The following is a 57,671-nucleotide window of genomic DNA, read 5'->3' as shown; positions in this document are numbered from 1 at the left end:
CTTTGAAGATTTAGCAGAGATAGGAATCATATAATAGAAGCGTGTCTTTCTTTCAATGAGAGTAAGATATGCACCATTCTGTCCATCTCTAGGTCCAGTAACTAGATCACCTTCCCAGTGTCCGAATTCTTCTCTATCCTTGATATATTCAGGCCTTTCGGTAATGGAAGTGCCTTTCTGTCTTTTTGGAATGTATGACTTCCAGTTCTTTTTTGTCTTTCTTCTGACCATGCGAGGAAGATCAATAGGTTTGATGGATGTTCTTCCCTGGTGGACATAGCTGTAAAATGTTTTAGTAGACACAGTCACCATATTCTTTATAATATCTGGCTGATGAAGCTTTAAATAGTTTATGGTCTCATCAATAGAGGATAATCTATTTGATTTTACTTCCTGTTCGACAAGAGAGATGAACTCTTTTGATTTTTCAAATTTAGAGTTATTTGGAATCTTATGATTCTTGGATCTCTTTTCAAATGCAGCCATGGCAGAAAGTTCATAATGAACCTTGAGATTGTAATCTCTAATAGAGATAGTGGCATCCTTGATGATAGAATATATATTAGAGACAGTAGTACCTACAGTAGAAGCTAACTCTTTAATGAATTGAGTCTTACCAATGTTACGCTTACCAGGATGGGAAGCATTGAACTGAATCAAAGAATTGATGATGAATTCATAATGAGAAAAATTAAGGTGTTTATTTTTGGCTTTTTGTGATATATTAATGCTGTTCATAGAAATCTCCTTATAAAGTGTGGTAACTATATAATACGATTTCTATGGACTTTTTTTATACAAAAAATTGAAAATAGGGGCCTGCGGCCGCGCGAATTGGGATAAAGGGGCATGCCCCTTTATCCCAATTCCTTAATTCCAGTTTCATTTTACAATTGAGGAATTGAATAAAATTAATAGAGAAAATATTTTTAACTTCTTTTTTGGTTATGAATTATGCGAATTGTTTGTGTTATTTGGATTGACAAGTTGCAGATTATTTGTAAATTCAATACTTATTGGATACAATGTTTATCCTAGTCTAAATTTGCAAACCAGTGAAGCGGTTCTATTAATTGAGTCAATTAATAATTCTCAATTTATTCCTATGATTTTTTCTCTTATTGAAAGAATTTTCACATTATTATTTCGTTATTTTACTATTTACTTTTTGGCAAATTGTAAAGATATAAAGAAAGCACTTTTTATTTCAATCACTATACATTCAGTATTTAATATTATCGGAATCTTTTTTATTAACTATGTTAATTCATGTATAGGTAGAATAATCTTTTTATATTGATTTTCAGTAATATGCTTGATTTTGGATGAAAGTTTTATTATTACCATAGTGTTCTTATTGGACAGGATAAGCATCTCGGTCGCCAAACTTTCGATGCTTATCCTTTTTTTCTTTCTATAGATTTATTGATCTTAAGAATATGATAAATGATTTATGAAATAGACAAAATAGATAGCGAAAAACTGCCCCCTAAAAAGTTTACAGCCTAAAAGTACTGGTAGGAGTTCACACCCCTGGCAGTTTTAAAGCTTGAGTTAACCCCAAGTCTATTTAGCTACTCGATTTTTTCAGACCCTTTTTTGTGTTATTATATTAAGCAAAGGAGTTAATATGGAAATAAAAAAAGCAGATAGGGCTCATATAGATGAAATAATGGGTCTTTATAAAGATGCAAAGATATTTATGGATAATCATGGCAATAAAGATCAATGGCCTGTAGGTTATCCTTCAAAAGAAATGATTACTAAAGATATAGATAAGATGTATTTATGCATGTATGAAAATCAAATTGCGGCTGTTTTCTATTATGCGATAGAAGAAGATCAAGATTATAAGGAAATAGAGGGACAATGGCTCAATGATGCATCTTATGGTGTGGTACATCGTGTTGTTTCTGCACATATTGTGAAAGGGGCCTGCAAGTTTATCTTGAACTGGGCTTATAGTCAGATTCCTAATTTAAAGATGGATACAGGAATTAAAAATATTCCTATGCAGAATTTATTAGAATCTTGTGGATTTAAACAGTGTGGAAAAATAGTCAATACGCAAGGAATAACATGTCTTGCATATCAAAAAGGAGATACAAATGAAATATAAATGTTTAATACTAGATCATGATGATACGATTGTAGATAGCACACGTACAGTGAACTTTCCTGCATTCTTAGACTCACTAAGTAAATTGCGTCCTGGTGTTACTATGACTTGTGAAGATTATTTCAAGTATAATTATAAGCCAGGTTTCACTGCATTATGTTTTGATATACTAAAATTCAGTGAAGAAGAAATGCATATACAGGAAAATAACTGGCAGTCCTATATTCGTGATCATGCACCTGTCAGTTTTGATGGCATTCATGATTTATTATGGCGTTATGTAAATGAAGGTGGCACTATCTGTGTTATTTCTCATTCAATGAAGCATACAATCATTCGTGATTATAAGAATAATGATTTACCAGAGCCTTCTATTATATATGGCTGGGAATTACCTCCTGAAAAGCGTAAACCATCTACTTGGCCTGTAGAAAGAATTATTGAAGAACTTCATTTAAATAAAGAAGATGTCTTACTTGTAGATGATTTATTACCAGGTGTACAGATGGCACGAGATGCGCATATTGATGCATGTGGAGCTGGATGGGCTCATGATATCAAAGAAATCAAAGAAGACATCAAGACTAAATGTACTTATTATGTCGAGTCTGTTAAAGAGTTAGAAGACTTATTGTTTGAGGGAGAGTAAAGATGGAATTAGAAGCATTTTTATTAGTAAAAGAACCAGTCAATGAAACAAGTGATTATATTAATCAACCATTAGATGACAAAGTACGTCTCAATGCAGCATTAAGTAACTTTATGTGGGAAGAAGCAGATGCATGTACTAAAAATCATACTGGAATGATTCATATCCATAAGACAATTGAAACTATTCAGACAGACTGTCCTTTATTTGTAGAAGAAGTATGTTCAAACATTGATGAGAATGTTGTAGGAGTTTATATGAATGATGTCATCTATGAACCATCTTTTTATCAAACAATGGCCAAGATGATTGATCAGGATATGTTTCCTATTTATAACGTCATCTGGTTTGGTTTATATCCATTAGAAAATGGGGTAGGGGCTTATACAGATGGTCTTGAAAAGCTCGGCTATCATGAAATAGAAGTCTCTTCTATTGGTGAACCTATGAATGTATTAGACTTCATTAAAGATACTGCACTCTATGTTATTATGAACAATGTGGCATTTAAAGATGGTGAAACTATTGGACTCACTATTGAACAGGTATTGACTATTCATTTAGGTGAAAGTGAGATATTTGATACACCAACTTTTAGGATAGACGATCCTTTTCTTACCAATTTATGAAAATACTTTCATTTTTAAGTGATATCTATGTAATCATTATTTAATTTGTGTTAATATATTATCGAGGTGACAAAATATATGTATTATTTTATAGGTATTAAAGGTTCAGGAATGGCTTCTCTTGCAAGAATCTTATATGATTTAGGTTATGAAGTTGCAGGAAGTGATATTGATAAGTATATCTTCCTTGAAGATGGCTTAAGAGAAAGACATATTCCTATTTATTCATTTAACAAAGACAACATTAAAGATGGTATGGATGTTATTGTAGGGAATGCATTTGACCGTTCTAATGAAGAAGTGGCTGCTGCAGAAGATAATCCTAATGTAACAATTCATCACTATTATGATTTCCTAGCTAAGCTTATGGATGATCATATTAGTATCGGTATTGCAGGTACACATGGTAAGACTTCAACTACAGGTATGGCTTATCATTTATTTAAAGACTATGATAAGACAAATGTATTAATTGGTGATGGTACTGGTTATGCCACTAAGGGTGCTAAGTATTTCATAGCTGAATGCTGCGAATATAAAGATCATTTCTTATGGTATCATCCAGATTATGCTTATATTAACAACATTGAAATGGACCATGTAGACTATTTCAAGTCAATGGAACAGTATGAACAGTCTTTTGAAAAATATGCCAACCAGGCTAAAAAGGCTATTGTCATCTGGGGTGATGATCCACATCTTCCACATTTGAATTATACAAAGAGAGTTGTAAAATTCGGTGTAAAAGACGGTAATGATGTTCAGGCTAAAAATGTAATTAATAATGAAAAAGGTCTTTCATTTGATGTATATATCTATGGTGATCTTTTTGGACATTTCACTTTACCATTCTATGGTATGCATACACTTTATAACACATTAGGTGTTATTACTTTAGGTTATCTTGAAGGTATGGACTTTGATTATATGCAGAGTCAGCTAAGTACATTTAAGGGAACTAAGAGACGTTATGCAGTGAAAGAAGTAGGTAATAACGTATATGTTGATGACTATGCTCATCATCCAACAGCTATTAAATATGTAATCGAAGAAACAAGAACACGTTTCCCTGGCAAGCAGATTGTTGCGGTTTATCAGCCGGATAGATATTCTCGTGGCTTAAGATTTGCGAAGGATTATGCACGAATCATGGATACAGTTGATCATCCATATTTTGTAGATTTCCCTAAAAATGCGCCAAAGGAACCAGGAATCGATATTGATGTCAGTGTTATTACTAAGAACCTACCTCGTTCTAAAGTAGTTACTGAAGATGAAGCAGGTGCAAAAGAATTGGCACAATATGATAACGCAGTATTCTTATTTATGAGTCCTAAGGATATTTATAAGTTAGAAGATTTAGTTATTAAGGAAAAAGAAAAGGCATAGGAGGACATCCCGTGGATATCTTAACAATTTGTCTATGTATTCTAGTGCTCGCTGGTGTATTTGCATTAGTGTCTCTAGGAGTATTTCTTATCCATGCACTTACAACTTTAAAAGATGTCAGTCATTTGGCACAGCATTTAGAAACAACAGTTTCTAAAGTAAATGTCACAGTGGATGATATCAACTATAAAATGGATAAGCTCAATGAACCTATCAACGTGGTAAGTGGTATTTTTAATAAGAAGAGATCAAGCACAGGTATATTAGGAACGGTATTAGGCTTGAAAAATATCTTGAAGAAAAAATAGGAGGTATAATTATGAAATTCGGAAAAGTATTATTCGGAGTAGGATTAGGCGTTTTAGCTGGTTTATTATTTGCACCTAAGAAAGGTAGTGAATTAAGAGAAGACATCAAAGCTAAATCAAAATCTACTTATGATTATTTAGCAAGTCTTACTAGAGAAGACGTTGAAGCTAAATTAGGAGAAACAATTGAAAATATCAAAAAATCAGTAGATGAATTTGATCCTGATGATTTTAAAGAAACTACTAAAGAAAAAGTAGATGAAGTACAGAAAAAGTTAGAAATTCTAGCAGAAAAAGTAAAATCTAGTGAAAATTTTGATAAGGTGAAAGGTTCAGTTGTAGAAGTAACTGGACGTGTGAATCAGAAAATAGATGAAGTGAAAACAATGATTAATGATAAGGCTGCCATGATTGATGAAGATGTGATTGATCAGCAAATTGATGATGTTGAAAAACAGCTAGATGAAATGATTGAGGAAATCAAGGACTAGTATGAAGAAGAAAGTAACAATCTATGATGTTGCAGAAGCAGCTGATGTTTCACTTGCAACAGTTTCAAGAGTAATTAATGGTTCAAATGTTGTAAAGCCTGCAACAAGAGAACGTGTACTTGAAACAATTAAACGACTCGATTTCAAGCCTAATCAGATTGCAAGAGGTCTTGCAACTAGTAAAACTACAACTATTGCAGTTGTATTCCCACAGTCACTATTTGGACATGTAAAAGATATGATTGGTGGTATTGGAGATACTGGACGTACTTTAGATTTCAATATCATTATGTATACAACTGATGAACTTGGTTTAGGTAACCCAATTGAAGAAGTAATTGAGAAGGTTATTAAATCAAGAGCTGATGGTGTTGTATTATTTAACAATAACTGCATTGATAAAGAAATTGATCTCATTAAAAAATACCGTATTCCTGCAGTTGTTGTTGGATATAAGATTTCTGATGAAGATATCTGCTCTGTATATGTTGATGCAAAGAGTATTGCATATGATATGACTAAACAATTTATTGAACAGGGTAAAAAGGATATCTGCTTCGTAAGAGCTACTCAAAACTTAGTTGATTTAAATGATTTTGCGAAGGGTATTGAAGAAGCATTTAAAGATAGTGGTGAAACACTTCCAGAAGATTATATTGTGGATGTTTCTAATCATTATGAAGAAAGCTATCCTCAATTAAAGGAATATTTTGATACTCATAAGCATGATGTTGTTTTAACAGGCTATGACAAGGAAGCAGTCGCTGTTGTCAATGCAGCAATTGATCATGGTATCAATGTACCTGAAGATATGCAGGTTGTTGGTATGATGGATACAAGTTATGCGACTATTTGTCGTCCACCTCTTACTACTATTCATGTACCTGTATATGATATGGGTGCTATCGCAATCAGACTTCTTACAAAGATCTTAAATCATGAAGAAATTGATGAAGCAGAAGTGCCAATGCATTATACATTCATCAAGCGTGATACAACTAAATAACCAAAGAAGGATGCTGAGGCATCCTTTTTTACTGGTTTAGATTGTGCTAAAATAGTATCGGTCATTATAATTACTGGGAGGATTATATATGCTTAAAAATCAATCTGATACTGCAAATATATTACGAGAAAGAAGTAAACTCAATAAGCGCTTGGCTTATGAAGGTTTACTTGTTGGTATCGTGTCAGGTGCTGTCTGTATCGTTTATCGTCTTGTTTTATCAAATGCAGAATCTATTTATTTTACTATAAGGGACTTTGTTGCACATAACGTGTCTTATTGGCCTTTGTGGATCATTGGCCTTATTGTATTAGGTCTTATTATTTCAATCTTTTTAAAGTGGGAACCTATGATCGGGGGCTCTGGTATTCCACAGCTAGAAGCAGAAGTACAGGGACGTATTGATGAATGCTGGTGGAGAGTCTTACTTGCAAAATTCTGTGCAGGTGCGCTTGCACTTGTAGGTGGCTTATCATTAGGGAGAGAAGGTCCAAGTATCCAGCTAGGTGGTATGGTTGGTAAAGCTCTTGCGAAAAAAGGAAAACGTGTAAAAACAGAAGAACGTTATTTAATGACAGCTGGAGCAGCGGCTGGCTTATCTGCAGCCTTCAATGCACCTCTTGCAGGTATCATGTTTGCTTTAGAAGAAGTTCATAAGAACTTCTCTACAAGTGCACTTGTTTCTGTAATGATTGCATCTATTACTGCAGATTTCTTAAGTAGAAATATCTTTGGTTTATCACCTACTTTAGCTTTCTCAATCAAAGAAACATTCCCTTTAAAGAATTATATCTGGGTTATTATTCTCGGTATTATCGCTGGTGTATTAGGTGCTTTCTACAATAAGGTTACAATGGGAACTATTAAACTTTATAAGAAAACACCATTCTTAAAGAAACATCAAAGAGTCATTATCCCTTTAGTGTTATCTGGAATTCTTGGATTCTATTGTCCACTTGTCATGGGTGGAGGACATAAACTTGTAGAATATCTCAATGAACCAAATCTTGTTTTATCTACTCTTGTTTTATTGTTTATATTAAAATTACTTATTTCATGTGTTTCGTTTGGATCAGGTGCTGCTGGAGGAATCTTCTTCCCATTACTCATTCTTGGGAGTCTGATTGGTGCAAGTGTAGGTAAGGTTGCTATTATGTGTGGTGTTCCTTCCGAGTATTTTATGAACTTCATTATTATGGCAATGGCTGCTTACTTTAGTGCCATTGTAAGAGCGCCGATTACTGGTATTGTATTAATAGCTGAAATGAGTGGAACTTTAAAGATGCTCCTACCAATTGCACTTGTTTCATTTGTTTCTTATTATGTAGCCAATCTTTTACATAGTGAACCGATTTATGAAAGTCTTTTAACGAATCTTTTAAACAATCAGCCTTATCAGTCAATGGAAGAATATGCAGATAGTAAGGAACTCATTGGCTATACAGTTGGTTTTGGTTCAAATGCCTGTGATCACTATATTAAAGATTTACAACTTCCTCGTCGTAGTTTGATTGTTTCCGTTATTCGTGGTGGAGAAGAAATCATTCCAAAAGGGGATACAAAGCTCATATCAGGAGACCGTATCATTGTCTTAGTAGATGCATTCCATCTTGATGAAACGAAGCTGATGTTGGAAAGTGTCTTTACAAGCTGATATTGACAAACATCATGAATTCATGTAGACTTTTAATTGCGATGAAAAAGACAAGTAATTCATATGCGCTGGTTTAGAGAACTTGTGGCTGGTGAAAATAAGGGCAGCAGTATGAATGAATACACTTTGGAGCTTCTAGATGCAAAGTCTAGACGGTGAGTACACCGTTATCAACAAGAGAGCATGTCTTTGACATGAATAAAGGTGGTAACGCGAGAATTCGTCCTTTGGATGGATTCTCTTTTATATTATAGGAGGAAATTATGACATTTTATGATGAATTAGTGTGGCGTGGCCTCATTAAAGATGTAAGTTCTGAAGACTTAAAAGACAAATTAAATGCAGGAGGAATGACATTCTATATTGGTACTGACCCAACTGGGGATTCATTACATATTGGACATTTCTCATCTTTCTTAATGTCTAAGAGATTAAAGGATGCAGGTCATCATCCAATTCTTTTAGTCGGTGGTGCAACTGGACAGATTGGGGATCCAAAGCCAACAACTGAAAGACCAATGATTACAAAAGAACAGGTACAGCATAACTTTGACTGCTTAAAGAAGCAGGCTGAAGATTTATTTGGTTTTGAAGTAGTTAACAACTTGGATTGGTCTAAAGATTTAAACTTCATTGACTGGTTAAGAGATTATGGTAAATATTTCAATATCAACTACATGTTATCTAAGGATATTATCAAGAGAAGATTAGATGAAGGGATTACTTTTACTGAATTCTCTTATATGATCATGCAGGCAATGGACTTCTATTACTTACATGAAAATAAAGGCTGTAACTTACAGGTTGCTGGTCAGGACCAGTGGGGTAATATTACTGCAGGTATTGAATTAATTAGAAAGAAGACTGGTGATGAAGCATATGGATTCACTATGCCTTTACTTACTAAGAGCGATGGTACTAAGTTTGGTAAATCAGAAGGAAATGCAATCTGGCTAGATAGAGAAAAGACTTCACCATATGAAATGTATCAGTTCTTCATCAACAGTGAAGATAGCAAGGTTATTGATTACTTAAAATACCTCACTTTCTTATCTAAAGAAGAAATTGAAGCATTAGAAGAATCAAATAAGAATGAACCACACTTAAGAAAAGCACACAAAGCACTTGCGAAAGAAGTTATTACTTTCATTCATGGTGCAGATGCTTATGAAGAAGCTGTCAGCATTTCTGAAAAGTTATTCAGTGGTGATATCAAGAGCATGACTTATGAACAGGTTAAACAGTGTTTCAATGGTGTACCAAGTATTGATGTCACTGAAGATGAACAGATCTTAAATGTATTAGTAAAAGCAGGTGCTGCTTCTAGTAATCGTGAAGCAAGACAGTTCGTAAAAGGTGGAAGTGTTCTTGTAAATGGTGAAAAGGTCACTGATGAAAAGTTTGTTGTATCAAAAGACAATGCGTTTGGTGGTAAGGTGACTGTTATTAGAAGAGGCAAGAAGAAGTACTTCGTTATTAATCATATCTAAGCAGACAATAGTCTGCTTTTTTTAGGAAGGATGTGAGTAGATGGATGGTATTATTTTAATTAATAAACCACAGGGTATGACAAGTCATGATGTCGTTAATCGTGTGAGACGTATTATGCATACTAAAAAAGTAGGACATTGTGGGACTCTTGACCCTATGGCGACTGGTGTTTTAGTTGTTGGTATTAATAAAGCCACTAAAGCAATGCAGTTTTTGATGAGTGAAGAAAAAGAATATCGTGCTACACTTAAACTTGGCAGTTCGACAGATACATATGATGCTGAAGGAAAGGTTATAGAAACCAAGCCTTTTACTGGTTATGAGAATCTAGAAGAAGTATTATCATCATTTAAAGGAGATTCCATGCAGAAGCCTCCAATGTATTCAGCTATTAAAATTAATGGTAAGAAACTCTATGAATATGCCAGAGAAGGTATAGAAGTAGAAGTTCCAGAAAGGCCAATCACTATTTATAAACTTGATTTAGTCGATGCACATGATGATGAAATAACTATAGATGTTAAGTGCTCTAAAGGAACATATATCCGCTCTTTATGTGTAGATATTGGAAAAGCCTTAGGTTATCCTGCCCATATGACTGCATTAGTAAGAAATCAGTCAGGTCATTTCACTATCGATCAGGCAGTGACACTTGAAGAACTAGAAGAAAATAATGGACCTGTGATGCCATTAGAAGAAGTATTTTCTTTCTATGATTCTATGGTTGTAGATGAAAGAATTGTCATGACTGGTCAGAAAATTAAGAGTGATAAAGATCATAATGTAGCTATTTATTCAAAAAAAGGTAAATTACTTGCGATATATGGACCAGATGGAAAAGGCAATTTGAAGAGCCTCAGGGGGCTTTTCTAATGAAAGTCATAAAAATGGAAGAGGTACATTTAACAGAACCTCTTTCTCTTGCAATTGGCTTTTTTGATGGTTTACATCTTGGTCATATGTCTTTGATTAATGAAGTATTGAAATATAAGGGAGAAACAAAAACAGCTGTTATGAGCTTTGATGTGCATCCTTTATGTGTTTTAAAGGGCGAAAAGAGACAATCAATTATTACTCTAGAAGAGAAAAAAGAACTTCTAGAAGAAATGGGTATTGATTACTTGCTTGTAATTCATTTTACTAAGGAAGTAGCAGCATTAAGTCCACAGGTTTTTATTGACGAATACTTAAATAAGCTTCCTTTAAAAAGGCTAGTATGTGGTTATGATTTCCATTTTGGAAATCATAACAGTGGCAGCATAGAAGACTTAAAGAAACAGTCATTTGAATTGATTGTGAAAAACGCTGTTATGTATAATGAAACAGAAAAAGTATCATCTACTCTTATTAAGAAACTGATGGATCAAGGAATGATTGAAGAAGTCAATACTTTGCTTGATCGACCTTATAAGGTAAAAGGTACTGTCATTCATGGAAAACAGAGAGGTCGTTTGATTGGTTTCCCTACATTGAATATCGATTATGGTATGAAATACTTACCTAAAAGAGGGGTATACGGTACAATTGTAGAAATCAATCATCAATATTATATAGGTATGGCAAATATTGGGATGAATCCTACATTCAATGATATTAATCGTCTTTCATTAGAAGTCAACGTCTTTGATTTTGATGAAGATGTGTATGGTAAAGAAGTAGAGGTTACTTTCTGTTTATATAAGCGTGAAGAAACTGTATTTAATGGATTAGAAGGACTAAAAACACAATTAACAGAAGACAGAAAATATTTAAGTCAGGTCATGAAAAAGTATTTGACTTTATTTAAAAATAATGTAAAATAGTCATTGCAACAATGTCTAGGATATTTGTACCTCTTACATCTAGCTTGGATATTGCGAAGAATATAATTTAGGAGGAAAACATAATGTTAACTAAAGAAGAAAAAGCTAAGATCATGGCTGAATATGGTCGCGTAGAAAAGGATACTGGTTCTCCAGAAGTTCAGATCGCATTATTAACTGCTGATATCAACAAGTTAAACGGTCACTTCAAACAGCATCCAAAGGATAATCATTCTAACAGAGGTCTTTTAAAGAAGATCGGTAAGAGAAGAGACTTATTAAAGTATCTTAAGAAAGAAGATCTTGACAGATATACAACTTTAACTGATAAGTTAGGATTAAGAAGATAAGAAACAAAAGCCCTATGGGGCTTTTTTTCATGTCTCTATCAAATAATTGTTTGTGTAATAGTTGATTTATGATATAATTTTGAAGAATATGAGGTGAATTTATGGCAAAACAAATTTTTAGTATGGATTTCTATGGTAAGAAAATCCAGGTTGAAGTCGGTGAAATGGCTAAACAGGCAAACGGCTCTTGTTTAGTAAGATATGATGATACAGTCGTTCTTTCTACAGCATGTGCTGGGAAAGAACCAAAAGATGTAGATTTCTTCCCATTAACAGTAACTTATGAAGAAAAACTATATTCTGTAGGTAAGATTCCAGGTGGATTCTTAAAGCGTGAAGGCCGTCCTAGTGAACATGGTACACTAACTGCAAGAATGATTGACAGACCTATCCGTCCATTATTCGCGGATGGTTTCAGAAATGAAGTACAGGTTGTTAATACTGTACTATCAGTTGATCAGGAAGCAACTCCAGAAATGGCAGCAATGCTTGGTGCATCAATTGCATTATGTATTTCTGATATTCCATTCAATGGTCCAATTGCAGGTGTTAACGTAGGTTTAATTGATGGTGAGTTTACTGTCAACGCAGGACCTGAAGATATGGCTAGAAGTGAAATCAATCTTGAAGTAGCAGGTACAAAGGATGCTATTAACATGGTTGAAGCAGATGCAAAAGAAGTAGATGAAGAAACAATGCTGAATGCACTGATGTTCGGTCATGAAAAGATTAAGGAATTAATCGCTTTCCAGGAACAGATTGTAGAAGCTGTTGGTAAGGAAAAGATTGATGTTCCACTATTTGCATTAGATGAAAACATTGTGTCTAGCGTAGAAGCTATGGCTAAGGAAGAAATGATCAAGGCTATTTCTATTCCTGGTAAGCTTGAAAGATATGCTGCTATTGATGAATTAGATGCTAAGGTTGTAGAATCTTTTGAAGAAAAAGAATATGCAACTGTTGAAGAACATGATAAGACAATTAAACAGGTTAAGATGGTTCTTGGTGATCTTGAAAAAGAAGAAGTAAGACGTTTGATTACTGAAGAAAAGGTAAGACCTGATGGTCGTAAAGTAGATGAAGTACGTCCATTAGATGCACAGGTAGATTTATTGCCACGTGTACATGGTTCAGCTATGTTCACTCGTGGTGAAACTCAGGTATTATCTGCCTGCACACTTGGTGCATTAGGTGAAGTACAGAAGATTGATGGTCTTGGAATGGAAGACCAGAAACGTTTCATGCATCACTATAACTTCCCACCATATTGTGTAGGTGAAACAGGAAGAATGGGTTCTCCAGGTAGAAGAGAAATTGGTCATGGTGCTTTAGGTGAAAGAGCCTTAAGACAGGTTATTCCTTCTGAAACAGAATTCCCATATACAATCAGAGTTGTTGCTGAAGTATTAGAATCTAACGGTTCTTCTTCACAGGCTTCCATTTGTGCATCAACTATGGCTTTAATGGCTGCAGGAGTTCCAATTAGTAATCCAGTGGCTGGTGTCGCTATGGGTCTTGTTAAAAAAGGCGAAAACTATACAATCTTAACTGATATCCAGGGTATGGAAGACCATCTTGGTGATATGGATTTCAAGGTTGCAGGTACAAAGAACGGTATCTGTGCATTACAGATGGATATCAAGATTGATGGTATTACTAAAGAAATTTTACAGGAAGCATTAGCTCAGGCAAAGGTTGCAAGAGGACAGATCATGGACTGCATGATGTCAGCAATTAGTGAACCTAGAGATCACTTAAGTCCATATGCTCCTAAGGTTGCTATGATGAAGATTGAACCTGAACAGATTAAAGATGTAATCGGTAAGGGTGGAGATATGATCAATAAGATTATTGCTGAAAGCGATAATGTTAAGATTGATATTGATGATGAAGGTAATGTTACTATCTATCATTACTCTCAGGATGCGATTGACCATGCAATGGGTATGATCAAGGATTTAACTAGAAAAGTAGAAGTAGGCGAAATCTTTGATGGTAAGGCTGTAAGAGTTGAAGAAAAGTATGCATTTATTGAATTATTCCCTGGTACAAATGGATTCTTACATGTAAAAGATGTTGCTTGGGATAGAACAAATAAAGTTGGCGATGTAATCAAGCTTGGCGATACAGTAAAGGTTAAAGTAACTCAGATTACTGATAAGGGTGTGAATGTTTCTAGAAAAGCATTATTACCAAAACCAATCGTTAAACATGAAGCACCTGCTGAGGAAAAGAAATAATGAAAATTATTCTTGCTAGTACTTCTCCTAGACGAAAAGAACTGCTTGAAAGAGAAGGCATTGATTTTATTATCGATGCCTCCTCTATTACTGAATATCTTGATTCTTCTCTAGAAATAGAAGAAAGACTTAAAAAACTCGCATATGATAAAGGTGTTTCTATTCATGAGAAATATCCTGATGATGTTGTAATTAGTGCTGATACAACAATTTATCATAATGGAAAGGTTATTGGTAAAGCTCACAGTGCTCATGAAGCAAGAGAAATTCTTGTATCATTAAGTAGTGATACACATAGTGTGTTTACATCAGTGGCTGTATTCTATAAAGATCAGGTTTGTACATTTGTAGATGAAACAAAAGTTACATTCAAGAATATCAATGATATGATTGATGATTATCTTTCTATTGATGAATGGAAGGGTAAAGCTGGCGCTTATGCGATTCAGGGTGTTGCAGGAAAATTCATTGAAGAAGTGCAGGGAGATATTGATAACGTCATTGGGCTCCCTGTGAAGCATGTAATAGAAGTCATTGAAACAATGAACGAGAAGCCATTATAGGCTTCTTTTTTTTGTACCTATGTGTAAGCGCTTCATATTTATATTGAAAACGCTAACAGTTTAATTTATAATAGAGGGTGGGATTTACATAAGGAGGAAATATCATGAATTCAAAAGTTAAAAAAATTGCGCTATTATCTGGCGGAGGAGATTGTCCAGGCTTAAATGCGGTAATCAGAACAATCACTAAGATTGCGATTGAAAAATATAATTGGGAAGTCATTGGCTTTGTATATGGTTATCGTGGATTGTATAATAATAATTATGTAGAATTAACTGTAGACAAGGTAGAGGATATATATAAGGAAGGCGGAACTATTCTTTATAGTTCTAACAAAGATAACCTATTCGATTATCTTGTAGATGATGGAAATGGTGGAAAAGTAAGAAAAGACGTCAGTGATGTAGGTGTAGAAAATCTTAAGAAAGATGGTGTTGATGTATTAGTTGTATTAGGTGGCGATGGTACATTAACAAGTGCTAGAGATTTCAGCAGAAAAGGTGTCAATGTCATTGGTGTACCAAAGACTATGGATAATGATCTTACTTCTACAGATTTAACATATGGTTTCATCAGTGCGATGAGTGTTGGTACTGAATTCATAGATCGTCTTCAGACTACTGCAAAATCACATCATCGTGTCATCTGTTGTGAATTAATGGGTAGAGAAGCTGGATGGATTTCATTATATGCAGGTCTTGCAGGTAATGCAGGTGTTGTATTAATTCCTGAAATTCCATTTACTATTGAAAATATTGCGAATGCAGTTAAGAAACGTGATGAAGCAGGCCTTCCATATACTGTTATTGCGGTAGCTGAAGGTGCTAAGTATGCAGATGGTACAAAATCAATTGGTAAGATTGTAGAAGATTCACCAGACCCAATTCGTTATTCAGGACTAGCTGCAAAGGTGGCTGATGATCTAGAAAAGGTGATTCCTAATCATGAAGTACGTTCTGTTAACCCAGGTCATATTATCCGTGGTGGTGATATTGATGCTTATGACAGAATCTTATCTATTAGATTTGGCAATAAGGCATGTTCTATGATTGATGAGGGCTTATTTGGAAATGTTGTATCATTAAAGGGTGGCAACATGGAATATACTTCACTTGAAGAAGTAATCGGTGATGCGAAGTTTGGTAAGCAGAAGCTTGTTGATCCAAATGGAGATCTTGTTCAGGCTGCTAAGGCTATGGGCGTATCATTTGGTGATGAATAATAAGACAAAAACCTTACATTTTGTAAGGTTTTTTAATTATGTTGACAGATAGTCTAATTTTGATAAAATGGAAACTCAAGGAGGCAAACATGATAGAAGAACTTATTGAAGAAGGCCAGTATCAAGTCGCATTAAGTCGTTTGACAGATATGGATGACGAGATGACTAGATATTATCGTCTTGTATGCTTGAATGCATTAGAAGATTATCAAAGATGTATGCAGGAAGGGGCCGTTGCGAAAATGCAGGCCAATAACACTTATTATGAAGTGACTGCTTTATATTTAAATGCTTTAAAAGAACTTGAAGAATATGAACAGGCAATTAATATTCTTATTGAAGAATTATCCATGCCTTATATCCCTCAGCAGTATGAAAACTTATTCAATGCAGTTTATGATGAAATTATTCTTATGAAACAGGAAAAGAATTACCAGCTAGAAAACAAGAGTACCATTATGTCTGCACAGGAAATTGGACGTCTGCTTGATAGAGATGAAGTGAATGATGATTTAATTTATATGGCCCTTGATCAATTACAGCAGTTAAACATCCGTATGATCATGCCTGAAGTAGCAAGATTTTTAAAAAATCCTCATAAGTCATCTTTTGCGAAGACACTTATTATGGAAATCTTGATTGATCAACAGGTGGATGAGGAATTCACTGTAGTGAAAGGTGATGAAACATATTACTTTAATGGCTCTTATAGTCCTTTAGTATTAGAAAGAGAATGTTATACATTGATTGGTAAATCTCTTTCAAGAGTATTAGAAGATGATAATCCTACGCTTCTCTCACAATGTCTCGATTATCTGGAATATTATCTTTATACTATTTATCCTAAGGATATTATGCCAGAAGACTGTGATCTAGTAGCAGCAACACTACACTATTACGTTGCAACATTACAGAATATGCCAGTCGATCCATCTGATATAGAAATTGACTACAATTGCGATTTATCAGATGTAGAAAAAGAAATATTAGCACTCAAACAATTAGAGTGTTAAATTGTTGCATTGCATGAATCTTTCATGTATAATAGCAATTGCAAATAGTAAAGGAGATTAAGAAATGAATACAGAAGTTAAAAAACTTGAGAAATCAATGGTTGAAATCAAAGCCGTTTTCGATACAGAAGAATGGGCAACAGCTCAGGAAAAGGCTTTAAATAAGTTAGCTGGTTCAGTTAAGTTAGATGGTTTCAGAAAGGGACATGCTCCAAAGAATTTAATCAAAGCTAAGATTGGTGCTAAGGCATTAAGAGAACAGGCTGTTGAAGAAATCTTAAGCGAAAACTATGCTAAGATCTTCGTTGACAACAATGTAACTCCAGTTGCTCAGCCAACTGCAAACATTGTTAAGTCTACTGAAACTGAATTAGAAGTAACTTTCACTTGTCCAGTTAAACCTGAATTCGAATTAGGTGAATACAAAGGATTAGAAGTTAAGAAGGCTCAGGTAAGAGTAACTAAGAAAGATGTTGAAGAAAGATTAAATGACTACCAGAAGCAGTTCGCTGAATTAGTAGTTAAAGAAGAAGGAACAGTTGAAGAAGGCGATACAGCTGTTATCGATTATGAAGGTTTCAAAGATGGTGTTGCTTTTGAAGGCGGAAAAGCAGAAAACTATTCACTTGAAATCGGTTCTCACTCATTCATCCCTGGATTTGAAGAAGGTCTAGTTGGTATGGCTGCTGGTGAAGAAAAAGAAATCAACTTAACTTTCCCTAAAGAATATCATGCAGCTGATTTAGCAGGTGCTGAAGTAGTATTCAAGGTTAAGGTTCATGAAATCAAAGCTAAGGTTTTACCTGAAATTGATGATGAATTAGCTAAAGATGTTAACATCGAAGGTGTTGAAACATTAGAACAGTTACAGGAAAAGATTAAAGATCAGATCAGAACTATGAAGAAGGCTGAAGCTGAAAATAAGTTCAATGAAGAAGTAATCAAAGCTGTTGTTGCTAACAATACAATTGATGTACCAGATGCAATGGTTGATAGCGAAGTTATGAACATCATTAACGAAATCAACCAGAACTTATCTCAGCAGGGATTAAACATTGAATTATACACTAAGATGACTGGTAAGACAATGGATGATATCAAAGCTGACGTAAGAGATCAGGCTGAAGAAAGAGTTAAGTTAAACTTAATCCTTGATGAAATCGTTAAGGCAGAAAACATTGAAGTGACTGATGCAGAAATGGAAGATGAAATGAAAGAAATCGCTACATACTACAACATGCCACTTGAAGAAGTTAAGAAGGTTCTTGGTGGTCAGGAATATGTAGTAAAGGGTGATTTAACTCACAGAAAGGCTCTTCAGTTAATTAAAGATAATGTGAAATAAGACGCCTATGCGTCTTATTTTTTCTAAGAAAGGAGAAATAGGTTATGGAAAATTTAAATGTAACAGTTGATCTTCCTGTTATTTGTACGCGTGGTATGCTTGTATTTCCAGGACATGAATTGTCTTTGGATGTAGGACGCACATTTTCCTTAAATGCAATGGATTTAGCCGTAAGTCAGCATGATTCTAATATTGTATTAGTCTCACAGATCCATCCTTTAGAAGAAGAAATCAATTTTGACATGGTATATCACCATGCCACACTTTGTAAGATTACAAAACGTATTAAGAAAGATAACCATGGAACAATCAAACTTACTGTAGTAGGTGAGAAGCGTGTTGAATTAGAATCACTTTATACTGAAGGTGAATGCTATTATGCAAAGGTGCGCTATTTAGAAGATATTCATGGTGATCCTAATGAAGAAACTGCGCTAGTACGTAAGTTGACTGAACAGATGCAGTCAATGAATGGGGCTAGTCAGTTGTTACCTAGAGAATTAATTTCAAATATTACTCATGGTTTATCAGCAAGTGAACTTGCTGATACTATTGGTCATTATATTAATTCTGATTTAGTAGAAAGAGAAAAGATTTTGGCTGAACCAGATATTAATAAACGTCTTTTGTTAGTTCTTGCATCTATGCAGAAGGAAAAGGCTATTAATGAAATTGAAAATTCTATTAATAATCGTGTTAAGAAGAGTATTGATGAAAACCAGAAAGAATTCTATTTAAGAGAAAAGCTTAAGGCAATTAAAGAAGAATTAGGTGATGCACCTAATGGTGAGGATGAAGTTGAAAGATTCCGTTCTATGATTAAGGATAATCCTTATCCACAGAATGTAAAAGACAAGTTAACTGAAGAGTTAGCACGTTATGAAATGATGCCTTCTACTTCACCAGAAGCTAATGTCGTACGTACTTATCTTGACTGGATGACTAAGCTTCCTTGGTTTGAAATGACTGAAGATAATCAGGATATTACTAAGGTAGAAAAAATTCTTGATGAAGACCATTTCGGTTTAAAGAAACCTAAAGAAAGAATTGTAGAACAGCTTGCTGTTAAACAGATGACTCAGTCTTTAAAGGCACCTATTATTTGTTTAGTAGGTCCACCAGGTGTTGGTAAGACTTCTATTTCTAAGTCTATTGCACGTGCTTTAGATCGTAAGTTTGTTAAAATTTCTTTAGGTGGTGTGACTGATGAATCAGAAATCAGAGGTCATCGTAGAACTTATTTAGGTTCTATGCCAGGTCGTATTATTCAGGGTATGAAAAAAGCAGGTGTCATGAATCCTGTCTTCTTATTAGATGAAATTGATAAGATGGCAAGTGATTATAAGGGTGATCCTACAAGTGCTATGCTTGAAGTATTAGATCCTGAACAGAATTCTATGTTCTCAGATAACTATATTGAAGAACCCTATGATTTATCACAGGTTTTATTTATTGCAACAGCAAATGATCTAGGTGGTATTCCTGAACCATTACGTGATAGATTAGAAATCATTGAACTATCTTCATATACAGAACAAGAAAAATTAATGATTGCGAAAGATCATTTAATTAAGAAAGAACTTAAGAATCATGGTTTGACTGATGAACAGTTAACTATTACTGATGATGCGTTAATGTATATTATTAGACACTATACACGTGAAGCAGGTGTACGTCAGTTAGAAAGATTAATTGCAGCAATCTGTAGAAAATCAGTATTGAAGATTCTTAAGAAAACAACTGATCATGTTGCTGTGGAAGTAAACGACTTAGAAGAATTATTAGGTAAAGCACCTTTTGACCATACAAAGAAACAGCCTAAACCTCAGGTAGGTGTAGTCACTGGTCTAGCATGGACACAGTTTGGTGGAGATATTCTTCCAATTGAAGTCAATCACTTCAAAGGCAGTGGTAAATTCATCGTCACTGGTCAACTTGGTGATGTCATGAAAGAATCTGCTTCAATTGCGTTAGACTATCTTAAGGCACATGCTGATAAGTATAGCTTAAAGGATATTGATTTTGATAAGCAGGATATTCATATTCATGTACCTGAAGGTGCAGTAAAGAAGGATGGTCCTAGTGCTGGAGTCACTTTAACAACTGCTATCTATTCAGCTTTCACACAAAAGCCTGTACGTGATGATGTCGCAATGACAGGTGAAGTGACATTAACAGGTAATGTATTACCAATTGGTGGCTTAAAAGAAAAGTCTATTTCTGCACATCGTTCTGGTATTCATACAATTATTATTCCTAAGGATAATGCGAAAGATATTGATGATATTCCAGAATCTGTAAGAAATGATTTAACTATCATCACAGCAGATCATATTGATACTGTTTTAGAAAATGCGTTGGTAAAGTAATATGTATACAATTAAAAAAGCCGAATTCATGTTATGTGCAGCCTGGTCTAGTCAGTGGCCAGATGAATCATTACCTGAAGTAGTGATGGCTGGACGCTCAAATGTAGGTAAATCAAGTTTTATCAATACAGTAACCAATGTGCAGGGACTTGCAAAGGTCAGTTCAACTCCTGGTAAAACACGTACTCTTAATTTCTTTAATATTAATGATGAAATAAGACTTGTTGATGTACCAGGATATGGCTATGCAAAGGTACCAAAGAAGATGTTAGAGCAGTTCTCAGAAATGATTGACAATTACTTACGTAATAGAAAGAATCTAAAAGCGATGATTCTTATTGTGGATTATCGTCATAAACCTAAAGATGATGATGTAACAATGTATGATTATGCCAAGCATTTTGGTATTCCTGTTATTGTTGTTGCAACTAAAGAAGATAAGCTAAAACGTAATGAACTTGTTAAAAATGAGAAGCTGATTAAAGAAACATTGGATTTTGATCCAAGTGACCACTTTGTCCGTTTTTCTAGCTTAAAGAAAAAAGGTGTCAGAGAAGTCTGGGATTGTATCTTAGAATTATGCGAAGAGAGATCATAACATCTCTCTTTTTTCTTTCTTCACAAACGTCTTATTTTAGTATATAATGTGTCGCAAGAAGGGAGTTTTTTGATGATTAAGATTTTATTATGCTGTGCATCAGGGATGAGTACAAGCTTACTTGTAGAAAAGATGAAAAGAGCAGCGACTAAGCAGAATGTCGAAGCTGAAATTTGGGCAGTGAATGCTGAAAATACAGATTTAAAGGATGTAGAAGCTGATATTATTTTCCTTGGACCACAGGTTCGTTATGCAAAGGAAGAAATTCAGAAAACTGTTGGTTCTATTCCAGTATATATGATTGGTATGAAGGACTATGGTATGATGAATGGTGATTCAGTTCTTGCCCAGGCTTTAGAATATCTAGGTAAATAAGTTTAGAATATCTAGGTAAATAAGTTCATTGACTTATAGTAAAGCCTTTGGTAGAATAATAACAAGCGTTGAAGAGGAGGAGTACAGTTATTCTTCTTAAAGAGACCTCTTGGCTGGTGTGAAAGAGGAGAGTGAAGACTGGAAGGTAGCCTTGGAGCATATTTGGTGAATGAAGTAGCCAAATACGTAATACTGCGTTAAAGTAAAGAGACATACAGAGTATGTGAAATAAGGTGGTACCACGATATAAGTCGTCCTTATGCACATGCTCTTTTTTATTTAAGGAGGAATTATGGAATACAGAACACCGATATTGGTTGCTTTTACTCTATTTATAATCACATTATGTTATTTCTATTATAAGAAAACAAAAGCAATCAAAGACAAACAGATGGAAGAAACGTTACGATTTGCGGATTTCAAAGATGAAAACAAGCATTTCACATCAGAAAAATTTGATGCATGCAGTGATAAGGATTTAGTCAATTTAATTGTTGCACTTATTGGTGATTTAGAAGATGAAGATGAAAACTTCCTAGATAAATTAAATATGGAAGAAAGAACTGTCTATGGTATCAGTCAGTTAAATGAATGTGTAAGTACTACTAAAACAATTAGATCTTTCTTTGAAACACCTGCTTATTCAGTATATGCGGATGAATTAGAAACTTATTTCAATAATGTGCGTGAACCGCAGATTGCAGAATTAGTAAAAAGTGCAAGAAGATTGAATGAAATCATGGAAAATGGTGAAGAAGATGAAGATATGGGTGATTATTCTTCTTATAATTTCTCAGACTTCACACATGAATATATTACTATGATTGCAGGTACTGATTTTATGCCAAAGTTAACTAAGTATATTAGAGAACATAAAGAATCATTTATTGAGGGGGACGAAACAAATGAAGAAAGAGTTACCAACTAAATATGACCATTTAGCTGTAGAAAAAGGTAAATATCAGCAGTGGTTAGATAAGGAATACTTTAAAGCAGGTGATTTAACAAAGAAGCCTTATAGTATTGTTATTCCACCACCAAATGTAACTGGTAAATTACATTTAGGACATGCATGGGACACTACTATGCAGGATATGATTATCCGTTATAAGAGAATGCAGGGTTATGATGCATTATGGTTACCAGGTATGGACCATGCTGGACTTGCAACTCAGGCTAAGGTAGAAGCTAGACTTAGAGAACAGGGTATTTCTCGTTATGATTTAGGTAGAGAAAAGCTTGTTGATAAGATCTGGGAATGGAAAGAAGAATACGCAGATATCATTCGTGCACAGTGGGCTAAATTAGGTTTATCACTTGATTATTCAAAGGAAAGATTTACTTTTGATGAAGGTTTATCAGATGCTGTTAGGGAAGTCTTTGTTAGATTATATGAAAAGGGATTAATCTACCAGGGTGAAAAGATCATTAACTGGGACCCAGTACAAAGAACTGCATTATCAAATATCGAAGTATATCATGAAGATATTGAAGGTCATATGTACTACTTCAATTATCATATTGTTGGTTCTGATGATATTTTAGTCATTGCCACTACACGTCCAGAAACAATGTTTGCTGACCAGGCAATTTTCGTACATCCTGATGATGAAAGATATAAGAAATATGTTGGTATGAAAGCAATCAACCCTGCTAATGGTGATGAATTACCAATTATGGCTGATAGCTATATTGATCTTGATTTTGGTACTGCTGTTATGAAATGTACACCAGCACATGACCCAAATGACTTCCAGCTAGCAAAAAAGTACAATCTTCCAATGCCTAAGTGTATGAATGAAGATGGTACTATGAATGATTTAGCTGGTAAATATAAAGGAATGGATCGTTTTGAATGCCGTGAAGCTTTATTAAAGGATTTTGAAGCAGCAGGTGTTGTAGATCATATTGAAACTATTGTGCATTCAGTGGGTCACTCAGAACGTTCTCATGCGATTGTAGAACCTTATTTATCTAAGCAGTGGTTTGTAAAGATGAAGCCATTAGCTGAAAATGCATTAAAGAATCAGAAAACTGATGATAGAGTAGATTTCGTTCCAGAAAGATTTGAAAAGACATTCTCTAACTGGATGAACAACATTGAAGACTGGTGTATTTCACGTCAGGTATGGTGGGGACATCGTATTCCTGCATGGTACAACAATGAAACAGGTGAATTATATGTAGGTAGAGAAGCACCTAAAGACGTAGAAAACTGGACTCAGGATGAAGATGTTCTTGATACATGGTTCTCAAGTGCTTTATGGCCATTCTCAACTATGGGCTGGCCTAATACAGAAGATCCAATGTATAAGAGATATTTCCCAACTGATACATTAGTTACTGGTTATGATATTATCTTCTTCTGGGTAAGCCGTATGATGTTCCAGTCAATCGAATTTACTGGTAGAAGACCATTCAAGAATGTTTTAATTCATGGTTTAATCAGAGATGAACAGGGTCGTAAGATGTCGAAATCATTAGGTAATGGTGTTGACCCAATGGATGTTATTGATGAATATGGAGCTGACTCATTAAGATGGTTCTTATTAAATAACTCTTCACCAGGAGCTGATATGCGTTATGTACCAGCTAAATTAAAATCTACTTGGAACTTCATTAACAAGATCTGGAACAGTGCACGTTATGTATTAATGAACATTGATGAAGATCAAAAGTTAGAAGAATTAGATTATGCAACACTTAACTTAGCTGATAAGTGGATCTTGAATAGATTAAATGAAGTAATCAGAAGTGTTGATGAAAACATGGATAAGTTTGAATTTATCAATGTAGGAACTGAATTATATCGTTTCATCTGGGATGATTTCTGTTCTTGGTATATCGAATTATCTAAACTTCATTTAACAGGTGATGATGAAGTTGCTAAGAAATCTGCATTAAACACACTTGTTTATGTATTAAATACTATTGTTAGATTATTACATCCAATCATGCCATTCGTTACTGAAGAAATCTATCAGGCTATTCCACATAATGAAGAATCTATCGTTATTTCTAAATGGCCAGAAGTAAATCCAGAATATGATAATGACACAATCAATGATCAGTTTGCTTATTTAATTGATATTATCAAGGGCGTAAGAGAAATCAGACATACTTATGTTATCAAGAATAGTATTGAAGTTGATTATACAATCACTACTAAACAGGATGATCTTGAAGCATTATTAAAGGAAATTGCACCTTATGTCAGCAAACTGGTTAACGCAACTTGTGTAGGATATAATGTTCCAACAAGTAAGAATAATGCGACTGAAGTAATCAAGGGTGGTAATACACTTAATATTGATTTAGGTCAGTATATTGATATGGAAGCTGAAAAGGCAAAGGTTGAAAAAGAAATCAAGAAGCTTGAAGGTGAAATCAAGCGTGGTGAAGGTATGTTATCTAACCCTAATTTCACATCTAAAGCGCCAGCTGCAAAAGTAGAAGCAGAAAAAGCTAAATTAGAAGATTATCGTTCTAAATATGCTGCAGCAAAAGAAAAACTTGCTAAGATGAACTAATCAAAAATCCCCATTTTGGGGATTTTTTTTAAGTAATTTCATTTTTTTAGACGTATAGATATAGTAGAGGGGGCAGAAAGGAGTAAAGATGTACGAACTATCTACGAAAAGACAACAGCAGATTAATGGTGGAAGTGTTATGTATCGTATTATATATGCACTTCTAGGTATTGCTGGCATGAAATTGTTGAGAGCATCTTTGAGTCATCTAAGAGGTGGAAGAGTAATAAGGATGAAATAGTTCATTTGTCTCATTTACAATATTTTAGAAAGGAGTAAATATGTACGAATTATCCGTTAGTAGCCAGGAACAGATCTGTGGTGGTAGTGCATTGACATATATTATTTATGCATTACTAGGAGTTGCTGGATTAAAACTACTTAGATCTGCTAAGGGTCGACTCAGATTAGGTCGTCTTATCACATTAGAATGGGGAAAATAAGAAGAGAAGGGTGCGAAACGCACCCTTATTTATAAGGAAGTGAAGGAAAATGGAAACAGTTGATAGAGAAGTAAGAATTGAGATAGATATAGTTGAATGTATATTTACGATAAATGGATTAAGCATACAAAGAGTGGATGTATTAGAAAATATTGAGAAATTAGAGAAACAATTATTCAGACAAAAGAGACGATTATCAAGAAAAGAACAAAATTCTAATAATAGTAAAGAAACTTTAGAGAAGATACAGAAAATAGAGAATAAATTGGATAATGTCTATAATGATTATATGAATAAATGCATTAGTGTAGTGATAAAAAGTAATCCGACTTGTGTCGTGATTGTTGAGAATAATCAAAAGTTTTTACAAAAATATTATGAGTTTGTAATAAGAATGAAAGTAAGATGTAAAATGCATGGAATTGAATTCAAGGTGTTAAATACATATACTTAAAAGGCAAATATGAGGTGAAATTTATGATCAAGGGACTTGAACAGTCTTCTCAACCAAGAGAAAAAGCACTCTTAAACGGTATAGAATCATTGACGGATGAAGAACTACTTGCATTATTATTAAGAACAGGTAATAAGGAGCAGTCAGTTTTAGATTTATCTTCTACAATATTAAGAGAAATACAGGGAATGAGTGGATTTCATTCTATTACTTTTGCAAAGCTATTATCTTTTAAGGGAATCAATAAAGCCAAAGCGATAGGGATTATGGCTGCTTTAGAATTTTCTAAGAGAATTAATATGCATACAGATATGAATGAGATATATGATAATCCAGCTAAAGTTTTCTATCATTTAGAAAACAAGATGTCCCATTTATCGCAGGAACATTTTTTGATTATGATTTTAGACAATCATAATCGTTTGATTGCGGAAAAGACATTATTTGTGGGAAGTGTCAATATGTCCATTGTTTCTGCAAGAGAAATATTCAGAGAAGCACTTGCTTTTAATGGGGTTAGTATCATTTGTGTACATAATCATCCTTCAGGGGATGCGCATCCTTCTAGTGAAGATATTAATATGACACAAAAACTTATAGAACTAGGAAAAATGATGAATGTAGATATAGTGGATCATATCATTATTGGAAGAAATCAATATTATAGTTTTAAAGCAGAGAGGGTCTGTTCTTCAATCTGATAACTGTTTTTCCTTATGATTGCATTTTTCAAAAAGAGATATTATAATGTATTCACCGAGGTGATGTCATTGTATAAAAAGAAGAAAAACAAGCATACAAGAAGAATGATCGTAATCACTGTTGTGTTGATTGTGACATCTGTATATGCTCTTGTATCAGGTATTACAGAACTGCCATTTTCAAGCGTATTTCAGGATACAATCGCAAATGCTGAATATTATGTTATCAAGGCACCAGTGAATTATGTAAAAAATGTATTTACTGAGTATCATGATCTTAAGCTTGTTTATCGTGAGAATAAGAAATTGAAGCGTTCACTTGATAATTATGCGAGTGAGCTTGCAATGAATGAAGTATTATCAAATGAATTGTCAGAAATGAAGAAGATTACGAACATTGAATCTTTACCTACTGACTATAAAGTTAAATATACAACTATTATTGAAAGAGATGCTGAATCTTGGAGTAATCAGGTGAAGATTAATATGGGAAGTAATTCTCAGATTCAAAAAGGTATGGCTGTTATTACTTCTAAAGGAATGATTGGAACTGTTACTAAAGTAGGTACTATTTCTTCTACTGTGACATTACTTTGTTCAGAAAATAATAGTGTTCAGCTTCCTGTTATGATTGTAGATGGAGAAAATACATATTATGGTTTAGTTAATAGCTATAATGTAAAGTCAGGTACTTATAAGGTTTCTCTCTTGTCAACAGTGGATAAAATTAAGAAAGATTTGAATGTGACTACGAGTGGTTTAGGGGGAAAAGGAAAGTCTCCTAAAGGAATACTAGTAGGTAAGGTTGTAGGATTTAATGAGGGTACTGATGCATCAGGCAAATATGTTACTGTAAAACCTTCAGTTAATTTTGATTCATTGAACTATGTAGCAGTTGTACAGAGGGTAAACTAATATGAAGAATAATCAGATTTTGAAGAATTTCCTGATTATGTTTGTCTGTTATTTGATTGATAGTGTTATTAATTACTTTATTCCTACTAATATCAATCGTTCAGGTCTTACATTTGTTCCATGTATTGGATTACTTATGTTTTCTTTATTAACTATCACAGTTCATGACAAATCCGAAAGATTTTTCTTTAGTGCAGCATGTGGTCTATATTATACTGTTTGTTATTCTAATTCCTTAATGGTCTATATTCTCATCTATTGTGCCATTACATTTGTGAGAACATACATTTATAGAAATGATAACATGACTTGCTTAGAATTCATTGTTTATGCGATTCTTATTGTTACGTTTAAGGAATTTGTTGTTTACTGGCTGATGCTTATTTCACGTTTTACTTATATTGGAGTTATTCAATTTATTACAATGAGATATCTTCCAACATTAGTGATGAATGTAGTATTTGCGCCAATCGTATATCTAGTCTATAAACAATTTGATATTTATATTGAACCAAATGATTTTGATATGAAAGATATTTAAGAGAAGAGAAGGAAAGATTTTCTTCTCTTTTTTATTGTATTTTATTTAATTTTATGTTACTATGTCATGGTGTTTGAAATACACACACTATGGATTCATGGTTCGAGTGCCTTATTGGTGGGCTATGTTAGAAATAGTGGAGGAAAAAACAAAAAGGAGGAAATTACACATGTCAGTAATTTCAATGAAAAAATTATTAGAAGTTGGTGTTCACTTCGGACATCAGACAAAGAGATGGAATCCAAAAATGGCTCCATACATCTTTACATCAAGAAATGGAATCTATATCATTGACTTAAAGAAGTCTTCAGACAAATTAGATGAAGCTTACCAGGCAATGAAAGAAATCGCTGAAAAGGGCGGTAAGGTTTTATTTGTTGGTACTAAGAAACAGGCTCAGGAAGCTGTTCAGACAGAAGCTGAAAGATCTGGTTCTTATTTTGTAAACTCTAGATGGTTAGGTGGAACTTTAACAAACTTCAAGACTATCCAGAAGAGAATCAAGAGACTTATCGAACTTGAAAAGATGGAAGAAGACGGAAGCTTAGAACAGTACACTAAGAAGGAAGCAGTTCTTCTTATGAAGGAAAAAGCTAAGTTAGAAAGAAACCTTGGCGGTATCAAAGAAATGAAGAAGTTACCAAACGCTTTATTCGTAGTTGATCCAAAGGTTGAACACAATGCTGTTGCTGAAGCTAAGATCTTAGGTATCCCAGTATTCGGTATCGTTGATACTAACTGTGATCCTGATGAAGTAGATTACGTAATCCCTGCAAACGATGATGCAATCAGAGCTGTTAAGTTAATCGTTGCTGCTATGGCTGATGCTATCTGCGAAGCTAAGGGTGAACCTACTACTGTAGCATTCGTTAAAGATGAAGAAGAAAAAGAAGTTACAATGAACGATGCAGTTGCAAGCGTTGAAGAAAATAAAAACAACAGAGGACCAAGATATAAGAACGGTCCTAGAAGAAATAAAGCTCCAAGAACTGACAAGACTGAAGCATAATCAAAAGGAGAAAGCATTATGCTTTCTCCTTTTTAATAAAATTTACGGAGGAAAAACAAATGGCAATTAGTGCAAAATTAGTAAAAGAATTACGTGAAAAAACTGGTGCAGGTATGATGGACTGTAAAAAGGCTTTAGATGCAACTAACGGTAACATCGAAGAAGCTTTTGACTGGTTAAGAGAAAAAGGTATCGCAAAGGCAGCTAAGAAGGCTGACAGAATTGCAGCTGAAGGTTTATCTGCATTTGTAATTGATGGTAATAAGGCAGCTTTAGTAGAAGTTAACTCAGAAACTGACTTCGTAGCTAAGAATGCTGAATTCCAGGAATTAGTAAACAATGTTGCAAAGACTATCGTTGCAAATGAACCAGCTGATTTAGATGCAGCTTTAAAGATTGAATTAGATGGTAAAGACCTTGCTACTGCAATCGCAGAAAAATCAGGTAAGATTGGTGAAAAATTATCTTTAAGAAGATTTGTTGTTATGACTAAGGCTGATAACGAAGTATTCGGTGCTTACTCTCATATGGGTGGTAAGATTACTGCTTTAGTTAAGATCGCTGATAGTGATGAAGAAAAGGCTAGAGATGTTGCTATGCATGTAGCTGCAAGTGCTCCTCAGTTCATCGATAGATCAGCTATCCCTGCAGAACATATTGCTAAGGAAACTGAAGTATTAAAGAAACAGGCTTTAGAAGAAAATGCTAAGTCAGCTAAACCAAAACCAGAAAACATCGTAGAAAAGATGATTGCTGGACGTTTAAATAAAGAATTAAAAGCTATCTGCTTAGTTGACCAGGAATTCGTTAAGAACCCTGATTTAACAGTTGCTCAGTTCTTAGGAAACGGTAAAATTGTTGAAATGGCTAGATTCATGGTTGGTGAAGGTATGGAACACAAAGAAGAAGACTTCGCTGCTGAAGTAGCTGCTCAGATGGCTGCTGCTAAAAAATAATTATGATTCTTAGAAGAAGTACGAATAGTACTTCTTTTTTTACTATTTTCTTATAATAATAAATCCATTGCACAATAATCAATTACGTGTTATTATCTGAATTGTATTTTTTGTATACAAATGAGGAGGAAATATGAGTAAAGATCAAACTAGTATGTCAGAAGAACTTTTCAAATTAGACGGAAAGCCTTCTACATCACAAGCTTTACCTTTAGCACTTCAGCACGTTGTGGCCATGGTTGTCGGATGTGTTGCACCTGCTATTATTATTTCAGGAGTTGCAGGACTTTCAGCAAGCGATTCAGTTATTCTGATTCAGGCTGCACTTACAATGTCTGCTATCTCTACATTATTTCAGGTTTTTCCGTTATTAAGAGGGAAAAAACTTGCAATTGGGGCAGGATTACCTGTTATTATGGGTATTAGTTTTGCCTATTTACCTACTATGCAGGCAATTGCTGGTGAATTTGATATTGCAACTATTTTAGGTGCACAGATTGCTGGTGGTATTGTTGCTGTTATTGTAGGACTATTTGTAAAGAAGATTAGAAAATTCTTTCCGCCACTTATTACTGGTACAGTAGTATTCTCAATCGGTTTATCATTGTATCCTACAGCTATTAATTATATGGCTGGTGGTGCAGCTTCTAAAAATTATGGTTCTTGGCAGAACTGGCTTATTGCTTTTATTACATTAGCTGTTGTTACTTTCTTGAATCATTATGGTAAAGGAATTTTAAAACTAGCTTCTATTTTAATTGGTATTATTGTTGGTTATATTATTGCTCTCTGCTTTGGTATGATCAATTTCTCAGCTGTCGCAAATGCATCATGGTTTGCTTTGCCACAGTTCATGCATTTTGGTGTGAAGTTTAATCCAGCAGCATGTGTGGCAATTGCGGTATTATTCGCGATTAACTCTATTCAGGCAATTGGTGATTTCTCAGCTACTACTACAGGTGGGATGGATCGTATGCCTACTGATGAAGAACTAAATGGTGGTATTGTTGCTTATGGTTTAACTAATATCTTCTGTGCATTCTTTGGTGGTTTACCAACTGCAACTTATAGTCAGAATGTTGGTATTGTTGGTTCAACAAAAGTTGTATCTAAAAAGGTATTTGGAATTGCAGCTAGTATTATTTTAGTTGCAGGTCTTATTCCTAAGTTTTCATCACTTTTAACTACAATTCCTTATTGTGTTCTTGGTGGTGCTACAGTTTCTGTATTTGCATCTATTGCGATGACAGGTATTAAATTAATTGCATCTCATCCAATGGATTTCAGAAATACTACAGTTGTTGGTTTAGCTGTTGCACTTGGTATGGGTGTTACTCAGGCAAATGCAGCACTTGCATCATTCCCATCTTGGGTGACAACTATCTTTGGTAAGTCTCCAGTAGTCCTTGCTACTATTACAGCTATTATTTTAAACTTAATCTTACCAAAAAATACTAATTCATAGTATAAATGCTTCCTGATTATTTAATCAGGAAGTTTTTGCTTGTGGAGTAAGTTTTGTGGTATCAGTTCGTTGTTGACTAAAAACTTAATTCTATTTATAATTAATTTGTAGATTTTACAGAAGGAGATCCATATGAATTATAAAAGAGTTTTATTAAAAATAAGTGGTGAAGCTTTGGCTGGTGATCAGGGCTTTGGCATTAATCCTATTGTAGTTAAAGACATTGCACAGCAGATCAAAGATGCAAAAGATCTAGGTGTTGAAATTGCGATTGTTTGCGGTGGCGGTAATATCTGGAGAGGTAAGACTGGCGCCGATATGGGTATGGAAAGAGCAAGTGCAGATTACATGGGTATGCTTGCAACTGTTATGAACGGTCTTGCTTTACAGAATGCTTTAGAATCAATTGGTCTTGAAACACGTGTTATGACTGCTATTGATATGAAAGAAGTAGCTGAACCATATATCAGAAGAAGAGCTGTACGTCATCTTGAAAAAGGTCGTATTGTTATTTTCTCAGCTGGAACTGGTAGTCCATACTTTACTACAGACACAACTGCTGCATTAAGAGCTGCTGAAATTCATGCAGATGTTATTTTAATGGCTAAGAATGGTGTTGATGGTGTTTATTCAGCTGACCCTAAGTTAGATCCAAATGCTGTTAAGTTTGATAAGTTAACTTATTTAGATGTTCTTAATAAAGATTTAAAGATCATGGATCAGACAGCTATTACTTTATGTAAAGACAACAACATTGATTTAAGTGTATTTAATATGCAGAAAGAAGGAAATATTGCGTTAGCATGTAAACAGGAAGTGGCTGGCACAATTATTTCAAAGGGAGAATAATAATGGTAGAATTAGTACTTGAAGAAGCAAAAGAAAAGATGGAGAAATCAATTGATGCTTTCTCTAATGAATTAGTTAATATTAGAACTGGACGTGCTAATCCAAGCATGCTTGATAGAGTTATGGTTGAATACTATGGTTCACCAACTCCACTTAATCAGGTTGCTGGTATTTCAGTTGTAGAAGGTCGTCAGTTAGTAATCAAGCCTTATGATAAGAATTCAATGAAGGATATTGAACATGGTATTTATCAGGCTGATTTAGGTTTAACTCCACAGAATGATGGAACAGTCATCCGTATTGTGATTCCACCTCTAACTGAAGAAAGAAGAAAAGAAATGGTTAAGCAGGTAAATAAGCTTGCTGAAGAAGCTAAGGTTGCTTTAAGAAATATCAGAAGAAATGCGAATGCTGATGTTGAAAAGACTGGCGAAACTGAAGATGAAGTAAAAGCAGGTAAGGAAGATGTTCAGAATTTAACAAATGAATTTGTTAAGAAGATTGACCAGATTGCTAAAGAAAAAGAAAAGGATTTAATGACAGTTTAATGTTATTTTGGGAGGATTATGAAATCCTCCTTTTTTTGTCTGTTTGAAAATGGAGTGCACTATGTTATAATACGGTTTATGAGGTGATTATTATGCTTTTTAAAAGAAAAGAAAAATATACATTAGATATGAATCGAATTCCAGCTCATATCGCATTTATCATGGATGGAAATGGAAGATGGGCAAAGAAAAGAAAAATGCCTAGAACATATGGTCATCATGAAGGAACTAAAACAATAAGAAATCTTGCTTTAGAAGCTAACAACTTAGGTGTAAAAGCAATGACTGTTTATGCATTCTCTACTGAAAACTTTAAAAGAGAACAGAGTGAAGTAGAATATATCTTTAAGTTACCTAAAGAGTTCTTCTCTTTATATTTTCAGGAACTAATGGATAATAATGTACGTATTATGACAATTGGTCATCTAGAACTCGCACCACAGGAAACTCAAGACATTATTAATGATGCTATTAATAAAACTAAAGATAATACGGGATTAAAGCTTGTCTTTGCATTCATCTATGGTGGACGTGATGAAATCGTTGAAGCCACTAAAGCGATTTGTGAAGAATATAAAGAAGGTAAGATTGACTTAGATAATATTACAGAAGATTATTTTGAATCTCATTTAATGACGAAAGAATTACCACCTGTTGATTTAATGATTCGCTCAAGTGGGGAATGTCGTTTATCAAATTTCTTATTATGGCAGTTAAGTTATGCTGAATTTATTTTTGATGAAGCATATTGGCCAGATTTTAATGCAGAAAAATTACATGAATGTATCTGGAAATATCAGAATAGAGATCGTCGTTATGGAGGAGTGAAGAAATGAAGCAAAGAGTCATAACAGCGATTGTATTAGTAGTTTTGTTTTTACCATGTGTTATTGTAAGTGGTATTCCTTTTAAAATCCTTATAGCTTTTATTGGGGCTATGGCTACATATGAATTACTATCTATTACAAAAGAACCTAAGCCACATTTTTATTTATATGGAATAATAGGTGTTTATATTCTAGGTTCATTATTCTTTTCAAAAGGATTACTTGTAACTAATATGTTTATTGTAATCTACATGGTTATATTATTAACTTGTGGAATCTTTGATGCAGGTATGCCTTTCTTGAGGATTTCATATTACTTTACAAGTGCGACTTTAGTAGCTCTTGGTCTTCATGCTATTTATTATTTTAGAACAGCCTTAGATATCAGATATGTTATCTTCTTAGCACTTGCGACTTTAGGCGCTGATACATTTGCTTATTTTGTGGGACGTGCAATTGGTAAACATAAACTTAATCCTCGTCTTTCACCTAAGAAGACAATTGAAGGGTCTATTGGTGGTATAGTATGTGGTGGTTTATTAGGTTTAGCTTATGCTTATTGTGTTCAGATTCCTTATGCACTTCCTCATCTTGCCTTAATGAGCTTTGTACTTGCAACAACAGGTCAGATTGGTGATTTGACATTCAGTTCTATTAAGAGAACTTTTGAAGTAAAGGACTATTCTCAGATTTTCCCTGGTCATGGTGGTGTGTTGGATCGATTTGATTCTATCATCTTTAATTCTATGATTTTAGGATTCTTACTTACATTACTCTAATGAAGGAGGCAATCTATGAAAAAAATTACAGTACTTGGTGTGACTGGTTCTATTGGAACACAGACAATTGATGTTGTGACTGGACATCCTGATGAATTTGAAATTGTTGCAATGTCAGCAGGACACAATATCAAGAAATTAGAAGAAATCATGAATCAACTTCCTGTTCCACATATTTGTGTGCTAGAACAGAAAGATTATGATTATTTAAGTGAAAAATATCCGGATCGTCATTTTTATCTTGGACAGGAAGGACTTATTCAAATTAGTACTCTTGAAGAGACAGAAATAGTTCTTAATGCGATTGTAGGGTTTGCAGGATTATTACCAACTATCGAAGCAATTAAAGCAGGTAAGGATATTGCACTTGCAAACAAAGAAACTCTAGTAGTTGCAGGACATATAATTATTCCTCTCGCAAAAGAATATGGCATTCAGCTTTTACCTGTAGATAGTGAACATAGTGCTATTTTCCAATCAATGCATGGAGAGTATCCAAGAGAAATTTCAAAAATACTTTTAACATGTAGTGGTGGAAGTTTCCGTGATAAATCATTGGATGAATTAAAGGATGCCACTGTTGAACAGGCATTAAATCATCCTAACTGGAGCATGGGTGCAAAGATCACTATTGATAGTGCGACTTTAGTTAATAAAGGTTTAGAGGTTATGGAAGCCAAATGGCTTTTTGATGTAGATTATGATGATATTGAAGTATTGATTCATCCTGAAAGTGTTGTACATTCTATGATTGAATGTACAGATACTGCAGTAATCGGACAATTAGGTACTCCAGATATGCGTTTGCCTATTCAATATGCTTTAACATATCCTCATAGAATTCCGCTTATTAATAGTAAGAGACTTTCTTTATCAGACATTGGAACACTTCATTTCTATAAGCCTGATACAGAAAGATTTAAAGCATTACCTCTTGCTTATCGTGCAGGAAGAATAGGGGGCAGTATGCCTTGTGTCTTCAATGGCGCAAATGAAGAAGCCAATCAGTTATTCCGTGATGGAAAGATTAAATTCCTAGAAATCGTTGATTTAATTGAAGAAGCCATGAATGCACATACTGTTGTTGAAAATCCATCTCTTGATGAATTAATCAAAATAGATGCGGATGCAAGAGCTTTTGTAAGAAAGAGAGTAGGTTTATAAGATGCAGACTTTATTGAATATACTCGTTTTCCTGCTTATTCTTACAGGAATTATTGTAATACATGAATTAGGCCATTTTGTAGCTGCTAAGTTTTTCAAGGTTTATTGTGGCGCATTTAGTATTGGTATGGGTCCTAAGATTTATGGAAAAAAAGGAAAAGAAACAGAATTCCAGATTCGTGCTTTACCAATAGGTGGTTTTGTCTCTATGGCAGGTGAAGCGGATCAGGAAGACAATGAAGAATTTAAGGATGTTCCAGTAGAACGTACATTAAAGGGTAAGAAGACATATCAAAAGATTATTATTATGCTTGCAGGTGTCTTTATGAATTTCATGCTTGCACTTGTTATTATGTTATCTGCAAACTTAATGGGTGGTCAGGTGAATGTCAATCGTTGTGAAGTAGGAACACTTGTAGAAAATGGCTCTGCGACAAAATATGGATTTAAAAAAGGTGACATTATAACTAATATTGAATGTAAGCAGACTGGTGTGTCTTATGCAGTCGCAAGTTATGAAGATCTTCATAGTGATATGACTAAGAAAGCATTAAAGATTGACTCTAAAAATGCGACATTAGATATTACTGTCAGACGTGGTAAAGATAGTATTGTGATCAAGGCAGTGAGTCCTTATAATGTAGAACAGGGACGTTATGTTCTTGGCTTTATGCAGGTAACTCGAAGAATGAGTGTTACTGAAGCATTTAGCTATACATTTAAAGAATTATGCGAGATGTCTACTGCAATATTTAATGCATTAGGACAGCTTATTGTGAATTTTGCATCTACTATTAAGCAGATGTCAGGACCAGTGGGAATTTATAAAGTAACTTCACAGGTAAGAGAATCTGGTTCTATGACAACGCTTCTTTATTTAGTTGCGATGTTGTCAGTAAATATTGGAATTTTTAACCTATTACCTATTCCAGGGTTAGATGGCTATCAGGCTATTCTTTCTTTAATTGAAGGTATGATCCATAGAGAAGTACCTGTGAAGGTGAAATATGCATTGCAGGTTCTTGGACTTGCACTTGTATTTGGTCTCATGATAGCAGTTACTTATCAGGATCTGCTGCGATTATTCAAATAAAGGAACTTCGGTTCCTTTTTAAAAGGTGATTTTATGAATAAATTAAGTATTTTATTACAACAATTACATATAGATACAAATCAGGCGTTTTCGCAGGCTGATATTACAAGAGTAGTTGTCCATCATGATAGCCGTTATACCTTTTATATCAGTTCACCAGAATTAATGCCTCTTAGTAATGTGAAGGCTTTAAAAGAAGCCCAGCATTTATTCCCTTATCCATGTGAGTTCCTCTTTGAAACAACGTCTAATCATTTTAGAGAAGAAGATGTCATTGAATATAGTGACTATATTATGCATCATGTATTAGGCAATGTACCTGAAATGCAGAGTATGACAAGAGATGATATGGATTTAAAGAACAATATTTTGACATTACATACTGTTAATCATATTCAATGTGATTCTATTAAGACTCAGCTTAATGAAATGCGTACATTATTATCTGGCTTTGGTATTAATATTGATTTAAGAGCTGAGGTAGATGCAGATAATCATGAATATCAACAGACTATTGCAAAGATGGAAGAAAACAAAGGTGTTCATATAGATTCAAGTGCACTTGAAAAATATAATGAAGCGATGAATGATGCACCTCCTGCTTATTCTAAGCCAGCAGGTAATTATAAACGTTATAAGAAAGAATATGTCATGACGCAGATTAGTCAATTAGATAATACAATGCGTGAAGTAGCGGTACAGGGTTATTGTTTCCAGGAAGAAACAACACAGGTTAAAAGTGGTAAACATATTCAGACACTTCTTGTCACAGATTATTCTGATAGTATTATGGTTAAGAGATTTGAGAATAAGAATCGTAATACATTAGAAGAAATGGAACAATTAAAAAAAGGTGGTAAATGGATTCGTGTCAAAGGTACTTTTGAATATGATAGCTTTGCCCGCGAACAGGTGATTATTGCGACTGAAATAGAAATTATTCCTGCGCCTAAGCCACGTGTTGATAAGGCGGAAAAGAAGCGTGTAGAACTACATTGCCATTCTAATATGTCTACTATGGATGGTATTGCGACTGTTGGTTCTTATATTAAAAGAGCAACAGAATGGGGTATGAGTGCTATTGCAGTGACTGATCATGGTAACGTGCAGTCATTCCCTGATGCACAGGCAGCAGCAGGAGACAAGCTGAAGATGATCTATGGTATTGAAATGAACATGATTGATACAAACTTTGATTGTGTTTTTAATGCGAATGGATTAAAGCTTAATGATTTAACATATGTTTCTTTTGACTTAGAAACAACAGGTTTATCTCAGATAGATGATCATATTACTGAAATTGGTGCCGTAAAGATTAAAAATGGTTTAGAGGTTGGAAGATTACAGACATTTATTAAATCTCCTAAACCTATTTCTAAGAAGATTACTGAATTAACATCTATTACGAATGAAGATATTAGAAATGCGCCTACAATTGAAGAATTCATGCCTAAATTAATGGAATTCTTTGGAGATAATCTTCTCATTGCGCATAATGGTCGTTTCGATATTGGTATGTTAGATAAGGCGTTAGAGAGAATGGGAAAAGAACCTATTCAAAATCCATGGATTGATACATTGCCTTTGTCTAGACGTCTCATACCATTAATGCGTTCTTATCGATTAGGTGCTGTCTGTCGTTTTTATCATATCCCTTATGATACAGAAGCGGCTCATCGTGCTGACTATGATGCAGAAGTATTAAGTCATTCATTTAATGTCATGCTTCAGGATTTAATTAAGAAAGGATTTAAAACGATTGATGAAATCAATGATATCGAAATAGAAGACAGTTATAAGCATGCTTTCCCTTATCATATGTGTGTTCTTGCGAAAACACCTGAAGGTTTAAAGAACATGTTTAGACTTGTGTCTATTGCGAATACTAAGTATTTCCATCAATGTGATCGTATTCCTAGAAGTGAATTAGAATTCTATCGTGAAGGATTACTATTTGGTAGTGGCTGTTTGAATTCTAAAGTCTTTGAAATAGCTTCTACAAGAGATGAAGAAGAATTAAGAGAAGAAATACGATTCTATGATTATGTAGAAATACAGCCTTTAGAAGATGCGATGTATTTGGTAGATCGTGGTAAGTATGATTCTATTGATGATATAGAAAGAATATACAAGCGTATTATTAAGATTGCGAAAGAAGAAAATAAACTCATCTGTGCAACAGGTGATGTTCATTTTCTAGATAAGAGAGATAAGGTATACCGTGAAGTATTTATTACTAACTCTAAGATTCAGATTAATGGTAAACCTCATCCACTCCTTGTAAGAAATAATCCTCGTGCTTTAACACCTGATGTTTATTTAAGAACAACAGATGAAATGTTGGAATGCTTCCCTTATTTAAGTGATGAAGATACATATGAATATGTTGTCACTAATACAAATAAGATTGCAGATATGATTGGTGATGATATTATTGTTACAAAAGAAGGATTATATCCACCTTCAATTGAAAACGTAGATAAAAAACTTAGAGAATTGTGTCATAAGAATGCGCATGAGACATATGGTGAAGTATTACCAGAGATTGTATCAGCAAGACTTGAAAAAGAGTTATCCAACATCATCAAACATGGATTCGCAGTTATTTATTTTATCGCTTCAGAACTTGTAAGAGTTTCTAATGAAGCAGGTTACCTAGTAGGATCTCGAGGATCAGTTGGTTCATCTTTCGTAGCCACTATGGCTGGTATTTCAGAAGTAAATCCTCTTGCACCACATTATATATGTCCTCATTGTAAACATAATGAGTTCTTAGAAGAAGGAGTTATTTCTGATGGGTATGATCTGCCTGATAAGAACTGTCCAGTATGTGGACATAAGATGAAAGGCGAAGGACATAATATCCCATTCGAAACCTTCTTAGGGTTCAATGCGGATAAGGTTCCAGATATCGACTTAAACTTCTCAGGTGAATATCAGCCTAAAGCGCATGCTTATACTAAAACAATCTTTGGTGAAGACCATGTCTTTAGAGCCGGTACTATTTCTACTGTTGCAGAAAAGACAGCTTATGGTTATGCAAGAGCATATGCTGAAAACCTAGGTTTAGAAGATCATATCCGTAGTGCTGAATTACAAAGACTTGCTAATGGATGTACGGGGGTTAAACGTACTACCGGTCAGCATCCAGGTGGTATTATCGTTATTCCTAATGACATGGAAGTATTTGACTTTACACCTTATCAATATCCTGCAGACGATGTAAATGCTGAATGGCGTACAACTCACTTCGATTTCCATAAGATTCATGATAACGTATTAAAATTTGATATTTTAGGGCATGTCGATCCTACTGTTATTCGTATGCTTCAGGATATGACAGGTGTTGATCCAAAGTCTATTCCTACAAATGACCAGAAGGTTATGAGCTTATTTAATAGTTCTAAAGCATTAGGCTGCGATCTATCATTCTTAAACTGTAAGACAGGTGCCTTAGGGTTACCAGAATTTGGTACAAAGTTTGTCCGTGGCATGCTTGAACAGACACATCCAAAAAGCTTTAATGAATTAGTTATTATCTCTGGATTATCTCATGGGACTGACGTATATCTAGGCAATGCGGAGACATTGATTAAGTCAGGTACATGTACATTACAGCAGGTTATCGGATGTCGTGATGATATCATGGTTTACTTAATTGAAAAGGGACTTCCTAACAAGGATGCTTTTGATATCATGGAATGTGTACGTAAAGGTAAGTCACCTAAAGTATTCCCTCAAAAGGGTTATGTTGAACTCATGAAGAAACATAATGTACCACAATGGTATATTGATTCATGTTTAAAGATTAAATACATGTTCCCTAAAGCCCATGCCGTTGCATATGTATTAAGTGCCATACGTGTAGCTTGGTGGAAATTATATTATCCAAGAGAATATTATGCTGTATACTTTACGACTAGATGTGATTTCTATGATATTGAGACACTTATTGCTGGAAAAGAAGCGGTATATGATAAATATCAGGAATGTTTAAAGTTAAAGGCTGAACATAAAGCATCTAATAAAGAAGAAGGTTTGATTACTGTATTTGAGGTTGCTTTAGAAATGTTTGAAAGAGGCCTAAAGTTTAGTAAGATTTCTCTTGATCAATCTGATTCTAGAAAGTTTATTTGTCATCCAGATGATCCAACAGCTATTATTCCTCCTTTTACTTCTATTGATGGATTAGGTGATGCCGTTGGTGACTCAGTAGTAGAAGCAAGAAAGGAGAGACCTTTCACTTCTATTGAAGACATTAAAAAGAGAACACGTCTTTCAGGAACACATATTGAGACACTGCAGAAGATGGGTGTTTTAAATGGCTTTTCTGAAAGTGATCAGCTTACAATCTTTGATTTATAGTTTTTTTACGTGTTTTTCAACATTATTTGACTTATACATTTAACTGTGCTATACTCGATTTAGCAAAAGACGAGAGGGGAGACCCTCTCGTTATTTATTGAATAGGAGGTTCTATGCTAGAGAAAATTAAAGAAGGCTTATTGCCTATTATTGCTTCATTTGAATGCCATCTTGATTCAATGGAATATGTAAAGGAAAAAGGAGAATGGTATTTACGTGTATTCATTGAAAAGAATGATGGAAATCTTGACATGGATACTTGTGTTGCAGTCAGTGAAGCTGTAAGTGAAAAGTTAGATGAACTTGATTTAATCAAGGACGAGTATTATCTTGAAGTATCTTCTCCAGGAATTGAAAAGCCATTAAAGACTTTTGAGCAGGTAGAAGCTCATGTTGGCTCATATGTTCATATTGATTTGAAGAATCCAAAGAATGGAATTGATTCTCTAGAAGGAACATTAGCCTCTATTGATGGCCAGGAATTATTGATCCAGTATATGGTGAAAGCTGTAAGAAAGAAAATGACTATAAACTATGATGATATTAAATTCATCAGACTCGCTGTAAAGTTCTAGGAGGTAAAAAACGTGGCGAAAAAGGATAAAGGTTATAAATCAGCTCTTGAAAATCTTATTGAAGATAAAGGGCTTGATAGTGCTATTGTAATTGAAGCATTGACTGAAGCACTTGCTAAGTCATATAAGAAAAACTATAGTGGGGCAGAATCAATCGTTGATTGTAAAATTGATGATGATGGAAAAATCAGAATCTTTACAACTCATTATGTTGTAGATGATGTAAATGATGAAGATTTTGAATATTCTATTGAAGAAGCACAGGAAATTGATCCAAAATATCAGGTTGGAGATGAAGTTGTTGAAGAAGCTGATATTTCTGAATTTGGTCGTTTAGCTGCAATTCAAACTAAACAGTTATTAAGACAGAAGATCAGAGAAGCTGAAAAAGAAGCTTTATATAATGAATATATCAATAAACTTGATGAAATTATCAATGGTACTGTAGATCGTGTAGAAGAAAGATTCGCAATTATCAACATTGGTAAGACAGGTGCACTTCTTTCATCTAAAGACCAGATCCCTGGTGAAACTCTAGTTGAAGGTGAACATGTTAAGGTTTATGTGAGTGAAGTAGAACGTACTACTAAAGGTACTCATATCAGCGTATCTCGTACTCATGAAGGATTAGTAAAGCGTTTATTTGAAATGGAAGTACCTGAAATCTTCGAAGGAACTGTAGAAATCAAATCAGTATCTAGAGAAGCAGGTGAACGTTCTAAGATTGCTGTCTATACAGCAAATCCTGATATTGATCCTATTGGTGCATGTGTTGGTCCAAAGGGAAATCGTGTTAGAAATGTTGTTGAAGAATTAAATGGTGAAATGATCGATATTATTGAATGGTCTGAAGATCCTGTAACATTCATTTCTCATGCTCTTTCTCCAGCTAAGGTTGAAAGAGTGAAATTAAATCATTCTAAGAACAGTGCTTTAGTTGTTGTTCCTGATGATCAGTTATCTCTTGCTATTGGTAAGCGTGGTCAGAATGCAAGACTTGCAGTTAAATTAACAAACTGGAAGATTGATATTAAATCAGTATCTGAAATCTTAGAAGAAGGTATTGATTTAGATGCACCTGAAGTAGATATGGAACTTCTTGAAAAGATGAAGAAATCTATGGAAGAACATGAAGCAGATGAAGAAAAAGAATCTATCATTTTAACTCTAGATGCAGATGAAAATGAAGAAGATAAGGTAGAAGAAGACTTCGGTGATGATGAATCATTTGATGATGAAGATGATTCAGAAGAACCAGATCATGATCCTAAATATGATGAAGATATTGATTATGATCAGTATGATGAATATTATGAAGATTAGAGGTGATCTTTTATGAAGAAAGTGCCTTTAAGAAAGTGTGTGGCAACTGGTGAACAGCTGCCAAAGAAAGAACTCATTCGTATTGTGAAAAATAAAGAAGGAGAAGTTTCTGTCGATCCTACAGGTAAAAAGAACGGTCGTGGAGCTTATTTAAAACGTTCTTTGGATGCAATTGAACTTGCAAAAAAGAAAAAGATTTTAAATAGAGTTCTTGATACTGAAATTCCTGAAGAAATCTATGAGGAGCTTAAGACTTATGCTCAATAAGCAGGTGGCTTCTTTATTGGGTCTTGCGATGCGTGCAAGAAAGCTTGCGACTGGAGAGAGTGCTTTAAAGGCTGTCCAGTCACAGCAGGCTCATCTTGTCTTTATTGCGAGTGATGCAAGTGACAATACGAAGAAGAAATATATTGATAAGTGTACATATTATCATGTAGATTATTATGTTGCTGGCACAAGTGAAGAGCTATCTAATTCTGTTGGTAAAATCAATAGAATGGTAATTGCGGTACTTGATGCTGGTTTTGCGAAAAGTATGAAATCTAAGTTAGGAGGGTAATTTATGGCAAAAAAGAAGAAAAACATAAACAACAAAGGGAATGACAAGAAGAAAATGATCTCAAACTTTCCTAGCAAGAAAGAAGAAAAAGCTGTTGTAGATGGTGTTGTTGAATATGAAGAAGGCATTACTGTTGATGAACTTTCTCAAAAGATTGGTCAGACACCAGCAAATGTTATCAAGGTTTTATTCATGTTAGGTACAATGGTGACGATCAACTCATCATTAAATGATGAACAGGTTGAACTTATTTGTATGGAATATGGTCTTGAATGTAAAAAGGTTGTTCCTGTAAGTGAAGTAAACTTTGAAGATTTAGAAGTTGTGGATGATCCTAAAGATTTAGTGCCAAGACCTCCAGTTATTACTATCATGGGTCACGTTGACCATGGTAAGACAACATTACTTGACCATATTAGAAAGTCAAGAGTTGCTGAAGGCGAATTTGGTGGTATTACACAGCATATCGGTGCTTATCAGGTATCAGTAAAAGGTAAGAAGATTACTTTCCTTGATACACCAGGTCATGAAGCATTTACTGCAATGCGTGCGCGTGGTGCAATGATTACTGATATTGTTATTATTGTAGTTGCTGCTGATGATGGTGTTATGCCTCAGACTAGAGAAGCAGTAGACCATGCTTTAGCTGCAAATGTACCTATTATTGTAGCTATTAATAAGATTGATAAACCAGGTGCTGATCCTCAGCGTATTATGACTGAAGTATCTGAACTTGGACTTATGCCTGAAGAATGGGGTGGAGATGTTCCTTATGTAAACATTTCAGCTAAAAAGGGTATTGGTATCGATGAATTATTAGAAACAGTTACAGTTGTAGCTGAACTTGCTGAATTAAAAGCAAATCCAAAGCGTATGGCTTATGGTAGTGTTATTGAAGGCCGTCTTGATAAGGGTAGAGGACCAGTTGCGACTTTATTGATTCAGAATGGTACTTTAAGAAGTGGTAACCCAATTGTTGTTGGTGCGACTTATGGTCGTGTCAGACAGTTAGTTGATGATCGTGGACGTGAAATTAAATCTGCAGGTCCTGCAACTCCAGTAGAAATTACTGGTTTAAATGATGTACCTGAAGCAGGTGATAAGTTCATGGTATTTGAAACTGAAAGAGAAGCGAGACATGTCGGTGAAGAACGTGCTCAGAAGAAGATTGAAGAAGAAAGAAACTCTACTTCAGCAATGAGTCTTGATGACTTATTCTCACAGATGAAGTCTGGTGAAGTCGTTGACTTGAATATTATTGTTAAAGCTGACGTAAATGGTACTGCAGAAGCAGTTAAGAGTTCATTAGAAAAGATTGATGTAGAAGGTGCAAGAGTGAACGTTATCCGTTCTACTGTTGGTGCTATTTCTGAATCTGATATCCTTCTTGCAAGTGCTTCTAAGGCAATTATTTATGGTTTCAATGTAAGACCAGATGCTAATGTACGTCGTAAAGCAGATGAAGAAGGTGTAGAAATCCGTTTACACCAGGTAATCTATAAGATGGTTGAAGAAATTGAAGCAGCCATGAAGGGTATGCTTGCTCCTGAAATGGAAGAAGTTGTTACTGGTCAGGCTGAAATCAGACATATTTATAAGGTTTCTAAGATTGGTAATATCGCTGGATGTTATGTAACAGATGGTTCTATTAAGAGAGATTGTGGTATCAGATTAATTCGTGAAGGTATCATTGTTTATGAAGGTAAGCTTGCTTCATTAAAGCGTTTCAAGGATGATGCGAAGGAAGTTAACCAGGGCTATGAATGTGGTTTAACTATCGAAAACTATAACGATATCAAAGAAGGCGATATCGTTGAAGGATATGTTATGCAGGAAGTTGAAGGTTAATTTATGGCTTCATTAAAAGTTGATAAAATGAATCATTATATCATGAAGGAATTATCATTAATTCTTCGTGATGAAGTAAAAGATCCAGCATTACGTATGTGTACTGTTACTTCAGTGAGCTGTACAAATGATATGTCTGTCGCAAAGGTTTATGTGACATTCATGAAGAATCAGGGTAAAGGTCTTCAAGCATTAGATAGATGTAAAGGTTTTATCCGTTCACAGCTTGCGAGAAGATTAAAAATTAGAAAATGTCCTGAATTAATCTTCAAGGTAGATGAATCATTAGAATATGGTAATCGTATTGAAGAATTAATTAAGAACTTACACTAAGAGTCTCTATCAAGAGGCTCTTTTTTTATTAAAGTTAAAATATATACGTATAAAAATTTGTATAATTTCATTATACGATAAATATGTGCTATAATAGTGTAAGGAGGATTTCAATATGAAAAACGTTATTATAAATGGTAAAGTGATTTTAGAAGATTCTATTAAAGAATTAAATGTATTTTTTGAAAATGGAAAGATTACAGAAGTCAGTAACCGTGTACCTACTGATGAAACAGTAATAGATGCAAAGGGCTTATATGTTGCGCCTGGTATGATTGATGTACATACTCATGGACGTAATGGTAGCGATACAATGTATGCAACTTTCAAAGATTTAAATAATATTTCTGTATCAGAATTAAAGACTGGTGTTACTAGCTTTTTACCTACAACTATGACTATGCCAGCTGAAGATATTAAAAAGGCTATTGCAGCTGGCTATGATAATAAGGATAAGGTAGAAGGTGCTAAGATCTTAGGTATGCACCTAGAAGGACCTTTCTTTAGTGTGAAATATAAAGGTGCTCAGCCAGAAGAATGTATGATTGCACCTACTGTAGAAAACTACTTATCTTTTGCAGGTGAGCATCCTGATTTTGTAAAGAAGATTTCTTTAGCACCTGAAATTGAAGGTGCAGTAGATCTGATTAAATATTTAAGAGAACAGAACGTTGTTGTTTCTATGGGACATACTGATGCGACTTATGAAGAAGCAGTGAAAGCTATTGAAGCAGGTGCTACTTCAGGTACTCATACTTATAATGCGATGACTCCTTTAAAACATAGAGAACCAGGAGTTGTAGGTGCTGTAATGCTTCATGATGAAGTATATGCAGAACTTATTCTTGATGGCATTCATGTATCATTCCCAGCAGCTAAGATTTTATCTAGGATGAAGGGTGCAGATAAATTAATTTTAATTACGGACTCATTAGAGGCTGCTATGCTTCCAGATGGCACTTATGAATTAGGTAATCAGAAGGTTTATGTAAAGGATGGACAGGCGCGCTTGAAGTCAGGTAACCTTGCTGGTTCTACTGCAAACCTTAATCAGTGTGTAAGAAATGCTTATAAACATCTTGATTTGCCATTATACGAAGCTATTGGTTATGCGACTAAGAATCCTGCAGATCATCTAGGTTTAAAGGATTATGGACGTATTAAAGAAGGATGCGTAGCTGATATGATTCTTATTGATGATGAAATCGATATTAAGAGAGTCATTTTAAATGGTGAAACTAAAATTGGAGGGTAGATATGATTACAATTAAAAATGATTATTTAGAAGCACAATTTGATCCTAAAGGTGCTGAAATCTCAAAGCTTATTGGGATGCAGGATGGACTTAACTATATGTGGAAGCAGGATCCTTGTTTATGGGGACATAGTGCGCCTGTACTTTTCCCAATTGTAGGTGCATTAAAGAATGGAACATGTCGTATTGATGGTAAAGAATATCATATGAATCAGCATGGTTTCTCTAGAAATACTGAATATGAAGTATATGAACATGATGATACACATGTAGTGTTCCATTTATCTTCTAGTGCTGAAATCAAGAAAATGTATCCTTATGAATTTGATTTATATGTGACTTATACATTAGTAGACAATACATTAAAAGCTGAATTTAGAGTAGAAAATCATAATGAAGATGTGATCTATTTCCAAATTGGTGGTCATCCAGCATTTGCCTGTCCATTTATTGAAGGTGAAGATGCGAATGATTATTATATTGAATTTGAACAGAATGAAACAGTAAATCAGAAAATTATTGATGTAGAAAGAAAAGGCATGTCTCATGGAACAAAACGTTTATTTGATAATGAACGTCATTTCTTTGTACGTCAGGCTATGTTTGATAATGATGCAGTTGTAGTGCCTCATTTTAAATCTCGCTATGTTTCATTAAAGTCACTTACTAATAATAAGAGCTTAAACTTCTATATGAAGGGCTTTGATCATTTAGGACTTTGGACAAGCAAGCATGTGGGTGGTTTACTTGCTATTGAACCTTGGGTTGGACATACTGACTATGTTGACTTTGAAGGAGATTTTAAAGATAAGGAAAGTGCTGTAGCACTTAAGAAGGGTGAAACATTTAATTGCGAATTTGCAGTTGAAATTTTCCAGTAAGAAGACAAGAAATTGTCTTCTTTTTTTATCATTGTATTTACGTTATATGGATGAGAATGATATAATTTTCAAATAGGAGGCAGTTTGTATGAAAAAGTTGTTGGTGGTTTTGCTTTGTTTATTTATGACGGCATGTGGAACAAAGACAAAAGATTCAGATATTTCAGATAGCATATTGAAAAAATATAAAGAAGATTTGTCATTTATCAAAAAAAATAAGAAATTTGATAATAATTCCGATAAAATGAATATAAAATTGTATTATACAGAAATAGATGAAGGCTATCGATATGAATTAGTCATTGATGAACCAAAAGAGAACATGTACAATATTAAGGCTATTTCATATAGTTCATCATGTTTAGATGATTATCAGCCGACTATTGGATATTTTGATAAAGAAACTTATTCTATGGTTCCTGGAGTCGTTGATAAAAAGAAGAATATTTATAAGGGTATTTCTTTGTCAGGTAGGGTAAAGAAGAAAGACTCGCTTAAGGTTTTTGTTCATTATGATCAAGATGAATCAGATTCTGATGAAAGTTATAGCTATTGTTTTGAGGTGAAGAATGAGAATTGATAAATTATTAGCACATTGTGGATATGGCTCAAGAAAAGATGTGAAGCAGCTTTTAAAGGATGGAGTTGTTGTTTCTAATGGTAAGAAGATTAAATCATCAGGGGCTCATGTTGATCCTGAAAAAGACGAGATTTATGTAGATGGTGAAAAGATTGTTTATTCAAAGTATGTTTATTATATGTTGAATAAGCCAGATGGTTATGTGAGTGCAACAGAAGATAATCTTTATCCAACGGTTATTGATTTGATTAAAGAATATCATCCTGGACTATTCCCAGTAGGAAGACTTGATGTAGATACAGAAGGGCTCTTGCTTATCACTAATGATGGGCAGCTAGCACATCGTCTTCTTTCTCCTAGAACACATGTTCCAAAGACTTATTATGTTAAAGTGAAGGGAAGACTTGGAATAGGTGATATCAATGCATTTACTAAAGGTATTCCTTTAGAAGATTTCACATGTATGCCAGCTTTTTTGAATATTATTAAGAGCGATGAAATTAGTGAGTGTGAAGTGACCATTTATGAAGGCAAGTTTCATCAGGTTAAAAGAATGTTTCAAGCATGTGGTAAAGAGGTTGTTTATTTGAAACGTATCAGTATGGGAGAACTTAAACTAGATGAGAGTCTTAAATTAGGTCATTACAGACCACTTACAGATGAGGAAATTAATAGCATACTATAACGTTTTATGATATAATAGCAATGATATGGAGGTTTTATGAGATTAAGAAATAATCCTGATGCGATGCCTTTTTTACAAGAGCATGCAGATTTAGTTTTTATTAATCCACGTGACCACTTAGGTAAGTGGCATGAGGTATTCGGAAATAACAATCCTATTGCGATTGAAATCGGAATGGGAAAAGGTGATTTCATTATCGAAAATGCGAGAAGAAATCCAAATATCAACTTTATTGGTATTGAAAAATATTCTACAGTTCTAACTATTGCGGTAAAGAAATTTTTAGAAATGGAAACTTTACCAAATCTTCGCTTCATGAAGGAAGATGCAGCAGTATTAGGTGAAGTATTTGCGGAAGGTGAGATTGATACAGTTTATTTAAACTTCAGTGATCCTTGGCCTAAAAAGAGACATTCAAAGAGAAGATTGACTTATTCTTCATTCTTAGATGTTTATAAGAGTATTTTAAAGGATGAAGGTCATTTGATTTTTAAGACAGATAACCGTCCATTCTTTGAATTCTCACTTGTTTCTATGAACAATTGTGGAGTACGTTTCCATGATGTATGTTTAGATCTTCATCATAGTGAAGGATATGAAGATAATGTGATGACTGAATATGAAAAGAAGTTCTCACCATTTGGCCCTATTTATAGAATCGATATTGATTTTGGTGATATGAATGGATAAGCTCATTCAATTGCATTCTTTAGAAGAGTTTAAAGAAGCTATCCAGAATAAATGTATTATCGTATTTTCTACAGATTGGTGTCCAGATTGTCTTTATATGAAAACCTATATAGAACATGTTGTTGAAAACAATCCAGCATATCAATTCTATTATGTGAATCGTGACGATATGCTTGATTTATGTATTGAATTAAATATCTTAGGTATTCCTTCTTTTATTGCATATGATAAGGGACAGGAACTAGGACGATTGGTATCGAAATTAAGAAAGACAGAGGAGGAAGTTCAGTCTTTCATTGATTCAATTTAAAAAAGAAAGTGTGGGTTGAATATGAAAATTACAGATTGGATTATGGGTAAAGATATGGATTTTGAAGATACTGTAAAGAAAGAGGAGCCACCACATGTGGATCCTGTGATTGAACAGCGTCGTAAAGAAAAGTTCAGTGAACCTATGATTTATAACGAAGAAAAAAAAGTTGAAGAACAAAAAGTCGAAGTAAAGGTTCCTGTAGTAAAGAAAAAAGAAGAACCTAAAAAGCCTAAAAAGCAAGAATATGTTATGAGTCAGATCATCTCTCCAATGAACGGAGTGCAGGAATCTAATAACCCTGTGCCACAAAAAAAGCCAGCAGTTAAGAAAAAAATAAAAAGACGTGAGGATGATGTGGTACCGGTATTAAGTCCTTTTTATGGTGCTCAAGGAATTGAGGAAGAAAAGCCTGTTGTGAAAAAGGCAAAGAAGGTAGAGAAAGTAGTCAAGAAGGAAAGCAGTGAAGTGATTGATTCTGTAGAAAACCGCTTGAAGAATTTATCTACTTTAACACTTGAATCACAAGAAGACCTCAAAATTGTTGAAGAGAGAACTGGTAAGTTCAAACATGACATGGAAAATGAAGATCCTTTGATTGAAGAAATCAATGATGATATGAGCTATGATGAACTCATGAATCTTTATGAAAAGAAGTTTGAAGATTAATGGGAATTGGTGTTGATATCGTTGAACTTTCTCGCTTAGATATTGAGAATGAAAGATTTGTCCGTCATATTTTGTCAGATGAAGAATATGAGATATTTCAATCATTTCCTACCGAAAAGCGTAAGAGAGAGTATCTAGGTGGTCGTTTTGCAGCCAAGGAAGCTTATCTGAAAGCAAATCACCTAGGTATTGGTGGTATTTCATTTCATGATATTGTCATTTTGAATCATGAAGACGGAAGTCCTTATCTCAATGATGAGGATGCAGACATTTCTATTGCACATGATGGCGGCATTGCGATCGCTTTTGTAAATAAGAAATAATTTTATTTAACCCGTATTCACCTTCTTCTTAAAACAAGTCTTTTGGAGGAGGTGATTTTTATATGTATAATCAAGTATTTCTTGTGGGTAGACTTGCTCAGATGCCTGATTATGAAATTATCAATAATTATCGAAAGGATGCTTTAATCCATATTATGGTTTATCGTCCTTTTGATGAAGTGAAAGGATGTAGGGATTATGATTTGGTTCCTATTATCTTATGGAGAGGTTTAGCGGAAATGATTAATGATACATGTCATGTTGGCAGTGTCATTGCAGTAAAAGGAAGATTAAATGATCTTGAAGACAAGCCCGATTATCAAGGATATCGTGTCATGTCTGTACGTGCAGAGTCTTTCGAGGTTCTTGATGAGAAGCTCAAAGAACTTCAGAAACCGCTGACTATGTAGAAATAAGGAGGTTTATTTATGGTTGATCAGTCACTTATTAGAAACTTTTCAATTATCGCACATATTGACCATGGTAAGAGTACCCTTGCCGATAGAATTTTACAATTAACTGGCACAGTAGCTGATCGTGATATGAAGGATCAGTTACTTGATGATATGGAACTTGAAAGAGAGCGTGGTATTACAATCAAGTTAAATGCAGTATCTCTTTCATATACCGCAAAAGATGGTAAGACTTATCTTTTGCATCTTATTGATACACCGGGCCATGTTGATTTCTCTTATGAAGTATCACGTTCTCTTGCAGCCTGCGAAGGAGCTATTCTTGTAGTAGATGCGGCTCAGGGTGTAGAAGCACAGACTCTTGCGAATGTTTATCTTGCACTAGATAATAATTTAGAGATTCTTCCTGTTATTAATAAAATTGATCTTCCTAGTGCAGATCCTGATAGGGTTGCAGAAGAAGTAGAAGACTTAATTGGTCTTCCTGCAGATGATGCACCTCGTATTTCAGCTAAGACAGGCTTAAATGTTGATCAGGTACTAGAAGAAGTTGTAACTAAGATTCCTGCACCGAGTGGTGATATTAATAACCCTACACAGGCTTTAATTTTTGACTCTTTCTATGATGCATATAGAGGTGTCATTATTCTTGTATGTGTTAAGGAAGGTAAGATTAGAGTAGGGGATCACATTCATTTTATGGCAAGTGATGCTGATTACGAAGTTGTAGAATGTGGTGTACATACGCCTCGTGAAGTGAAAAAGGATGAACTAGTAACAGGCGAAGTAGGATGGATTGCAGCAAGTATCAAGTCTATATCTGATGTTCATGTAGGTGATACAGTTACTACTTTAGAAAATAAAGCAGAAGAACCATTACCTGGATATAGACGTATGAACCCAATGGTTTATTGTGGCCTTTATCCTATTGATAATGCTAAATATAAAGATTTACGTGAAGCACTTGAAAAGATTGCGTTAAGTGACTCTTCACTTGTTTATGAACCTGAAACATCTCAGGCTTTAGGATTTGGTTTCCGTTGTGGGTTCCTTGGATTATTACATATGGATGTTATTGAAGAAAGACTAGAAAGAGAATTTGGTCTTGATTTAATTGCGACAGCACCATCTGTAATCTATAACGTTTATTTAAGTGATGGTTCTATGATTGAAATAGATAACCCAGCTTTATTGCCAGATCCAACAACAATTACACGTATTGAAGAGCCTTATGTACGTGCAGCAATTATGACACCTGATGAATTTATTGGTCCTATTATGGAATTATGTCAGAACAAGCGTGGAGAATATGTAGATATCGAATATCTTGATGATACAAGAAGAAATGTTATTTATTATATTCCACTATCAGAAATTGTTTATGATTTCTTTGATAAATTAAAATCATGTACTCGTGGCTATGCTTCATTTGATTATGAATTACATGGCTATCGTGCAAGTAATTTAACAAAGATGGATATTCTTTTAAATGGGGAAGTAGTCGATGCATTATCTTCTATTGTTCATAAAGATTTTGCGTATGATCGAGGAAGAATTATTTGTGAAAAATTAAAGACTATTATTCCAAGACAGCAATTCGAGATTCCGGTTCAGGCAGCTATTCAGGGACGTGTTATTGCTCGTACTAATATTAAGGCAATTAGAAAGAATGTCCTTGCAAAGTGTTATGGTGGGGATATTTCACGTAAGAAGAAACTTCTTGAAAAACAGAAAGAAGGTAAAAAGCGTATGAAGGCTGTAGGAAGTGTAGAAATTCCACAAGAAGCATTCATGGCTATTTTATCTGTGGATGATGAATAGGCAGAGTTATTTCTGCCTTTCTTAGTTTTTTCACACATTTGATTTTCTCTAATTAATTGAAATGAAAAGAATATACATATATAATATGAGAGAAAAAAGGTGGGATTTGATTGTTTAGTAATAGACCGATAAAGTTTATTGGGCGAAAAGAAGCCCAGGAACAGGAACGTAATCAATTAGATAATGTAGTTGCACGTCGTTTCTATATTATTATTGGCGTCGTTATTGTGATAGCAAGCATTTTTGCATTAAGACTTTTTTATATGCAGGTCAATAAGTCTGACTTTTATTCAGCAAAGCTAGAACAATATAGTACAAATACATTTGAAGTTGATGCATTACGTGGTGAAATAGTAGATAGAAACTATAATAAGCTTGTATATAATGAGAATGTCGTATGTGCAACTTATTATGCAGTCAAAGGAATTAAGGATGATGAAATCAAATCAATGGTTAATTTCTTGACTAAGAATTGTAATATTGATATTTCTAGTGTGACTGAGAGAGAAAAGAAAGACTATCTGATCATGAAGGATAAGAAGTTTGCAAAATCTCTTGTGTCAGAGGCTGAGAAGAAGGCTCTCGCGACAAATGATGATGGAGATACTGAGTATTATAATTTACAGCTTAAACGAATCACAAAGAGTGTATTAGAAAAGCACTTAAGTGATGATGATGTACGTTATTATAAGCTTTATTATACAATTAAGAATTGTAAGAATGGTTCTGCAGTACTTCTTGAAAATATCAGTTATCAGGAAGCAAGTGTTATTGGTGAAAACAATGACTTATTAAGAGGTATTCAGGTTACAAGTGACTGGAAACGTGCTTATACTGACGAGTCTACTTTAAAGAGTACGCTAGGGAAGGTTACAACCAAGAAACAGGGATTACCTGCTACATTAAAGGATGAGCTTCTTGCATTAGATTATAGTAATGACTCACGTGTAGGTACTTCAGGGCTTGAAAGACAGTATGAAGATATTTTAAGTGGTAATAAGTCAGTGATGACTTTAAAGTACGCAAGTGATGGAACACCAATCGTCAAAACAAAGAAACAGGGCAGCAGTGGTGAGAATATTCAATTAACGATTGACTGGGATATTCAGTCACAATTGACTCAGATGGTAGAGCAGTGTCTTTATAGTCATACAGCAGAAAGGTATCAGCAGCATATCTATTGTATAGTGATGGAACCTAAGACAGGTGATATTATTGCGTTAGTTGGTAAGGAATACAATAAGGAGAAGACACCTTATGAGATGAAGGATGCGACTTATCTTACTTATACAGGTGCTTATCGTATTGGTTCTACTATGAAGGGTGCTGTTATTTATGCCTGCTTCAAGAATAACATTATTAAAGCTAACCATTATGAAACAGATACATCTGAAGGTTTAAAGATTGCTGGTACTAAAGCTAAGCATTCTTGGAATAAGAGTGGTTTTGGTAATATCAATGAAGTACAGGCGTTGGCTTATTCTTCTAATATTTATATGATGAAGATTATCATCAAGCTTGCTGGTGGTCATTATCAGTATGATAAACCAATTCATATTGATAAGAGTGCCTTTACTAAATTAAGAAATGCAGCAGGAGAATTAGGTTTAGGTGTAAAGACTGGTATTGATTTACCTTATGAAGCAGCGACTGGTCCTCGTGTAGAAGAAGATACTGCTGGTAAGCTTCTTGACTTCTCTATTGGTCAGTATGATACATATACACCATTACAGCTTGCTGTATATGCGTCTACTCTAGCAAATAAAGGTGTTAAAGTGCAGCCACATCTTTATAAGAGTTCTTATAAGACAGATACATCTGGCAATATTGTGACTCTTAATACACATAAGAAGCATATTATGGATGATGTCTCAGAAGGCAATGAAGATGCATTTAATCAGATTCAGGCTGGTATGAAGGCCGTAGTTACCTATGGTACTGCTGCAGGTTCTTTTGCTGGTTTCCAGTATGATGTTTCTGGTAAATCAGGTACTGCAGAAGACTATACGCATACAGGTAATGTCGACCATCCTAACCATTTGTTTATATCATATGGTCCTAGTAAGGATCCACAGGTTGTAGTAGCTGTTCTTGAAGAAAGATTAAAAGGTGCAAATGATGCACCAAGTATTGCGAAAAAAGCATTTAGTCTCTATTTTGAAAAATATGGCTACAATAATTAAAAAAGAACTAGTAATTTATGAATTTATATGATAATATATTGAAGCAAACTTATTTGGAGGTGTAATATTCATGAGAGATAATATTATCTTAAAGTGTACAGAATGTGGTGAAGAAAACTATATCAACACAAAGAATAAAAAGAGTCATCCTGAAAGGGTTGAATTTAAAAAGTATTGTCCAAGATGTAACAAGAAAACTGTTCATAAGGAAAAGAAATAAGCCACAAGGCTTATTTTTTTTATACAGGGAGGAAATTGTATGATTACAAGAATAGTAGTAGGTCCTATTCAAGAGAATTGTTATATTGTGAGTTCTGGGTCAAGTTGTGTTATTATTGATCCTGGAGATGAACCAAAGCGTATTATTGAAGAAGTAGCACAGCGAGATATTAAAGGAATTCTTATTACACATGGCCATTATGATCATATTGGCGCAGTAAGTGAATTAAGAGATTATTATCATACAAATGTCTATGCAACAGAAGATGCAAGAGATATGATGCTTGACTGGGATGAGAATCTATCAGTGATGCTTGGTGGAGAGAAGTATATTGTTGATGGTGTTAAAGTAATTAAAGATAGTATCACTTTAGGCGAAATGAAGTTTGAAATATATGAAACACCTGGACATGCAAAGGGAAGCTGTCTCTATTACTATGAAAAGGAGAATGCATTATTTACAGGTGATACACTATTTAAAGGTGGCTGTGGAAGAGTTGATTTTCCTACAGGAGATAAGTTCTCTTTATTAAAATCTTTATCTCGTATAAAGAATCTTGAGTTAGATGCAGATGTATATCCTGGCCATGGACCAGAGTCAACTCTCTCTTTTGAAAAGAAAAATAACCCATTTTTGTCTTTTTAAGGTAAAAACGGTGTTGTTTAAAGTGAAATATAAAGAATATAAATATTTAGGTATATAATGTTTTTGAAGTGGATTAAAACTATATGATTTTCCCTCATGTATATGAGTTCTACATTCTCGTTGTCCATTTCAATTGTCCTCTATGCCCTGAAATAGAGGACTTTTTTTGTTGGCAATTAATGCGCTTTCAATTATAATAAATGATGGAGGTTTAAAAGATGAAGAAGTTAATACGTATAATTCTTGCTTTGGCTATAGGTTCTACTCTTATTGGATGTTCTTCTAAGTCAGGAGGTACTATTGATTTAACGAGTAATATTAAAGTATCAATCAAAGGGTTTAATGGAAAAGGAGAAGTTTATATCGATAATAATACAAAGTACGATAAAACGAATTCAGACATTAGAGACTTCGTAGCTGATATAGAATATACTTTAGAGAATGTAACAAATGGTGCTCTTTCTAATGGTGATGAAATTACTATTAAAGCGAAATATTCTAAATCTAAGGCAAAAGATTTAGGCTTGACTATTAAGAATCCGACTAAGAAGGTTAAAGTATCTGGATTAAAGGATTTATTAACAGGCTATTATGATTGTGAAATCAAAGTAAAGAACTATGGTTCAATTAAATTAAAGTTAGATGCGAATATTGCACCTATTACAGTGAGCAACTTTGTAGGTCTTGCGAATGATGGTTTCTATAATGGGTTAACATTCCATCGTATTATTAAAGGATTCATGATTCAGGGCGGTGACCCTAATGGTGATGGTACTGGAGGATCTAAACAGACAATTAAAGGTGAATTCTCAGCTAATGGTGTTGACAATCCTTTAAAGCATACGAGAGGTGTTATTTCAATGGCGAGAAGTCAGTCATATGATAGTGCGAGCAGTCAGTTTTTTATTATGCATGAAGATACATCTTCGTTAGATGGTCAATATGCAGCATTTGGCTGTGCTTATTCAGGTATGGATATTGTTGATAAGATCTGTGATGACGTAAAGACAGAAGACAGCAATGGAACTGTTTCTAAAAAGAACCAGCCAGTCATTGAAAGCATTACATGTACAAAGATTCAGTAATTTTCACTGAATCTTTTTTT

The 57,671-nt window shown here is 34.2% G+C and carries 59 protein-coding genes and 2 other annotated features (1 of these 61 only partly in view); of the genes, 58 read left to right on the top strand and 1 reads right to left on the bottom strand.

The genetic code is table 11. The features are described from left to right. Positions 1-738, bottom strand: the 5' portion of a protein-coding gene (locus DW269_RS00585; protein ID WP_117458091.1) for an IS30 family transposase. Its footprint begins 399 nt before the window's first position; 738 of the gene's 1,137 nt are visible here — the first part of the coding sequence; its start codon is at positions 736-738; its stop codon lies beyond the left edge, outside the window. A gap of 892 nt (positions 739-1,630) precedes the next feature. Between DW269_RS00585 and DW269_RS00580 the strand changes: the two genes are divergently transcribed. The 58 genes from DW269_RS00580 to DW269_RS12870 all read left to right on the top strand — a co-directional run bounded on the left by DW269_RS00580 (position 1,631) and on the right by DW269_RS12870 (position 57,651). Further along, on the top strand, positions 1,631-2,119 hold the full coding sequence (locus DW269_RS00580) for an N-acetyltransferase (RefSeq protein ID WP_117458090.1): 489 nt from the start codon (positions 1,631-1,633) through the stop codon (positions 2,117-2,119). Next, positions 2,109-2,768: an HAD family hydrolase gene (locus DW269_RS00575; protein ID WP_117458089.1), complete on the top strand. Its 660-nt coding sequence runs from the start codon at positions 2,109-2,111 to the stop codon at positions 2,766-2,768. The genes DW269_RS00580 and DW269_RS00575 overlap by 11 nt, the downstream gene beginning before the upstream one ends. A 2-nt stretch (positions 2,769-2,770) precedes the next feature. Beyond that, positions 2,771-3,397 carry a DUF4261 domain-containing protein gene (locus tag DW269_RS00570; RefSeq protein WP_117458088.1) on the top strand — a complete coding sequence of 209 codons (627 nt, stop codon included), beginning with the start codon at positions 2,771-2,773 and terminating at the stop codon, positions 3,395-3,397. Between the two features lie 78 nt (positions 3,398-3,475). Further along, positions 3,476-4,786, top strand: coding sequence for a UDP-N-acetylmuramate--L-alanine ligase (gene murC, locus DW269_RS00565; RefSeq protein WP_117458087.1), 1,311 nt, complete (start codon positions 3,476-3,478; stop codon positions 4,784-4,786). Positions 4,787-4,797: 11 nt separating this feature from the next. Then, the gene (locus tag DW269_RS00560) at positions 4,798-5,094 is read left to right on the top strand and encodes a DUF948 domain-containing protein (protein ID WP_022425139.1); all 297 of its coding nucleotides are present in this window, start codon (positions 4,798-4,800) and stop codon (positions 5,092-5,094) included. Positions 5,095-5,105: 11 nt separating this feature from the next. After that, positions 5,106-5,585, top strand: a complete 480-nt coding sequence (locus DW269_RS00555) for a YtxH domain-containing protein (protein WP_117458086.1) — start codon at positions 5,106-5,108, stop codon at positions 5,583-5,585. A 1-nt stretch (position 5,586) separates the two neighbouring features. Continuing rightward, positions 5,587-6,591, top strand: a complete 1,005-nt coding sequence (locus tag DW269_RS00550) for a LacI family DNA-binding transcriptional regulator (protein ID WP_117458085.1) — start codon at positions 5,587-5,589, stop codon at positions 6,589-6,591. Positions 6,592-6,679: 88 nt separating this feature from the next. Continuing rightward, complete coding sequence (locus DW269_RS00545; RefSeq protein WP_117458084.1) at positions 6,680-8,245, top strand: ClC family H(+)/Cl(-) exchange transporter; 1,566 nt, start codon at positions 6,680-6,682, stop codon at positions 8,243-8,245. A gap of 32 nt (positions 8,246-8,277) precedes the next feature. Then, positions 8,278-8,476 (top strand) — a binding site (T-box leader). A gap of 32 nt (positions 8,477-8,508) precedes the next feature. After that, on the top strand, positions 8,509-9,735 hold the full coding sequence (gene tyrS, locus DW269_RS00540; RefSeq protein ID WP_117458083.1) for a tyrosine--tRNA ligase: 1,227 nt from the start codon (positions 8,509-8,511) through the stop codon (positions 9,733-9,735). 40 nt (positions 9,736-9,775) lie between these two features. Then, on the top strand, positions 9,776-10,609 hold the full coding sequence (gene truB / locus DW269_RS00535; protein WP_117458082.1) for a tRNA pseudouridine(55) synthase TruB: 834 nt from the start codon (positions 9,776-9,778) through the stop codon (positions 10,607-10,609). After that, positions 10,609-11,538: a riboflavin biosynthesis protein RibF gene (gene ribF / locus DW269_RS00530; RefSeq protein WP_117458081.1), complete on the top strand. Its 930-nt coding sequence runs from the start codon at positions 10,609-10,611 to the stop codon at positions 11,536-11,538. Before truB ends, ribF begins: the two co-directional genes overlap by 1 nt. Before the next feature lie 83 nt (positions 11,539-11,621). Continuing rightward, positions 11,622-11,888, top strand: a complete 267-nt coding sequence (rpsO, locus tag DW269_RS00525) for a 30S ribosomal protein S15 (RefSeq protein ID WP_117458080.1) — start codon at positions 11,622-11,624, stop codon at positions 11,886-11,888. A 101-nt stretch (positions 11,889-11,989) separates the two neighbouring features. Continuing rightward, on the top strand, positions 11,990-14,128 hold the full coding sequence (pnp, locus tag DW269_RS00520) for a polyribonucleotide nucleotidyltransferase (RefSeq protein WP_117458079.1): 2,139 nt from the start codon (positions 11,990-11,992) through the stop codon (positions 14,126-14,128). Continuing rightward, positions 14,128-14,691: a nucleoside triphosphate pyrophosphatase gene (locus DW269_RS00515; protein WP_117458078.1), complete on the top strand. Its 564-nt coding sequence runs from the start codon at positions 14,128-14,130 to the stop codon at positions 14,689-14,691. Before pnp ends, DW269_RS00515 begins: the two co-directional genes overlap by 1 nt. A gap of 104 nt (positions 14,692-14,795) precedes the next feature. Further along, positions 14,796-15,914 carry a 6-phosphofructokinase gene (locus DW269_RS00510; RefSeq protein ID WP_117458077.1) on the top strand — a complete coding sequence of 373 codons (1,119 nt, stop codon included), beginning with the start codon at positions 14,796-14,798 and terminating at the stop codon, positions 15,912-15,914. Between the two features lie 89 nt (positions 15,915-16,003). Further along, positions 16,004-16,927 (top strand): hypothetical protein, encoded by a 924-nt coding sequence (locus DW269_RS00505; protein WP_117458076.1) that lies wholly within the window; start codon positions 16,004-16,006, stop codon positions 16,925-16,927. 64 nt (positions 16,928-16,991) lie between these two features. Beyond that, positions 16,992-18,272, top strand: a complete 1,281-nt coding sequence (gene tig, locus DW269_RS00500; RefSeq protein WP_117458075.1) for a trigger factor — start codon at positions 16,992-16,994, stop codon at positions 18,270-18,272. Positions 18,273-18,316: 44 nt separating this feature from the next. Then, a complete protein-coding gene (gene lon, locus DW269_RS00495) occupies positions 18,317-20,641 on the top strand; it encodes an endopeptidase La (RefSeq protein WP_117458074.1) in 2,325 nt (774 codons plus the stop codon). 1 nt (position 20,642) lies between these two features. Then, positions 20,643-21,239 carry a ribosome biogenesis GTP-binding protein YihA/YsxC gene (gene yihA, locus DW269_RS00490; RefSeq protein ID WP_117458073.1) on the top strand — a complete coding sequence of 199 codons (597 nt, stop codon included), beginning with the start codon at positions 20,643-20,645 and terminating at the stop codon, positions 21,237-21,239. Between the two features lie 72 nt (positions 21,240-21,311). Then, positions 21,312-21,614 (top strand): PTS sugar transporter subunit IIB, encoded by a 303-nt coding sequence (locus DW269_RS00485; RefSeq protein WP_022424314.1) that lies wholly within the window; start codon positions 21,312-21,314, stop codon positions 21,612-21,614. Positions 21,615-21,673: 59 nt separating this feature from the next. After that, positions 21,674-21,876: a binding site (T-box leader), on the top strand. Between the two features lie 30 nt (positions 21,877-21,906). Continuing rightward, entirely contained in the window at positions 21,907-22,542 is a 636-nt protein-coding gene (locus DW269_RS00480; RefSeq protein WP_117458072.1) for a hypothetical protein, read from the top strand. Next, positions 22,520-25,144, top strand: coding sequence for a valine--tRNA ligase (locus DW269_RS00475; protein WP_117458071.1), 2,625 nt, complete (start codon positions 22,520-22,522; stop codon positions 25,142-25,144). The genes DW269_RS00480 and DW269_RS00475 overlap by 23 nt, the downstream gene beginning before the upstream one ends. Positions 25,145-25,232: 88 nt before the next feature. After that, complete coding sequence (locus tag DW269_RS12695; RefSeq protein ID WP_187012533.1) at positions 25,233-25,385, top strand: hypothetical protein; 153 nt, start codon at positions 25,233-25,235, stop codon at positions 25,383-25,385. 40 nt (positions 25,386-25,425) lie between these two features. Further along, complete coding sequence (locus DW269_RS12690; protein WP_022424318.1) at positions 25,426-25,587, top strand: hypothetical protein; 162 nt, start codon at positions 25,426-25,428, stop codon at positions 25,585-25,587. Between the two features lie 49 nt (positions 25,588-25,636). After that, entirely contained in the window at positions 25,637-26,041 is a 405-nt protein-coding gene (locus DW269_RS00470) for a hypothetical protein (protein WP_117458070.1), read from the top strand. 23 nt (positions 26,042-26,064) lie between these two features. Continuing rightward, positions 26,065-26,742, top strand: a complete 678-nt coding sequence (gene radC / locus DW269_RS00465; protein ID WP_117458069.1) for a DNA repair protein RadC — start codon at positions 26,065-26,067, stop codon at positions 26,740-26,742. Positions 26,743-26,805: 63 nt separating this feature from the next. After that, the gene (gene mreC / locus DW269_RS00460) at positions 26,806-27,657 is read left to right on the top strand and encodes a rod shape-determining protein MreC (protein WP_230310111.1); all 852 of its coding nucleotides are present in this window, start codon (positions 26,806-26,808) and stop codon (positions 27,655-27,657) included. A 1-nt stretch (position 27,658) separates the two neighbouring features. Then, positions 27,659-28,198 (top strand): hypothetical protein, encoded by a 540-nt coding sequence (locus DW269_RS00455; protein ID WP_117458067.1) that lies wholly within the window; start codon positions 27,659-27,661, stop codon positions 28,196-28,198. A 169-nt stretch (positions 28,199-28,367) separates the two neighbouring features. Beyond that, positions 28,368-29,207: a 30S ribosomal protein S2 gene (gene rpsB / locus DW269_RS00450; RefSeq protein ID WP_022424323.1), complete on the top strand. Its 840-nt coding sequence runs from the start codon at positions 28,368-28,370 to the stop codon at positions 29,205-29,207. Between the two features lie 59 nt (positions 29,208-29,266). Further along, entirely contained in the window at positions 29,267-30,163 is an 897-nt protein-coding gene (tsf, locus tag DW269_RS00445) for a translation elongation factor Ts (protein ID WP_117458066.1), read from the top strand. 133 nt (positions 30,164-30,296) lie between these two features. Next, complete coding sequence (locus tag DW269_RS00440; RefSeq protein WP_117458065.1) at positions 30,297-31,628, top strand: uracil-xanthine permease family protein; 1,332 nt, start codon at positions 30,297-30,299, stop codon at positions 31,626-31,628. A 132-nt stretch (positions 31,629-31,760) separates the two neighbouring features. Further along, the gene (pyrH, locus tag DW269_RS00435; protein ID WP_022424326.1) at positions 31,761-32,477 is read left to right on the top strand and encodes a UMP kinase; all 717 of its coding nucleotides are present in this window, start codon (positions 31,761-31,763) and stop codon (positions 32,475-32,477) included. 2 nt (positions 32,478-32,479) lie between these two features. After that, positions 32,480-33,025, top strand: a complete 546-nt coding sequence (gene frr, locus DW269_RS00430) for a ribosome recycling factor (protein ID WP_117458064.1) — start codon at positions 32,480-32,482, stop codon at positions 33,023-33,025. A 92-nt stretch (positions 33,026-33,117) separates the two neighbouring features. Further along, complete coding sequence (locus DW269_RS00425) at positions 33,118-33,861, top strand: isoprenyl transferase (RefSeq protein ID WP_022424328.1); 744 nt, start codon at positions 33,118-33,120, stop codon at positions 33,859-33,861. Next, the gene (locus DW269_RS00420) at positions 33,858-34,631 is read left to right on the top strand and encodes a phosphatidate cytidylyltransferase (protein ID WP_117458063.1); all 774 of its coding nucleotides are present in this window, start codon (positions 33,858-33,860) and stop codon (positions 34,629-34,631) included. Before DW269_RS00425 ends, DW269_RS00420 begins: the two co-directional genes overlap by 4 nt. Before the next feature lie 15 nt (positions 34,632-34,646). Then, positions 34,647-35,795, top strand: a complete 1,149-nt coding sequence (locus DW269_RS00415) for a 1-deoxy-D-xylulose-5-phosphate reductoisomerase (protein ID WP_117458062.1) — start codon at positions 34,647-34,649, stop codon at positions 35,793-35,795. Position 35,796: 1 nt separating this feature from the next. Further along, positions 35,797-36,888, top strand: coding sequence for an RIP metalloprotease (locus DW269_RS00410; protein WP_117458061.1), 1,092 nt, complete (start codon positions 35,797-35,799; stop codon positions 36,886-36,888). Between the two features lie 33 nt (positions 36,889-36,921). Further along, on the top strand, positions 36,922-41,253 hold the full coding sequence (locus DW269_RS00405) for a PolC-type DNA polymerase III (RefSeq protein WP_117458060.1): 4,332 nt from the start codon (positions 36,922-36,924) through the stop codon (positions 41,251-41,253). A gap of 113 nt (positions 41,254-41,366) precedes the next feature. After that, positions 41,367-41,828, top strand: coding sequence for a ribosome maturation factor RimP (gene rimP / locus DW269_RS00400; RefSeq protein ID WP_022424333.1), 462 nt, complete (start codon positions 41,367-41,369; stop codon positions 41,826-41,828). 12 nt (positions 41,829-41,840) lie between these two features. Then, positions 41,841-43,151, top strand: coding sequence for a transcription termination factor NusA (gene nusA / locus DW269_RS00395; protein ID WP_117458059.1), 1,311 nt, complete (start codon positions 41,841-41,843; stop codon positions 43,149-43,151). Between the two features lie 12 nt (positions 43,152-43,163). Continuing rightward, the gene (gene rnpM, locus DW269_RS00390; protein ID WP_117458058.1) at positions 43,164-43,418 is read left to right on the top strand and encodes an RNase P modulator RnpM; all 255 of its coding nucleotides are present in this window, start codon (positions 43,164-43,166) and stop codon (positions 43,416-43,418) included. Continuing rightward, positions 43,408-43,710 carry a ribosomal L7Ae/L30e/S12e/Gadd45 family protein gene (locus tag DW269_RS00385; protein ID WP_117458057.1) on the top strand — a complete coding sequence of 101 codons (303 nt, stop codon included), beginning with the start codon at positions 43,408-43,410 and terminating at the stop codon, positions 43,708-43,710. Before rnpM ends, DW269_RS00385 begins: the two co-directional genes overlap by 11 nt. 3 nt (positions 43,711-43,713) lie before the next feature. Further along, entirely contained in the window at positions 43,714-45,558 is a 1,845-nt protein-coding gene (gene infB / locus DW269_RS00380) for a translation initiation factor IF-2 (protein ID WP_117458056.1), read from the top strand. 3 nt (positions 45,559-45,561) lie between these two features. Next, on the top strand, positions 45,562-45,891 hold the full coding sequence (rbfA, locus tag DW269_RS00375; RefSeq protein WP_117458055.1) for a 30S ribosome-binding factor RbfA: 330 nt from the start codon (positions 45,562-45,564) through the stop codon (positions 45,889-45,891). Positions 45,892-46,006: 115 nt separating this feature from the next. Then, positions 46,007-47,146 carry an N-acetylglucosamine-6-phosphate deacetylase gene (nagA, locus tag DW269_RS00370; protein ID WP_117458054.1) on the top strand — a complete coding sequence of 380 codons (1,140 nt, stop codon included), beginning with the start codon at positions 46,007-46,009 and terminating at the stop codon, positions 47,144-47,146. A 2-nt stretch (positions 47,147-47,148) separates the two neighbouring features. Next, the gene (locus tag DW269_RS00365) at positions 47,149-48,027 is read left to right on the top strand and encodes an aldose 1-epimerase family protein (protein ID WP_117458053.1); all 879 of its coding nucleotides are present in this window, start codon (positions 47,149-47,151) and stop codon (positions 48,025-48,027) included. 88 nt (positions 48,028-48,115) lie between these two features. Next, positions 48,116-48,607, top strand: coding sequence for a hypothetical protein (locus tag DW269_RS00360; protein WP_117458052.1), 492 nt, complete (start codon positions 48,116-48,118; stop codon positions 48,605-48,607). After that, positions 48,597-49,292, top strand: a complete 696-nt coding sequence (locus tag DW269_RS00355) for a pseudouridine synthase (RefSeq protein WP_117458051.1) — start codon at positions 48,597-48,599, stop codon at positions 49,290-49,292. Before DW269_RS00360 ends, DW269_RS00355 begins: the two co-directional genes overlap by 11 nt. A 36-nt stretch (positions 49,293-49,328) precedes the next feature. Beyond that, positions 49,329-49,982, top strand: a complete 654-nt coding sequence (gene trmB / locus DW269_RS00350; protein ID WP_117458050.1) for a tRNA (guanosine(46)-N7)-methyltransferase TrmB — start codon at positions 49,329-49,331, stop codon at positions 49,980-49,982. Then, on the top strand, positions 49,975-50,292 hold the full coding sequence (locus DW269_RS00345; RefSeq protein ID WP_022424344.1) for a thioredoxin family protein: 318 nt from the start codon (positions 49,975-49,977) through the stop codon (positions 50,290-50,292). The genes trmB and DW269_RS00345 overlap by 8 nt, the downstream gene beginning before the upstream one ends. A gap of 21 nt (positions 50,293-50,313) precedes the next feature. Continuing rightward, positions 50,314-50,961, top strand: coding sequence for a hypothetical protein (locus tag DW269_RS00340; protein WP_230310095.1), 648 nt, complete (start codon positions 50,314-50,316; stop codon positions 50,959-50,961). Further along, positions 50,961-51,284 (top strand): holo-ACP synthase, encoded by a 324-nt coding sequence (gene acpS / locus DW269_RS00335; protein WP_117458049.1) that lies wholly within the window; start codon positions 50,961-50,963, stop codon positions 51,282-51,284. The genes DW269_RS00340 and acpS overlap by 1 nt, the downstream gene beginning before the upstream one ends. Before the next feature lie 62 nt (positions 51,285-51,346). Continuing rightward, positions 51,347-51,694 carry a single-stranded DNA-binding protein gene (locus tag DW269_RS00330; protein ID WP_022424347.1) on the top strand — a complete coding sequence of 116 codons (348 nt, stop codon included), beginning with the start codon at positions 51,347-51,349 and terminating at the stop codon, positions 51,692-51,694. Positions 51,695-51,712: 18 nt separating this feature from the next. Next, positions 51,713-53,518 carry a translation elongation factor 4 gene (gene lepA, locus DW269_RS00325; protein ID WP_117458048.1) on the top strand — a complete coding sequence of 602 codons (1,806 nt, stop codon included), beginning with the start codon at positions 51,713-51,715 and terminating at the stop codon, positions 53,516-53,518. 110 nt (positions 53,519-53,628) lie between these two features. Next, positions 53,629-55,701, top strand: coding sequence for a penicillin-binding protein 2 (locus DW269_RS00320; RefSeq protein WP_117458047.1), 2,073 nt, complete (start codon positions 53,629-53,631; stop codon positions 55,699-55,701). A 70-nt stretch (positions 55,702-55,771) separates the two neighbouring features. Next, positions 55,772-55,921, top strand: coding sequence for a 50S ribosomal protein L33 (gene rpmG, locus DW269_RS00315; RefSeq protein ID WP_006506678.1), 150 nt, complete (start codon positions 55,772-55,774; stop codon positions 55,919-55,921). A gap of 39 nt (positions 55,922-55,960) precedes the next feature. Next, entirely contained in the window at positions 55,961-56,566 is a 606-nt protein-coding gene (locus DW269_RS00310; RefSeq protein ID WP_117458046.1) for an MBL fold metallo-hydrolase, read from the top strand. Between the two features lie 602 nt (positions 56,567-57,168). Then, positions 57,169-57,651 (top strand): peptidylprolyl isomerase, encoded by a 483-nt coding sequence (locus DW269_RS12870; RefSeq protein ID WP_233502399.1) that lies wholly within the window; start codon positions 57,169-57,171, stop codon positions 57,649-57,651. The last annotated feature ends 20 nt before the right edge of the window (positions 57,652-57,671 follow it).

Origin of the sequence: Catenibacterium sp. AM22-6LB (assembly GCF_003435615.1) — a bacterium.
Classification (GTDB): domain Bacteria; phylum Bacillota_I; class Bacilli_A; order Erysipelotrichales; family Coprobacillaceae; genus Catenibacterium; species Catenibacterium mitsuoka_A.
Note: the sequence above shows the minus strand (reverse complement) of the source record. Positions and strands in the feature narration are given on the sequence as shown.

What these genes read in the sequence shown, in the direction of transcription:
- nagA (WP_117458054.1), top strand. Translation starts at nt 46,007, where the DNA reads ATGAAAAACGTTATTATAAATGGTAAAGTGATTTTAGAAGATTCTATT.
- rpsB (WP_022424323.1), top strand. Translation starts at nt 28,368, where the DNA reads ATGTCAGTAATTTCAATGAAAAAATTATTAGAAGTTGGTGTTCACTTC.
- ribF (WP_117458081.1), top strand. Translation starts at nt 10,609, where the DNA reads ATGAAAGTCATAAAAATGGAAGAGGTACATTTAACAGAACCTCTTTCT.
- DW269_RS00505 (WP_117458076.1), top strand. Translation starts at nt 16,004, where the DNA reads ATGATAGAAGAACTTATTGAAGAAGGCCAGTATCAAGTCGCATTAAGT.
- DW269_RS00425 (WP_022424328.1), top strand. Translation starts at nt 33,118, where the DNA reads ATGCTTTTTAAAAGAAAAGAAAAATATACATTAGATATGAATCGAATT.
- tsf (WP_117458066.1), top strand. Translation starts at nt 29,267, where the DNA reads ATGGCAATTAGTGCAAAATTAGTAAAAGAATTACGTGAAAAAACTGGT.
- rimP (WP_022424333.1), top strand. Translation starts at nt 41,367, where the DNA reads ATGCTAGAGAAAATTAAAGAAGGCTTATTGCCTATTATTGCTTCATTT.
- DW269_RS00515 (WP_117458078.1), top strand. Translation starts at nt 14,128, where the DNA reads ATGAAAATTATTCTTGCTAGTACTTCTCCTAGACGAAAAGAACTGCTT.
- rbfA (WP_117458055.1), top strand. Translation starts at nt 45,562, where the DNA reads ATGGCTTCATTAAAAGTTGATAAAATGAATCATTATATCATGAAGGAA.
- DW269_RS00455 (WP_117458067.1), top strand. Translation starts at nt 27,659, where the DNA reads ATGAAGAATAATCAGATTTTGAAGAATTTCCTGATTATGTTTGTCTGT.
- DW269_RS00580 (WP_117458090.1), top strand. Translation starts at nt 1,631, where the DNA reads ATGGAAATAAAAAAAGCAGATAGGGCTCATATAGATGAAATAATGGGT.
- murC (WP_117458087.1), top strand. Translation starts at nt 3,476, where the DNA reads ATGTATTATTTTATAGGTATTAAAGGTTCAGGAATGGCTTCTCTTGCA.
- DW269_RS00550 (WP_117458085.1), top strand. Translation starts at nt 5,587, where the DNA reads ATGAAGAAGAAAGTAACAATCTATGATGTTGCAGAAGCAGCTGATGTT.
- rnpM (WP_117458058.1), top strand. Translation starts at nt 43,164, where the DNA reads ATGAAGAAAGTGCCTTTAAGAAAGTGTGTGGCAACTGGTGAACAGCTG.
- DW269_RS00545 (WP_117458084.1), top strand. Translation starts at nt 6,680, where the DNA reads ATGCTTAAAAATCAATCTGATACTGCAAATATATTACGAGAAAGAAGT.
- tyrS (WP_117458083.1), top strand. Translation starts at nt 8,509, where the DNA reads ATGACATTTTATGATGAATTAGTGTGGCGTGGCCTCATTAAAGATGTA.
- DW269_RS00485 (WP_022424314.1), top strand. Translation starts at nt 21,312, where the DNA reads ATGATTAAGATTTTATTATGCTGTGCATCAGGGATGAGTACAAGCTTA.
- mreC (WP_230310111.1), top strand. Translation starts at nt 26,806, where the DNA reads ATGTCATTGTATAAAAAGAAGAAAAACAAGCATACAAGAAGAATGATC.
- DW269_RS12695 (WP_187012533.1), top strand. Translation starts at nt 25,233, where the DNA reads ATGTACGAACTATCTACGAAAAGACAACAGCAGATTAATGGTGGAAGT.
- DW269_RS00410 (WP_117458061.1), top strand. Translation starts at nt 35,797, where the DNA reads ATGCAGACTTTATTGAATATACTCGTTTTCCTGCTTATTCTTACAGGA.
- DW269_RS00555 (WP_117458086.1), top strand. Translation starts at nt 5,106, where the DNA reads ATGAAATTCGGAAAAGTATTATTCGGAGTAGGATTAGGCGTTTTAGCT.
- truB (WP_117458082.1), top strand. Translation starts at nt 9,776, where the DNA reads ATGGATGGTATTATTTTAATTAATAAACCACAGGGTATGACAAGTCAT.
- infB (WP_117458056.1), top strand. Translation starts at nt 43,714, where the DNA reads ATGGCAAAAAAGAAGAAAAACATAAACAACAAAGGGAATGACAAGAAG.
- DW269_RS00570 (WP_117458088.1), top strand. Translation starts at nt 2,771, where the DNA reads ATGGAATTAGAAGCATTTTTATTAGTAAAAGAACCAGTCAATGAAACA.
- DW269_RS00330 (WP_022424347.1), top strand. Translation starts at nt 51,347, where the DNA reads ATGTATAATCAAGTATTTCTTGTGGGTAGACTTGCTCAGATGCCTGAT.
- DW269_RS00510 (WP_117458077.1), top strand. Translation starts at nt 14,796, where the DNA reads ATGAATTCAAAAGTTAAAAAAATTGCGCTATTATCTGGCGGAGGAGAT.
- DW269_RS00310 (WP_117458046.1), top strand. Translation starts at nt 55,961, where the DNA reads ATGATTACAAGAATAGTAGTAGGTCCTATTCAAGAGAATTGTTATATT.
- DW269_RS12690 (WP_022424318.1), top strand. Translation starts at nt 25,426, where the DNA reads ATGTACGAATTATCCGTTAGTAGCCAGGAACAGATCTGTGGTGGTAGT.
- yihA (WP_117458073.1), top strand. Translation starts at nt 20,643, where the DNA reads ATGTATACAATTAAAAAAGCCGAATTCATGTTATGTGCAGCCTGGTCT.
- pnp (WP_117458079.1), top strand. Translation starts at nt 11,990, where the DNA reads ATGGCAAAACAAATTTTTAGTATGGATTTCTATGGTAAGAAAATCCAG.
- rpsO (WP_117458080.1), top strand. Translation starts at nt 11,622, where the DNA reads ATGTTAACTAAAGAAGAAAAAGCTAAGATCATGGCTGAATATGGTCGC.
- tig (WP_117458075.1), top strand. Translation starts at nt 16,992, where the DNA reads ATGAATACAGAAGTTAAAAAACTTGAGAAATCAATGGTTGAAATCAAA.
- pyrH (WP_022424326.1), top strand. Translation starts at nt 31,761, where the DNA reads ATGAATTATAAAAGAGTTTTATTAAAAATAAGTGGTGAAGCTTTGGCT.
- rpmG (WP_006506678.1), top strand. Translation starts at nt 55,772, where the DNA reads ATGAGAGATAATATTATCTTAAAGTGTACAGAATGTGGTGAAGAAAAC.
- DW269_RS00340 (WP_230310095.1), top strand. Translation starts at nt 50,314, where the DNA reads ATGAAAATTACAGATTGGATTATGGGTAAAGATATGGATTTTGAAGAT.
- DW269_RS00345 (WP_022424344.1), top strand. Translation starts at nt 49,975, where the DNA reads ATGGATAAGCTCATTCAATTGCATTCTTTAGAAGAGTTTAAAGAAGCT.
- DW269_RS00420 (WP_117458063.1), top strand. Translation starts at nt 33,858, where the DNA reads ATGAAGCAAAGAGTCATAACAGCGATTGTATTAGTAGTTTTGTTTTTA.
- DW269_RS00385 (WP_117458057.1), top strand. Translation starts at nt 43,408, where the DNA reads ATGCTCAATAAGCAGGTGGCTTCTTTATTGGGTCTTGCGATGCGTGCA.
- trmB (WP_117458050.1), top strand. Translation starts at nt 49,329, where the DNA reads ATGAGATTAAGAAATAATCCTGATGCGATGCCTTTTTTACAAGAGCAT.
- DW269_RS00440 (WP_117458065.1), top strand. Translation starts at nt 30,297, where the DNA reads ATGAGTAAAGATCAAACTAGTATGTCAGAAGAACTTTTCAAATTAGAC.
- DW269_RS00405 (WP_117458060.1), top strand. Translation starts at nt 36,922, where the DNA reads ATGAATAAATTAAGTATTTTATTACAACAATTACATATAGATACAAAT.
- DW269_RS00475 (WP_117458071.1), top strand. Translation starts at nt 22,520, where the DNA reads ATGAAGAAAGAGTTACCAACTAAATATGACCATTTAGCTGTAGAAAAA.
- acpS (WP_117458049.1), top strand. Translation starts at nt 50,961, where the DNA reads ATGGGAATTGGTGTTGATATCGTTGAACTTTCTCGCTTAGATATTGAG.
- DW269_RS00470 (WP_117458070.1), top strand. Translation starts at nt 25,637, where the DNA reads ATGGAAACAGTTGATAGAGAAGTAAGAATTGAGATAGATATAGTTGAA.
- DW269_RS00365 (WP_117458053.1), top strand. Translation starts at nt 47,149, where the DNA reads ATGATTACAATTAAAAATGATTATTTAGAAGCACAATTTGATCCTAAA.
- frr (WP_117458064.1), top strand. Translation starts at nt 32,480, where the DNA reads ATGGTAGAATTAGTACTTGAAGAAGCAAAAGAAAAGATGGAGAAATCA.
- DW269_RS00360 (WP_117458052.1), top strand. Translation starts at nt 48,116, where the DNA reads ATGAAAAAGTTGTTGGTGGTTTTGCTTTGTTTATTTATGACGGCATGT.
- DW269_RS00355 (WP_117458051.1), top strand. Translation starts at nt 48,597, where the DNA reads ATGAGAATTGATAAATTATTAGCACATTGTGGATATGGCTCAAGAAAA.
- lon (WP_117458074.1), top strand. Translation starts at nt 18,317, where the DNA reads ATGGAAAATTTAAATGTAACAGTTGATCTTCCTGTTATTTGTACGCGT.
- DW269_RS00415 (WP_117458062.1), top strand. Translation starts at nt 34,647, where the DNA reads ATGAAAAAAATTACAGTACTTGGTGTGACTGGTTCTATTGGAACACAG.
- DW269_RS00575 (WP_117458089.1), top strand. Translation starts at nt 2,109, where the DNA reads ATGAAATATAAATGTTTAATACTAGATCATGATGATACGATTGTAGAT.
- DW269_RS00480 (WP_117458072.1), top strand. Translation starts at nt 21,907, where the DNA reads ATGGAATACAGAACACCGATATTGGTTGCTTTTACTCTATTTATAATC.
- radC (WP_117458069.1), top strand. Translation starts at nt 26,065, where the DNA reads ATGATCAAGGGACTTGAACAGTCTTCTCAACCAAGAGAAAAAGCACTC.
- lepA (WP_117458048.1), top strand. Translation starts at nt 51,713, where the DNA reads ATGGTTGATCAGTCACTTATTAGAAACTTTTCAATTATCGCACATATT.